The organism is Bhargavaea cecembensis, from assembly GCF_000826125.2.
GTDB classification, from domain to species: Bacteria; Bacillota; Bacilli; order Bacillales_A; family Planococcaceae; genus Bhargavaea; species Bhargavaea cecembensis_B.
The window spans coordinates 287937-345607 of the sequence record NZ_LN651373.1; the positions used below are offsets into that span (position 1 = coordinate 287937).

59 protein-coding genes and 2 pseudogenes (2 of these 61 cut by a window edge) are annotated in these 57671 nt (G+C 53.0%); 51 read left to right on the forward strand and 10 right to left on the reverse strand.

Going from position 1 to position 57671, the window contains the following annotated elements:
• Both BN1189_RS07080 and BN1189_RS15825 read left to right on the forward strand, forming a co-directional pair.
• Window positions 1-30, forward strand: partial view of an ROK family transcriptional regulator gene (locus tag BN1189_RS07080; RefSeq protein ID WP_040226852.1) — the 3' end only. 1212 nt of this gene lie to the left of the window's left edge; the window shows 30 of its 1242 coding nt (coding positions 1213-1242); its start codon lies beyond the left edge, outside the window; the stop codon is at window positions 28-30.
• Between the two features lie 452 nt (window positions 31-482).
• Entirely contained in the window at window positions 483-1322 is an 840-nt protein-coding gene (locus BN1189_RS15825; protein WP_143242265.1) for a hypothetical protein, read from the forward strand.
• Between the two features lie 37 nt (window positions 1323-1359).
• On the opposite strand, the gene BN1189_RS07090 is transcribed toward BN1189_RS15825, so the two are convergent.
• Window positions 1360-1962, reverse strand: a complete 603-nt coding sequence (locus BN1189_RS07090; RefSeq protein WP_052455718.1) for a TetR/AcrR family transcriptional regulator — start codon at window positions 1960-1962, stop codon at window positions 1360-1362.
• A 179-nt stretch (window positions 1963-2141) separates the two neighbouring features.
• Between BN1189_RS07090 and BN1189_RS07095 the strand changes: the two genes are divergently transcribed.
• Genes BN1189_RS07095 through BN1189_RS07105 form a run of 3 tightly spaced genes read left to right on the forward strand, consistent with a single transcriptional unit; the run spans window position 2142 to window position 6276 of the window.
• Window positions 2142-2897: a 3-hydroxybutyrate dehydrogenase gene (locus BN1189_RS07095; RefSeq protein ID WP_040226856.1), complete on the forward strand. Its 756-nt coding sequence runs from the start codon at window positions 2142-2144 to the stop codon at window positions 2895-2897.
• A gap of 46 nt (window positions 2898-2943) precedes the next feature.
• On the forward strand, window positions 2944-4272 hold the full coding sequence (locus BN1189_RS07100; RefSeq protein WP_040226858.1) for an MFS transporter: 1329 nt from the start codon (window positions 2944-2946) through the stop codon (window positions 4270-4272).
• Between the two features lie 15 nt (window positions 4273-4287).
• Window positions 4288-6276, forward strand: a complete 1989-nt coding sequence (locus BN1189_RS07105; protein ID WP_040226860.1) for an acetoacetate--CoA ligase — start codon at window positions 4288-4290, stop codon at window positions 6274-6276.
• Window positions 6277-6406: 130 nt separating this feature from the next.
• Here BN1189_RS07105 and BN1189_RS07110 read toward each other — a convergent pair whose 3' ends face one another.
• Together BN1189_RS07110 and BN1189_RS07115 are read right to left on the reverse strand one after the other, a co-directional pair.
• The gene (locus BN1189_RS07110; RefSeq protein WP_040226862.1) at window positions 6407-6646 is read right to left on the reverse strand and encodes a hypothetical protein; all 240 of its coding nucleotides are present in this window, start codon (window positions 6644-6646) and stop codon (window positions 6407-6409) included.
• A 196-nt stretch (window positions 6647-6842) separates the two neighbouring features.
• Entirely contained in the window at window positions 6843-8552 is a 1710-nt protein-coding gene (locus BN1189_RS07115; protein WP_040226863.1) for an S-layer homology domain-containing protein, read from the reverse strand.
• Between the two features lie 214 nt (window positions 8553-8766).
• On the opposite strand from BN1189_RS07115, the gene BN1189_RS07120 reads away from it, so the two are divergent.
• From BN1189_RS07120 to BN1189_RS07175, 13 genes are all read left to right on the forward strand, one after another.
• Complete coding sequence (locus BN1189_RS07120; protein WP_040226864.1) at window positions 8767-9003, forward strand: hypothetical protein; 237 nt, start codon at window positions 8767-8769, stop codon at window positions 9001-9003.
• 187 nt (window positions 9004-9190) lie between these two features.
• Window positions 9191-9724, forward strand: coding sequence for a DUF1643 domain-containing protein (locus tag BN1189_RS07125; protein WP_052455720.1), 534 nt, complete (start codon window positions 9191-9193; stop codon window positions 9722-9724).
• Window positions 9725-9763: 39 nt separating this feature from the next.
• Window positions 9764-10246: a hypothetical protein gene (locus tag BN1189_RS07130; protein ID WP_040226865.1), complete on the forward strand. Its 483-nt coding sequence runs from the start codon at window positions 9764-9766 to the stop codon at window positions 10244-10246.
• Window positions 10247-10328: 82 nt separating this feature from the next.
• Window positions 10329-10607 carry a hypothetical protein gene (locus tag BN1189_RS07135; protein WP_040226866.1) on the forward strand — a complete coding sequence of 93 codons (279 nt, stop codon included), beginning with the start codon at window positions 10329-10331 and terminating at the stop codon, window positions 10605-10607.
• 306 nt (window positions 10608-10913) lie between these two features.
• A complete protein-coding gene (locus tag BN1189_RS07140; RefSeq protein WP_040226867.1) occupies window positions 10914-12281 on the forward strand; it encodes an SEC-C metal-binding domain-containing protein in 1368 nt (455 codons plus the stop codon).
• Between the two features lie 325 nt (window positions 12282-12606).
• Window positions 12607-12783 (forward strand): hypothetical protein, encoded by a 177-nt coding sequence (locus tag BN1189_RS16045; RefSeq protein ID WP_179860924.1) that lies wholly within the window; start codon window positions 12607-12609, stop codon window positions 12781-12783.
• The gene (locus BN1189_RS07145; RefSeq protein ID WP_052455722.1) at window positions 12774-13310 is read left to right on the forward strand and encodes a hypothetical protein; all 537 of its coding nucleotides are present in this window, start codon (window positions 12774-12776) and stop codon (window positions 13308-13310) included. The genes BN1189_RS16045 and BN1189_RS07145 overlap by 10 nt, the downstream gene beginning before the upstream one ends.
• Window positions 13311-13621: 311 nt before the next feature.
• The gene (locus BN1189_RS07150) at window positions 13622-14101 is read left to right on the forward strand and encodes a pyridoxamine 5'-phosphate oxidase family protein (RefSeq protein ID WP_040226868.1); all 480 of its coding nucleotides are present in this window, start codon (window positions 13622-13624) and stop codon (window positions 14099-14101) included.
• Between the two features lie 250 nt (window positions 14102-14351).
• A complete protein-coding gene (gene dctP, locus BN1189_RS07155; protein WP_052455725.1) occupies window positions 14352-15431 on the forward strand; it encodes a TRAP transporter substrate-binding protein DctP in 1080 nt (359 codons plus the stop codon).
• Between the two features lie 12 nt (window positions 15432-15443).
• On the forward strand, window positions 15444-15941 hold the full coding sequence (locus BN1189_RS07160) for a TRAP transporter small permease subunit (RefSeq protein ID WP_052455727.1): 498 nt from the start codon (window positions 15444-15446) through the stop codon (window positions 15939-15941).
• Window positions 15938-17257 carry a TRAP transporter large permease gene (locus tag BN1189_RS07165; RefSeq protein ID WP_052455728.1) on the forward strand — a complete coding sequence of 440 codons (1320 nt, stop codon included), beginning with the start codon at window positions 15938-15940 and terminating at the stop codon, window positions 17255-17257. The genes BN1189_RS07160 and BN1189_RS07165 overlap by 4 nt, the downstream gene beginning before the upstream one ends.
• A 20-nt stretch (window positions 17258-17277) precedes the next feature.
• The gene (gene dapA / locus BN1189_RS07170; RefSeq protein WP_040226869.1) at window positions 17278-18177 is read left to right on the forward strand and encodes a 4-hydroxy-tetrahydrodipicolinate synthase; all 900 of its coding nucleotides are present in this window, start codon (window positions 17278-17280) and stop codon (window positions 18175-18177) included.
• Between the two features lie 106 nt (window positions 18178-18283).
• On the forward strand, window positions 18284-18811 hold the full coding sequence (locus BN1189_RS07175) for a helix-turn-helix domain-containing protein (RefSeq protein ID WP_040226870.1): 528 nt from the start codon (window positions 18284-18286) through the stop codon (window positions 18809-18811).
• A gap of 304 nt (window positions 18812-19115) precedes the next feature.
• On the opposite strand, the gene BN1189_RS07180 is transcribed toward BN1189_RS07175, so the two are convergent.
• A complete protein-coding gene (locus tag BN1189_RS07180; protein ID WP_052455729.1) occupies window positions 19116-20579 on the reverse strand; it encodes an aminoacyl-histidine dipeptidase in 1464 nt (487 codons plus the stop codon).
• A 15-nt stretch (window positions 20580-20594) separates the two neighbouring features.
• On the reverse strand, window positions 20595-22022 hold the full coding sequence (locus tag BN1189_RS07185; RefSeq protein WP_040226874.1) for a YfcC family protein: 1428 nt from the start codon (window positions 22020-22022) through the stop codon (window positions 20595-20597).
• Between the two features lie 260 nt (window positions 22023-22282).
• On the opposite strand from BN1189_RS07185, the gene BN1189_RS07190 reads away from it, so the two are divergent.
• The gene (locus tag BN1189_RS07190) at window positions 22283-23461 is read left to right on the forward strand and encodes a PDDEXK-like family protein (RefSeq protein WP_040226876.1); all 1179 of its coding nucleotides are present in this window, start codon (window positions 22283-22285) and stop codon (window positions 23459-23461) included.
• A 16-nt stretch (window positions 23462-23477) separates the two neighbouring features.
• On the opposite strand, the gene BN1189_RS07195 is transcribed toward BN1189_RS07190, so the two are convergent.
• On the reverse strand, window positions 23478-24350 hold the full coding sequence (locus BN1189_RS07195) for a LysR family transcriptional regulator (protein ID WP_040226878.1): 873 nt from the start codon (window positions 24348-24350) through the stop codon (window positions 23478-23480).
• 115 nt (window positions 24351-24465) lie between these two features.
• On the opposite strand from BN1189_RS07195, the gene BN1189_RS07200 reads away from it, so the two are divergent.
• The 4 genes from BN1189_RS07200 to BN1189_RS07215 all read left to right on the forward strand — a co-directional run bounded on the left by BN1189_RS07200 (window position 24466) and on the right by BN1189_RS07215 (window position 26719).
• Window positions 24466-25263, forward strand: coding sequence for a YczE/YyaS/YitT family protein (locus BN1189_RS07200; RefSeq protein ID WP_257125394.1), 798 nt, complete (start codon window positions 24466-24468; stop codon window positions 25261-25263).
• A 309-nt stretch (window positions 25264-25572) separates the two neighbouring features.
• Window positions 25573-25758, forward strand: a complete 186-nt coding sequence (locus tag BN1189_RS16765) for a type II toxin-antitoxin system HicA family toxin (RefSeq protein ID WP_373604621.1) — start codon at window positions 25573-25575, stop codon at window positions 25756-25758.
• Window positions 25745-26323, forward strand: coding sequence for a toxin-antitoxin system HicB family antitoxin (locus tag BN1189_RS07210; RefSeq protein WP_179860925.1), 579 nt, complete (start codon window positions 25745-25747; stop codon window positions 26321-26323). Before BN1189_RS16765 ends, BN1189_RS07210 begins: the two co-directional genes overlap by 14 nt.
• Before the next feature lie 21 nt (window positions 26324-26344).
• A complete protein-coding gene (locus BN1189_RS07215) occupies window positions 26345-26719 on the forward strand; it encodes a hypothetical protein (RefSeq protein WP_040226881.1) in 375 nt (124 codons plus the stop codon).
• 87 nt (window positions 26720-26806) lie between these two features.
• On the opposite strand, the gene BN1189_RS07220 is transcribed toward BN1189_RS07215, so the two are convergent.
• Entirely contained in the window at window positions 26807-28042 is a 1236-nt protein-coding gene (locus tag BN1189_RS07220) for a metal-dependent hydrolase family protein (protein WP_040226883.1), read from the reverse strand.
• A 27-nt stretch (window positions 28043-28069) separates the two neighbouring features.
• Window positions 28070-29242, reverse strand: coding sequence for a hypothetical protein (locus BN1189_RS07225; RefSeq protein WP_179860926.1), 1173 nt, complete (start codon window positions 29240-29242; stop codon window positions 28070-28072).
• Between the two features lie 309 nt (window positions 29243-29551).
• Between BN1189_RS07225 and BN1189_RS16050 the strand changes: the two genes are divergently transcribed.
• Window positions 29552-29701 (forward strand): hypothetical protein, encoded by a 150-nt coding sequence (locus BN1189_RS16050; RefSeq protein WP_179860927.1) that lies wholly within the window; start codon window positions 29552-29554, stop codon window positions 29699-29701.
• A gap of 33 nt (window positions 29702-29734) precedes the next feature.
• Here BN1189_RS16050 and BN1189_RS07230 read toward each other — a convergent pair whose 3' ends face one another.
• Both BN1189_RS07230 and BN1189_RS07235 read right to left on the reverse strand, forming a co-directional pair.
• Window positions 29735-31567: an IS1182 family transposase gene (locus BN1189_RS07230; RefSeq protein ID WP_179860928.1), complete on the reverse strand. Its 1833-nt coding sequence runs from the start codon at window positions 31565-31567 to the stop codon at window positions 29735-29737.
• A 233-nt stretch (window positions 31568-31800) separates the two neighbouring features.
• Window positions 31801-33189 (reverse strand): YfcC family protein, encoded by a 1389-nt coding sequence (locus BN1189_RS07235; RefSeq protein ID WP_040226885.1) that lies wholly within the window; start codon window positions 33187-33189, stop codon window positions 31801-31803.
• Window positions 33190-33318: 129 nt separating this feature from the next.
• Here BN1189_RS07235 and BN1189_RS07240 point away from each other — a divergent pair, with 129 nt between their 5' ends.
• The 27 genes and pseudogenes from BN1189_RS07240 to BN1189_RS07370 form a co-directional block, all read left to right on the forward strand.
• Window positions 33319-34104, forward strand: a complete 786-nt coding sequence (locus BN1189_RS07240; RefSeq protein WP_040226887.1) for a MurR/RpiR family transcriptional regulator — start codon at window positions 33319-33321, stop codon at window positions 34102-34104.
• 16 nt (window positions 34105-34120) lie between these two features.
• Complete coding sequence (locus BN1189_RS07245) at window positions 34121-35254, forward strand: M20 peptidase aminoacylase family protein (RefSeq protein ID WP_040226889.1); 1134 nt, start codon at window positions 34121-34123, stop codon at window positions 35252-35254.
• The gene (gene menC, locus BN1189_RS07250) at window positions 35251-36396 is read left to right on the forward strand and encodes an o-succinylbenzoate synthase (protein ID WP_040226891.1); all 1146 of its coding nucleotides are present in this window, start codon (window positions 35251-35253) and stop codon (window positions 36394-36396) included. The genes BN1189_RS07245 and menC overlap by 4 nt, the downstream gene beginning before the upstream one ends.
• A gap of 729 nt (window positions 36397-37125) precedes the next feature.
• Window positions 37126-38739, forward strand: a complete 1614-nt coding sequence (locus tag BN1189_RS07255; protein WP_040226895.1) for a spore germination protein — start codon at window positions 37126-37128, stop codon at window positions 38737-38739.
• Window positions 38732-39910, forward strand: a complete 1179-nt coding sequence (locus tag BN1189_RS07260; RefSeq protein ID WP_040226897.1) for a Ger(x)C family spore germination protein — start codon at window positions 38732-38734, stop codon at window positions 39908-39910. Before BN1189_RS07255 ends, BN1189_RS07260 begins: the two co-directional genes overlap by 8 nt.
• A gap of 29 nt (window positions 39911-39939) precedes the next feature.
• Complete coding sequence (locus BN1189_RS07265) at window positions 39940-41052, forward strand: GerAB/ArcD/ProY family transporter (RefSeq protein ID WP_040226899.1); 1113 nt, start codon at window positions 39940-39942, stop codon at window positions 41050-41052.
• 88 nt (window positions 41053-41140) lie between these two features.
• A complete protein-coding gene (locus tag BN1189_RS07270; protein ID WP_040226901.1) occupies window positions 41141-41902 on the forward strand; it encodes an HIRAN domain-containing protein in 762 nt (253 codons plus the stop codon).
• A 283-nt stretch (window positions 41903-42185) separates the two neighbouring features.
• Window positions 42186-42809, forward strand: a complete 624-nt coding sequence (locus tag BN1189_RS07275; protein ID WP_040226903.1) for a hypothetical protein — start codon at window positions 42186-42188, stop codon at window positions 42807-42809.
• Window positions 42806-43564, forward strand: coding sequence for a cytochrome c biogenesis CcdA family protein (locus BN1189_RS07280; protein WP_040226905.1), 759 nt, complete (start codon window positions 42806-42808; stop codon window positions 43562-43564). Before BN1189_RS07275 ends, BN1189_RS07280 begins: the two co-directional genes overlap by 4 nt.
• Before the next feature lie 16 nt (window positions 43565-43580).
• The gene (locus BN1189_RS07285; protein WP_040226906.1) at window positions 43581-44165 is read left to right on the forward strand and encodes a TlpA family protein disulfide reductase; all 585 of its coding nucleotides are present in this window, start codon (window positions 43581-43583) and stop codon (window positions 44163-44165) included.
• Window positions 44166-44203: 38 nt separating this feature from the next.
• Window positions 44204-44887, forward strand: coding sequence for a response regulator transcription factor (locus BN1189_RS07290; protein ID WP_040226907.1), 684 nt, complete (start codon window positions 44204-44206; stop codon window positions 44885-44887).
• Window positions 44874-45950 carry a sensor histidine kinase gene (locus BN1189_RS07295; RefSeq protein ID WP_040226908.1) on the forward strand — a complete coding sequence of 359 codons (1077 nt, stop codon included), beginning with the start codon at window positions 44874-44876 and terminating at the stop codon, window positions 45948-45950. The genes BN1189_RS07290 and BN1189_RS07295 overlap by 14 nt, the downstream gene beginning before the upstream one ends.
• A 370-nt stretch (window positions 45951-46320) precedes the next feature.
• Window positions 46321-46668, forward strand: a complete 348-nt coding sequence (locus BN1189_RS07300) for a DUF3467 domain-containing protein (RefSeq protein WP_040226909.1) — start codon at window positions 46321-46323, stop codon at window positions 46666-46668.
• A gap of 1 nt (window position 46669) precedes the next feature.
• On the forward strand, window positions 46670-47131 hold the full coding sequence (locus tag BN1189_RS07305) for a hypothetical protein (protein WP_052455732.1): 462 nt from the start codon (window positions 46670-46672) through the stop codon (window positions 47129-47131).
• Window positions 47115-47483 (forward strand): hypothetical protein, encoded by a 369-nt coding sequence (locus tag BN1189_RS15830; RefSeq protein ID WP_143242267.1) that lies wholly within the window; start codon window positions 47115-47117, stop codon window positions 47481-47483. Before BN1189_RS07305 ends, BN1189_RS15830 begins: the two co-directional genes overlap by 17 nt.
• A gap of 21 nt (window positions 47484-47504) precedes the next feature.
• A pseudogene (locus BN1189_RS07310) lies at window positions 47505-47756 on the forward strand (YjiH family protein); the annotation flags it as partial.
• 161 nt (window positions 47757-47917) lie between these two features.
• Window positions 47918-48145, forward strand: coding sequence for a hypothetical protein (locus BN1189_RS07315; RefSeq protein WP_040226911.1), 228 nt, complete (start codon window positions 47918-47920; stop codon window positions 48143-48145).
• Window positions 48146-48823: 678 nt separating this feature from the next.
• Window positions 48824-49903, forward strand: a complete 1080-nt coding sequence (locus BN1189_RS07320; RefSeq protein ID WP_040227083.1) for a Gfo/Idh/MocA family protein — start codon at window positions 48824-48826, stop codon at window positions 49901-49903.
• A complete protein-coding gene (locus tag BN1189_RS07325; RefSeq protein ID WP_040226912.1) occupies window positions 49881-50774 on the forward strand; it encodes a sugar phosphate isomerase/epimerase family protein in 894 nt (297 codons plus the stop codon). The genes BN1189_RS07320 and BN1189_RS07325 overlap by 23 nt, the downstream gene beginning before the upstream one ends.
• A gap of 17 nt (window positions 50775-50791) precedes the next feature.
• Window positions 50792-51085 carry a BadF/BadG/BcrA/BcrD ATPase family protein gene (locus tag BN1189_RS07330; protein WP_040226914.1) on the forward strand — a complete coding sequence of 98 codons (294 nt, stop codon included), beginning with the start codon at window positions 50792-50794 and terminating at the stop codon, window positions 51083-51085.
• A pseudogene (locus tag BN1189_RS07335) lies at window positions 51049-51831 on the forward strand (sugar phosphate isomerase/epimerase family protein); the annotation flags it as partial. The gene BN1189_RS07330 and the pseudogene BN1189_RS07335, both read left to right, overlap by 37 nt.
• Before the next feature lie 17 nt (window positions 51832-51848).
• Window positions 51849-52820 (forward strand): N-acetylglucosamine kinase, encoded by a 972-nt coding sequence (locus tag BN1189_RS07340; RefSeq protein WP_040226916.1) that lies wholly within the window; start codon window positions 51849-51851, stop codon window positions 52818-52820.
• 153 nt (window positions 52821-52973) lie between these two features.
• A complete protein-coding gene (locus BN1189_RS07345) occupies window positions 52974-53330 on the forward strand; it encodes a glyoxalase superfamily protein (protein WP_040226919.1) in 357 nt (118 codons plus the stop codon).
• Between the two features lie 381 nt (window positions 53331-53711).
• The gene (locus BN1189_RS07350; protein WP_257125395.1) at window positions 53712-54398 is read left to right on the forward strand and encodes a FadR/GntR family transcriptional regulator; all 687 of its coding nucleotides are present in this window, start codon (window positions 53712-53714) and stop codon (window positions 54396-54398) included.
• 426 nt (window positions 54399-54824) lie between these two features.
• Window positions 54825-55511, forward strand: a complete 687-nt coding sequence (locus BN1189_RS07360; RefSeq protein WP_257125395.1) for a FadR/GntR family transcriptional regulator — start codon at window positions 54825-54827, stop codon at window positions 55509-55511.
• A gap of 13 nt (window positions 55512-55524) precedes the next feature.
• On the forward strand, window positions 55525-56748 hold the full coding sequence (locus BN1189_RS07365) for a CynX/NimT family MFS transporter (protein WP_040226923.1): 1224 nt from the start codon (window positions 55525-55527) through the stop codon (window positions 56746-56748).
• 139 nt (window positions 56749-56887) lie between these two features.
• Window positions 56888-57671, forward strand: partial view of a YecA family protein gene (locus BN1189_RS07370; RefSeq protein ID WP_040226925.1) — the 5' portion only. The gene runs 587 nt beyond the window's last position; only the first 784 of its 1371 coding nucleotides appear in the window; it begins with the start codon at window positions 56888-56890; the stop codon falls past the right edge of the window.

The following is a 57671-nucleotide window of genomic DNA, read 5'->3' on the forward strand; positions in this document are numbered from 1 at the left end:
GGGTTTTTGGAGAAGTTGGGGGCGGAATAGCAAGGTAAAAGATATTGACACGCTCGGCAAGGGTAATTAAGAGACATAATGAGCGGCTCAAAGCATCAGCCAACTGGCGGTGCTTTGAGGCGTATAAAAGATAGTCTTATTCATCCGACGAGTAACTGCCATGGGAATTAAAAATAGGCATGACTTGAATATAGAACGAGTAATACAACTTATGTTTTGATGGTTTACCGTCTAGGTCCTTTTATATGGGACTGAAGCTAAAGGAACATAGAATAGAAAACATGGCCAATGGTTTCTCTAACTAAGTTCTTCTAAGCGAAACCACCACCATAATTAAGCTGAAAGTGCAAATAAAAAAGTTGAAAAGCCCTAAAAATTCATTGCTATCAACTACAAATTATTTTACTATTAGATATATTTTTGGTATTATAAATCAAACTGGTGTTCTTAGATTTATGATATATAGATAGGGTGGGATTCCTATGAAGATTACTGAGGCAAGGTATCACGAGAATGGGAAGGTTCATATGATTGCCCTTAATCAGATGACAGTGCGTAGATATGAAAATCATTACAAAGGAAAACTGTATTGTCCTACACCCGCTTGTTCTGCCCGTGTTACATTCTGTGCTGGCCGCACTCCGTACTATAAAACATGGAATCTGGATAATCATTCAAACAACTGTCTACATAAGTTCGAGAGAATACCAAAGCAATTTGGAACCCATTCCGGCGAAGTTTTCATCGTTAATCTCAGCAGGAAGCGTCGTAGCGATGCACTGAATGAGGCATATAGATTATCGCTGATGACAGATGAAGAAATAGATGAAGCAAGAGCCAGAAGAAAGGCTTCAAGGAAAAACAAACAACAAGAAACAACGAGTGATAAGAAGATAATAAAACCATCTATACAAACTTCATTGTTTGATGGTGAAGAAGAAGAGAAGTTAAAGGTTCGCGGTAAAAACATCATGAAACGAGACGTTGATCGTATTACGCAGAATGACATAGGTGAAATCCGCTTAGTAACTGGATTTGTAGAGAAAATCGACCTGCTTGATAACGTTGCTACTTTTATGGTAATGAAGAATGGGGCTACAATTAAAGTATTATTTGAAGAAGCATTCGTTGCCGATCCGGAAAATAAGGCTTATCTTAATAACTTCCATGTGCCTAAGAGATATATCGAGAAAAATGGAAGAGCTATTTTTAATGGTATCGGTGAAATCAGGACGAGGGAAGATCAGCTTATACTAACGTTATATCATGGAAACGACTTCTATTTTGATGGTCATAACATGCTAAGATTGGGTTTTGCGTAAACTTTAACCGCTACCGGATTAAACGGTAGCGGTCTATTTATAATTCGCTTCTTTTTAGCCCCTCCAACACCACCCCAAACAGCACTCGCTGCTCATCCTTCAACGAAATCCTCCCCCGGTTCAAGCTCCAGTTATACAGAACCCCCCGCATGGCATGAATCAGCACGGTGACAATCTCATGTGCCGTATAGCCCGGTTTGAATTCCCCGTTGTCGACGCCTTCCTGGCACAGTTCCAACAGAATCCCGTACAGCGGCCGGTCCGGATTCAAGAAGTAAGAGGATCTTTCCGTGCTCAGTTCCTGTTCGTAAATCGTCCGAGTTACGTCCCAGCCGATGTCATTTTGAATATAGGTCATTTGAAGATCGAGGAACAGGGCGAGCCGGTCCAGGACCGGTTGTTTGGCGTCGAGCCGGGGGACGATGTGGTCGACGTAGAATTGGTCGATTTCCTTGAATTGCTCGGCGAAGACTTCGTGTTTGCTCGTGAAGTGGTTGTAGAAGGCGCCTTTGGATGTGTTGGTTTTGGCGATGATTTCGTCGACGGTGACGTTGTTGAAGCCGCGTTCGTGGAACATTGCAATGGCGGTCTCGGTGATTTTGCGTTTTGTTTCCTGGCCTCTTTTTTGACGGGCATCCATATAATCAAACCTTTCGGAATATTTCTATTTAGTCATTGACAAGCAGACTATGGTCTGTCATTTTAATAGTTACAGACTGTAGTCTCTTTATTATTTCGGACATTCGGCAAGTTGTAAAGGAGGTTGAAAGCGCTATCATTCATGTTTGTTATGCAGCTGAGTGAATTGGGGGGAGCTGAATGAAAGAAAGAGTGGTCGTGGTGACGGGCGGTGCGCAGGGGATCGGTTATGCGATCGCCAAGAGGTTTGCGGAGGCGGGGGACTTCGTGGCCATTGCCGATCTGAATGAAGAAAAGGCAATGCAGGCAGCACGGCAGCTCGGCGATTCTGCTCGTGGGTTTCGGTTAGACATTACGGATAGCTCGGCTATTTCGGCGTTCGTGAAAGAGTTGATTGAAGAGAAAGGCCAGATTGATGTATTGGTCAATAACGCAGGTCTGCAGCACCGGGACAAGATCGAGGATTTTCCGGAGGAGATGTGGCGGCAGCTCATCGATGTGCTGCTGACAGGACCTTTCCTGATGACAAAAGCTGTATTGCCCTTCATGAAGGAGCGAAGAAACGGGAGGATCATCAACATTTCTTCGGTCCACGGAGAAGTGGCCACCCCGGAGAAGTCGGCGTATGTGTCGGCAAAGCATGGGCTGCTCGGTTTCACGAAGACGGCTGCCATCGAGACAGCGACACACGGCATTACGGTAAATGCCGTACTTCCGGGTCCGGTGGCGACGGACTTGCTGATGCGGCAGATCCACGGACTGATGAATGAACACCGGCTGAGCGAAGAGGAAGCATTGGCAGCGGTTATGTACCCTCGGCAGCCGATGCAACGGTTTATTCAGCCTGAAGAGATTGCGAACACCGTGTTCTTTCTGGCGTCCGAAGGGGCGGGGGCCATCACGGGGGAAGAGATCAGCGTTTCCGGCGGGATGTAATCGTGTGGGATGGGGTTCCACCATTCAATCATGAGGGGGAAAATACATGAACCAGGCGGAGTTCAATAGGATTGAGAAAAGTACGGTTTCCAAGACGATGAAACGGATATTGCCGTTTGTTCTGCTGTTGTATGTGATCGCTTATCTGGACCGGGTCAACCTTGGGTATGCGGCGTTGGAAATGAACGCGGACCTGGCGCTGACGGCGGAAGTATTCGGCTTGCTCTCCGGAATCTTTTTCATCGGATATTTCTTCTTTGAAATTCCGAGCAACATGATCATGAGCAAGGTCGGGGCAAAGCTGTGGATCATGCGCATCATGGTGACGTGGGGGATTGTCATCGTGCTGACCGGATTTGCCCAGTCGGCGACCCATCTGTATATTCTCCGCTTCCTGCTCGGGGTCGCAGAAGCCGGGTTCTTCCCGGGGGTGATCTTGTACCTGACGTATTGGTTCCGTTCCTCCGAGCGGGGAAGAGCGACGGCCGTGCTGTTGTTGGCTCTGCCGATCGGCGGAATTATCGGCGCGCCTTTGTCCACTTGGATCATCGATAACATCGCATGGGCCGGAATGGAAGGCTGGCGCTGGATGTTCATCCTGGAAGGGATTCCGGCTGTGCTGCTTGGCGTAGTGGTCCTTTTCTACATGACCAACCGGCCGGCGGATGCGAAGTGGCTGACGAACGAAGAGAAGGATTGGCTGGAGAGCGAGCTTGCTGCGGAACGGAAGATTTCCTCCTCGATAAACAAAGTCTCGAAGCTGGAAATGATCAAAGATTCGCGGGTATGGAAACTGTCCCTTCTGTATTTCGCCGGCTACAGCGCCGTTTACGGATTGTCGTTCTGGTTGCCGACGATTATCAAATCACTGTCTGTGAGCACGACGACGAACATGGAAATCGGCTGGCTGGCCATGATCCCGTCGCTCGTCGGCATTCCGGCCATCCTGTTCTTCGGATGGAACGCGGACCGGACTGGTGCGCACAAGCCTCACCTGCTGTTTGCCTTCCTCATCGCCATTGTCGGGTTTATCGGCTGTGGGCTGTCGAGTTCCGTGATTCCGGTCGTGTTCATGCTGACAATCACGTCGTTCGGCTTGTACGGATTTACCGGGTGCTTCTTCGCTTACATGACGTTCTTCTTTACGGAAAGCACGGCGCCGGTCGGCATTGCGCTTGTGAATTCATTCGCCGCTCTTGGCGGGTTCGTCGGACCGATGATTTTGGGGATGGTGTCGCTGCAACAGGGCATGTTCATCCTCTCCGGAATGCTCATCGTGGGAGCGATCACGCTCATGACATTGAAATTGCAAAAGAACATTGCGAAAAAAGAAGTGATCGAGGAAGAACAAGTCAAGGCAAAGGTAATGGTTTAAGAGGGGGTTGTGGACATGACGGGTTACACACAAGGAGAGGTTATTTGGAAGCCGTCCGCGGAGCGGGTGGAGCATTCGGTGATGAGCGATTATATGGGCTGGCTGAAAGAAAAGAAAGGCGTGGAAGTGAACGATTATGCCGAGCTTTGGAAATGGTCGGTGGATGAGCTTGAGCGGTTCTGGGAAAGCATCTGGGCGTATTGCGGAGTAGTAGGCGAGCCGTCTTACTCCAAAGTGCTTGATGGAGACTCTATGATCGGGGCGAAGTGGTTTGAGGGCGCAACGATCAATTTCACAGAGAACGTGTTTGCGGGCCGGGATCGCAGCAAGACGGCGCTTTATTTCCGTTCGGAATCGACGCCGACAGGGTCAATGAGCTGGGAGGAGCTGGAGAAGCAGGTCGCGTCTGTTGCATGGAAGCTGAAGGAAATGGGCGTGAAGGCCGGGGACCGGGTTGCCGCTTATCTGCCGAACATCCCGGAAGCGGCGATCGCCTTTCTGGCGACGGCCAGCATCGGGGCCGTCTGGTCGATCTGCTCGCCTGACTTTGGTTCGAAGAGCGTAATTACGCGGCTTGGGCAGATTGAGCCTGCGGTCCTTATTGCAGCGGACGGGTATGCGTATAACGGAAAAGTCTTCGACAAGCAGAGTGAATTGGAGGAGATCCGGAGGCAATTGCCGACAGTGAAACAGACGGTGGTCGTTCCGTACATTGGGGAAGACGTTCCGGAAGGCTGCATGGCGTGGAACGACCTGCTCGGAGAAGACGTTCCGCTTGCCGCGGAGCCGTTGCCGTTCAGCCATCCGCTATGGATTGTCTACTCATCCGGCACGACCGGACTGCCGAAGCCGATCGTCCACAGCCATGGAGGCATCGTTCTGGAAAATAAAAAACTCATGATGATTCAGCACGACCTCAGACCGGATGACGTCGTTTTCTGGTACTCCTCGACCGGCTGGATCATGTGGAACCTGCTCATCGGCAGTTGGCTCGCCGGTTCTGCCATCGTCCTGTATGACGGCAGTCCATTTTATCCGGATGAAGGGGCACTGTGGGAACTCGCCGAAGAAACCGGCATCACCTTCTTCGGCACGAGCGCCCCGTTCATCACCAACTCGGCGAAGATGGGTGCCCATCCTAAGGAGAAGTATGACTTGAGCAAGCTGAAGTCCGTCTTTTCCACCGGTGCGCCGCTCACCGCAGACGGCTACGAGTGGATCTATGAACATGTAAAGTCCGATGTCTGGCTCGTCTCGGTCAGCGGCGGTACGGACATCAGCGCTGCATTTGTCGGCGGCGTCCCGATTGAGTCCGTGCGCGTCGGGGAAATTCAAGGAAGATCGCTCGGCGTGGCAACAGAAGCATTCGACGAAGAAGGGAATCCGTTGATCGGCGAAGTCGGCGAACTTGTCGTCACCAAGCCGATGCCGAGCATGCCGCTCTACTTCTGGGGGGACGAAGGGAACGAGCGTTACCACGAAAGCTACTTCGATCATTATCCGGGAATCTGGAAACACGGCGACTGGATTAAGATTGATGAGAAAGGCCGGTGCATCATCTACGGACGCTCCGACTCCACGATCAATCGATCCGGCGTCCGGATGGGCACGAGCGACTTGTACCGCGTCATTGCAAGTATCGACGAAGTGTTCGACAGCCTCGTCATCGATTTGGAGGTTATCGGGAAAACCGCGTCGCTCCTATTGTTCGTCGTGCTGAAGGAAGGCGTGGAAATGAATGACGCGTTGGAAGCGCGGATCAAAGGAGCGATCCGGGAGCAGCTGTCCCCAAGGTTTGCACCGGACCGGATTTATCCGGTTGACGACATCCCGAAAACGCTGAACGGCAAAAAGCTGGAGGTCCCGATCCGCAAACTGCTGCTCGGATTTGAAGCGGAACGCATGATTAATGCAGACTCCATGAGCAACCCAGAGTCCCTGCCGTTCTTCATGGAACTGGCGAAGGAGTTGGAAGGGGAGCGGGTGGAGAAGTTGTTTTTTTAATAGCCGACGCGCCATTGTGGGTTAAAAAGAATGAACTCCTGAAGTTATAAAACAGCAATGCCCTTTAGTAGCCTGAACGGTTACTGAAGGGCATTTCATTGATTCGCTGAAATCTAAGTTGCGTCTCCATTTAAATATAGTTTTCCAGAACTCCAAGCACGTCTTTATCTGCACTCTTTTGATCCTCTTCGCTCATCTTCCCATAGATATTCCCGAACAGCCCATACTCAATGGCTTCCCGGGCGGGGTCATACCAGATTGTGCCGGTGAAGCGGCCGGTCTTTTCTTTCACCCGGATGCCGAGGAGGTTTGCGTTGGTTCTTGTGATGTCGTTCGATACCACTTCGCCGATTCCGTGGATTTGATTCATGGGGGATTCTCCTTTGTCTTTGGTTTTAATTAAACGGTATCTTCAGTGTAAATCTCCTGCGGTGTCTCAATCCACTGTTTGACTTGACGACCGTACTCTAAAGGAATCAACTTGAACGAATAAAAGAGAAGCATGCGCGAAAACAAGCGCATGCTTCTTTATGTTCATGGTCGTAACTCTGTAACCTACATGAAAATCACTCTGTTGGTTTGGTTGGTTCAATAACAATGATGTTGTCTTTGGTAATCTCTTTCGTTGCCGGAGCGACCGCTGGGTTTTTAGCAACGGAATTATCCGTAATCACCAGCGCCTCGTTGTTTGGACCTTCCGGGACAATGGTGATGGTGGAAGTCTGCTCGATGTCCATCGGTGGGATGCTGACATAAACTTTTCCGTTTTCTACATCTACGTCTGAAATTTTCACCTGGGTTCCGCCTGCTTTAAAAATCAGGTCATCTCCAACGTTTTCGACGTTATAGCGGGTTATCCCATTTAAAATATTTATCAGATCGAAGTCACGATCTTCATCAAGTCCTTGTGTACTAAAATACAAAGGTGCCATCTCTTCGGAGAATGTCAGCTCAAGGGTATCTGTGATTTCAGAATCCGAAGAAGGAATGACGTAATGGGCAGAGACCAGGGTTGGGGAGACATTATCACCATACGTACCCTTGATTGTGAAGTTTTCAGGTTCTTCACCATTATTGGCTGCCCATGCATTATTAACCACGATGGAGCCATCGATGTTTCGGATATTTCTTGTAAACTCCAGTGTATACTCAAAGTCTTCGGTAACCTCTTGATCCGTTCCCAAAGTGATGATGATATACCCTGTTTTAAGTTGCACTTTTGATCCGGCAGGCATAGGTCCGCCGTTAAACAGATAATTGGAAAGGTCGAGAGCGGAATCGGTCAAATACGGGATGTCTACTCTGATTTCATTCTGATCTTCATTTTTATAAACAGTAATCGGCTCGGCATAAGTCTGCTCTCTGACGTCCACTTGAAAAGACGCTTTCAGGTCTGTATCCGCTACAGTCCCGGTAAGAATATATGTACCGATTTCATCCTTCATGAGATTGCTCGTGTCCCACTTTACCGCCTTGGTCGTTTGTGTTCCATCTTCCAGCATTACTTTGACTGTCTCAGGAAGTACAGGTGTTATCCCAACTGTAATTGGTAGTGCGTAGTCGGGACTAATGACAGACTTGACTCGTACCGGAAGTGGCTCCTTCGAATCCAGTCCTTCTGACACTTTATAGGCACGGACCAGGAACGAGGCGAACTGCCCCCGGCTGGTTTTGCTCAGCGGGTGGTACGGATTGGCGTTGGAGACGCCGTTTTCATAGATGATTTCGATCGACTTGGCATAGCCGGACTGTTTTGTGTCTTTGATGCCCGGATTGCCTTCTTTATCCTTGAAGTCGAACGCCCGCACGAGGACTTCTGCAATCTGGTCGCGCGGCATCAGTTTGGACGCCATCAGCTGGTTGTTCGATCCTTCGAAGATGCCCGCTTCTTTCACGATCTTCGAGTAAGTGACCAGTTCCTTGTCAGCCCAGCTGTCCGGAACGTCCGCAAAGTTTTTTACCTCAGAGATATTGTGCTCCTTGATGTATTCCTCGAGTGTCATCCCGCTCTTTGCGACCACGTACTTGCCGAACGCTTTCGCGACATTTCCGCGGTTCAGCTTCTGATCCGGCTTGAACGTCGAGTCGTTATAGCCGGTCATGATTCCCAGTGCCTGAGCCTCCAAGATCGACTCATAGTGTGAACTTGTTGCCGGTACGTCCGAGAATTTCTTGGATGTTGGCATCGGAGCCGCCGCCACCGGCACAACTGCCGATCCTACGAGGGCAGAAGCTGCCGCGATTGCCGCGGCTCTTTTGTATGTATTTGCTTTCAAAAAGAATAACCTCCTAAATAAAGTATGGAAACACAATCCCGCTACAGAAAATAATACCACATAGGTAGTGAGGGGGGTATTACCGGTGAGACATTTGTGAAAATTTTATAATAGTAGGACAAGCGGCTGCCGGATGGGACGTTAATGGGGATCTGTGTCCACCTTTTCCTGTGTTTCTCTATATCACTGGAAACGGGGAAGGAGAGGGTGCGACGTGAGGAAGGAGTTTGGTAAAGAGCCGGGGCTGGTGAATAGAGTCCTGTTTTTCTATAGTGACTGGATTGGCTCGCTGGATCTGTTTGCATATGACTACTTGATGGAGTTGATCCGGGAATTCGGAGCGGAGGGAGTGGACCGGAAATTGAGACAGGCGGTGTCGGACGGGAGAATGGGAGAGTCGGTGCTGGTGGAGATGGACCGGGCGTTATCGGCGGAGTGGGTGGAGGGGTGAGAGGGAAGCAAAAGGCTGGACGGGTAGCTAGTTTCCTATCCAGCTTTTTGGTTGCGGAGCAGTAATAGTGCTTTGTGACTGCGGTTTGGTCTTGGTTGAAATGAATGACCGGCAGTATGGTGACTAATTAACTAAGTAGTAGTAATATTATAGAAAGGATGTCAACCAACCAAAGGGGGAATTGCGGATGGTGGTATGGGAGGAGCCGGAAATTAAGATTCAGACAGGCACTTGGGGTAAGGGGAGAAATGTTACGGTTATGTTTGATTCGACGGAAAGGCATCGGTATCGTCTGAATGTGATTTGGGGTGTCTTGAAGCCCTCGTGCCTGTTCATCATGATTAATCCCAGTACTGCAAATGCTTTAGAGCCAGACCCGACATTAAATCGGTGTGTTGATTTTGCAGAGAGGCACGGATTCGGCTCTTTGGAAGTGGTGAACCTCTATTCTTACCGGACCAAGGATGTAAAAGCACTTTGGAGTTCGGGAGAGCTTCATTGTCCCGAAAATGACCTGCGCGTCAAAGAAGCGATCCGGACGGCTGATCAGGTGATTGTTGCATGGGGGAATGAGGGAGCAAAGAACGGGAAATACCGGTTGGCATTAGACTGGATCCGAGAGGCGGGAAAGACCCCTTACTGTTTCGGAAAAACTGCGAGCGGAATGCCGAAGCACCCCCTGTTCCTTTCACGGGATACGGAGCTTGAGGTGTATGAGTAAGAAGGTTGCACAGCTTGAATAGAGAGGAGGTTTGATTGAGTGCCGCAATTCAACAGTCGATTGAAAAGTCCTGACCGTTTTTTTATGGATGAAGACACAGTAAACGTTGCTGTTGCTGAATACCTGGTAAGTCGGGGATTTCAATGTGAGGCTCCGCTTGTCGGCAGACAGCACGGTGTGGACGTGAAGGCGAGAAAGGGGAGTCTGGGAGTTTTCGTCGAGTCTAAAGGCTCCCGGAAAAATGGAGTAGAAGCAGATATTGTATTCGACTACGCCCAGATTGTCACTCACCTTGCCAAGCAGATCCATACACTGATGAAGTACGCAACTGAGCATGGATCCGAGCAAATATATGTACTGGCCAACCCCGACATCGACCGAATCCGAAACGAGTACGAAAAAGTTGCTCAAATGGTGGAGAAGTTGGGGTTTGTCTGCATGTGGGTTCAGGAAGACCGGTCGATTAAAGTGGAAGGACCAAAGGGAATGCGGGGAGTGTTGGAGAGTTATGAGTGTTGGTGAAAGGGAAAAAAGCTTTTCATAAATAGAGATAATAGGATTGCTATTTACGTTGTAATAGGAGAAAGAAAGCGAGGAAGTTAAAATGGATGAAATTGTTGAATTGCTCAGAGAGATGGTGGATAAGTTAGATCAAGTTGATTCAAGGCTGTTGGAAGTTACAATGGGAATTGATTCTCTTAACGAAGAAGTTTCATCTATCAAAGGGTACGGGCTTGATAACAGTATCTCCGATGTAGCTCAGGCACTGAATGACGTGAAAGAAAATATCGGAGAATTGTCCGGGGACGGTCTATACAATTCTCTCACAGATGTCTGCAATAAGCTTGATGATGTTGTTTTTCAGGTTAGTATACTGGATTAAGAAGGCTTTATTCCAAGTGACTTTGTATCTAATCGCAATTAACGTCTCCTCTTGCCTTGATATGGGAATACAAGCATTGATTCGAGTAAATAGTACTGGCCAACCCGGACATTAACCTGATTGGCAACGAATACATAGAGGCAATAAAAACCGCGAATTGGATTGTCATGATTAGGTGGCAATCCTTTTTTGATGGAAGAACCAGAAACGGCTTTTTTGCGAAACGGAATAAACACCCCACTGCCCTTCACATGGAACCCCATTTCTCTTTATACTAAAGAAAAAGATCACCGGGGAGGGCATCAAATGAGTCGGCAGGATTTGATTGATTATATCGCTGCGGCGACGGCGTTTTATGGGGTTATTTCGATGGAGAAGATAGGTCAGCTGTTCGAGGGACATACAGGCATCGGCTTCAGCCGCGGGAATGTCCGGAAGTTTGCGGAGATGGAAGAGGCGGCTTTGATAGCGCGTTTTGCCGTGCCGAGGGGCAATTGGTTTGTATATGAGTCGATCGATGATTCAGGCGAACTTGAGACTTATCTCGACCGGACTCACGGGAAACGGTATTACGTTCCCGAGAAGGACGAGATGCTGAGGTACGGAGATCAGTTTTATATTCCGATGACGGAGGAAGTGCAAGCGCTCCAGACGTTTCTTACTGACCAATTGGGCGCGGATGAGGAGTTGGCGGAGGATATTCTTCTTTCTGTTAAAGATGCGGCGAATGATCCGGAGCGGGGATTGTTTGAGAACTTGGTCCGCGGGCTGGATCTCGGCCGTTTTGAAGAGCATTCCGAAGAGGAGCTGGATCAGTACATCACGCTTGGAGCAGCCGTGTTCAACCGGAGCCGGAGCTGGCTGCACCGTGGCAAGACGCCGATCGAGGCGGGGGAGCCGCTGCAATTGCCCGATGCTCATCAGCCTGTCCCGATGAAAGTTCAAAGCGAGTGGATCCGCTATATCCGCGCACTGGTCCGGCTGTACGGAGCCGTGCCGGCAACAAAAGTCGCAGAAATCTATAACGAGCAGAACCATGCGGAGGTCCAGCCGTCGGAGCTTATTAACCTGACGCATGTGGCGCTGCCCGCGGCGTTGCTGATTGACAGCCGGATTGTCGTCCGGGAAGGGAAATTCATGGACGCACTCCTGCAAAACGGAAACCGGCTGGCAGAGCTCGAAGCGGATGCATCGGGCAAGCCGTACTATGTCCCGGAGCGGCGTCAACTGCTTCGCTGGGCCGAAGAAAACTATTACGAACCGACCCCTCAGGCGGAAGCACTCCGGACCTATGCACGGCGGCATCTGTTCAAAAAAGCGTTCCAGGTTGATTATTGGATGAACTTTGCCCACCGGCTCATTCTGATCAACAAGCCGCCGGCACAGGCCTTCTCGTCGTTGCTGGAACACGGACAAGTTGTCCCGAAAGACGAACAGGAAATCCGGAGGCTGGCCGATCTGTTCTTCGCCCTGTATAACCACGGCCGCAGCTGGGCCAACCGGGGACATACTCCTCAGGAGATCAAGAAGGAGCGGCCTACCCATGGGCGTGCGGGGAGTCGGGTAAGTGACGCTGGTCCGTCCAATTCCGTCAAGACAGTGGAAAAAGTCGGCCGCAACGAGCCGTGCCCTTGTGGGAGCGGGAAGAAGTATAAGAAGTGTTGTGGTGGCTGATGGCGGCGGAATGGTCTGTTAAATGCATTTAAGGCTGCTATATTAAGGATTACCCGGCCTCTGGCTGCCTTATGATTTGAGGCTAATACGAAAGAGAAAAAGAACTTCCATGTGCCGTCTTGAGACTTCGCTAGTATCTCTTCATACCGGTATACCCTAAGAGGACGTTCTGCTTGGGTAATGTTTCTGAGGCAATAAAAAAGGGTAATCATAAATGAAAAATGGGGAGTGAAGTGGTATAATTTAGTCTACAGGCGCATATACTAATTGTCACTTTAATTTATAGGTGGTGATTGGTATTTTTAAAAAGGAGGAGGATGTTGAAATGACGACAGAAACACTTTCCAAAAAGTATGCTCTTGATGAAGCGGCCGCTCAAAAAATTCTTTCATCCCCTCGCACTAAAGTTAATCAAACAAATATATTTAGCGATCTAATGTTAGATAAAGATGAAAGAGTTGCCAATGCTAAAAGGATATTGAAAAGCAGAAAATGCAGGTAATCAGTTTATCTAGCTTAATTGAGGCATCGCATGATGATGAAGAAGTGCATAGGTATATCTCCACTTTTTCCAGTGAAAGGAATGAAGAAGTACAAGGTTTTCTGCATGATAAAGCCATTTATTGTGAAAGAAGATCTTTAACTCGTACGAGTCTTATTGTCGATGAAGAGAACAATAATGAAATCATCGGGTACTTCGCGCTTCTTATAAAACCATTTAAGCTTATGAATGATGTATCAGGCAGTACTAGAAATAAACTAACCGGAGATAAAACTGCCACTGTCTTTAATTCAATCTTAATTGCTCAATTGGGAAGATCCGACTTATATAAAGGCAAGGTGAGTGGAGATGTTATACTAAATCTTGCTTTGGAAAGTTGCCAGTTGGCATATGACTTGGTTGCATTAAGAATTGTTTGCGTGGAATTTGATGATATCCCCGTGCTTAAAGAATTTTATCAATCTGGTGGTTTTAAGATTTTGCAGTTTAACAACAATCAAAAAGTCTTGGCTTATTTTAGGTTCTAAGGATCATTAACCATAAACCGCTCGAAGAGGAACTTGTATGGCCACGAAGAACTAACCCCCAAACTATGGACGCTTTAAAAGTCCGGGTTTGGGGTTTTTTGCGTTGTAAACTAGGCGGATATTGCGACTTAAAAGATTTTCAAAAGTGGGTAGAGGAGCAAACGCTACGCCCGTAATCCTTGGGAGGGAGCCATGGGCGCTTCGCAGGGACTTAAGAGGGTTAAGTGGGAGGTGCTGATCTGCTGAACCTTTGTGCATGGGGATGCACGAGAACGGGTACGGTATGTGCATAACCCAAATGAGGTGAGCAGATGAAACAAGAAGAACTGGAAACGCTCAGAGCCCTGATCAAAGACGTCGACACAGCGATGCTGACGACGGTGTCCGATGAAGGACTCGTCTCCCGCCCGATGAAGACGCAGGAAGTGGAGTTCGACGGAGACTTGTGGTTCTTCACGAAGAAGGAGACGGACAAGTACCGGGAGATCCTCCATGAGAAAGACGTGAACGTCGCCTACGTCGGCAAGTCCTATGTGTCTGTCCGGGGCCGCGCCGAAATCGTGGACGACCTCGCGAAGAAAAAGGAGCTCTGGAGCAAAGCCTACGAAAAAATCATGCAGACGACCTACGACGACCCCGACGTCATCCTGATCAAGATCGAGGCAGAGGCCGCCGAGTACTGGGAATCCGGCAGCCTGATCAAGAACATCGCGTTCATGTACAAGCGGATGAGAGGGAAGGATGCGGAGTCGGCGGAGATTAATGAGACGGTGGAATTGGATAAGGAATAGTGAGAGTGGATTGTCCGTTGAGGGCAGTCCTTTTTTTATGGAAGGAAGTGAGTTGGGGAGCAATCTGGTGCAGATACTTCCGTGCAATATCCTTTATTTAGGATTAAGCATCAAAAGTCTTCATGTTTTCTATCCGCACATAAATTTCACTCACAGTGAAAATTCCATTGACTTTGATTCTTAAGTGAAATACCATCTCAATTAGAACTGTTTAAATAATTCAGTTTAAATGGATCGAGGGGGCAAATGAATGAGAAGAAAAGCGTGGGGACTGCTTGTTGTTGCTGTCATGTTATTGCTAAGTGCGTGCCAGCCGTATCAGACGATTCCTGATGGGGAGAGCAAGGTCTATAAATGGAGGATGGTGACTCACCAAATTCCGGGGACTGCCCGCTATGAGGGGACTGTCGTGCCGTTTGTGAAAGCGGTGGAAGAGATTACGGGCGGCCGGCTGGTGATCGAGCCATTTGGGGCAAACGTTCTTTTCCCGAACGATGAGACGTTCGATATGGTGAAAAACGGGGTCGTGGAGTTGGCCGCGATTTACACGGGCTTCTGGACAGGAAAGGACCCGGTCTTCGCACTGGGCGGCGGAACGATCCCGGGAGATCCCATCACCGGCTTTGATGAACACTTCTACCGATCGGATCAGCTAAAACCCATCATTGATAAGGCCTATGAGGAGCATGGCATCAAGAACCTGGGGGCTTTTGACTATGCTCCTGAAGAGATTTTGATGTCCAAAGTTCCGATCCGGTCACTGGAGGACTTCAAAGGGAAGAACATCCGGGCGGCGGGCGTTGCCAGTTTGTATTATGGGAAGTTGGGAGCTTCGGCTATTTCTCTTTCCGCACCGGAAATTTATACGGGTCTGCAATTGGGAACAGTGGATGCAGCTGAATACAACGACTATCTCGTCAACGGGGAAATGGGCCTGGATGAGGTGACCAAATATATCATCGAACCCGCGATGCACGTCGGCCCAAGTACGGATAAGGAATTGATCGTCAACCCGAAGGCGTGGGATGAACTCCCGGATGACCTGAAGGCCGCACTGTATGTAGCCCGTGATAAGGTACGCTACGAATCGGCTATTGCATACGGCGTGGAAAGCCGAAAAGCGAAGAAAGAGTGGGAGGAAAACGGAAACATCGAGTTCATTCAACTTCCTGAGGAAGACGTGGATGAAATGCGGCGTCTGGGCGTTGAGTTGTTGAATGACTATAAAGATAAGAGTGAGCTGAGCAGGGAGTACGTAGAGGGCTACGCCAAAGTGTTGGCAGAGCTTGGATACACGGAAGAAGCAAAAATACTAGGCTATGAAGAGTAAGGCGGTGATTGGATGAACGTATTACTGAGAGGAATTGAAGCTCTTTCGTCAGCAGTGGGAAAACTCGCAGGACTATTGATGATCCCGCTGACTCTTGTCATCGTCTATACCGTCATCATGCGCCGTTTCCTTTCCAGCGCGCCGGACTGGGGGTTTGAAGTGCCGATTTTTATATTCGGCATCATGATTTTACTTTCAGGTGCCGATACATTAAGGGTCAAGGGACATATCGCGGTAGATATCATTCTGCAGTATGTATCTGAAAAAGCGGGGAAGCTTTTGATCACCTTCGGGCTTTTGGTTGTTTTGTTTGTAAGCGCATTCCTGGTGTTCAAAGGGGTTGATTCAGCGGTAGAGTCGACAAGGATCATGGAAAGATCGTCCCATCAAAGTTCATTCAATCCGCAGATCTGGTGGTTCAAATGGTTCATTCCGATTGGCGGCTTGCTGATCTGGTTGCAGGCATGGGTGGAAATCTACAAAGTCTGGCGCGGAGGTGACGCGAAATGATGTTCATCTTCGAATACGCGCCGATCGCGATGTTTGTCCTGCTGCTCCTTCTGTTGTTCCTTGGCGTGCCGATCGCATTTGCGCTTGCTTCTGTCGGGATCGTCTTTGCTTTGATGATGTGGGGAATCGACAGTACTGCTTTATTAACGAGCGCCACATGGGGGATCATGAATAACTTCACGCTCATTGCGATCCCCCTGTTCATCCTCATGTCGGTCCTTCTGGAGAAAACGAATATCATTTCCGACCTGTTCGATGCGGTATATAAGTGGTCAGGGGGGCTGCGCGGCGGGCTGGCCATCACTGCGATTGTCGTCGGTGCAATCATTGGCGCAATCTCGGGGGTCGTGGCAGCCGGCGTGATCGGCCTCGGACTGATCGCACTTCCGCAGATGATGAGATACAAATACAACGAGACGCTGAGCCTCGGTTCGATCATGGCTGGAGGAACACTCGGCCAGCTGATTCCGCCGAGCCTGAATATGGTCGTCTACGGGGCGATCACGGGTGTCTCGGTATCAAGCCTATTCGCAGGAGGGCTCAGCTCAGGAATCCTGCTGATCCTTCTGTTCGTGGCCTATATCCTTTTCCAGGCTTACCGGAAAGATGACATGGCGCCTGCTCTGGCAAAGGATGACCGGGCAACGACTGAGGAGAAGTTTAATTCATTGAAATCCGTCTTCCTGCCGATGCTCCTTATCGTGCTCGTACTGGGCTCGATCTTCACCGGTGTCGCGACGCCAACAGAAGGGGCGGCCGTCGGTGTGCTGGGCACCGTCATCATCGGTGTGGCTTCCAAGCGGCTGAACTGGGTGAAGATGAGAGAATCCATCTATGAGTCAATGAAGATGACGGGCATGGTCGGATGGATCTTGATCGGTGCCGCGGCTTTCAGTGCAGTTTTCTCAGGAGTCGGCGGCAATCAGTTTGTTTCTGAAATGGCAGCCAGCGCACCGGGCGGCAAATGGGGCGTACTCTTCTTTGCCCTCGCGTTCATCATCCTTCTCGGGATGTTCTTGGAGACAATGGCCTTGATCATGCTCGCAGCGCCGATCATTACGCCGGTGGTCGTCGATGCGGGGTTCGATCCTCTGTGGTGGGCAATCATCTTCATGGTCGTCTTGCAGATGGCGTTCCTGACGCCGCCGTTCGGTTTTGCGATCTTCTATCTGAAGAGTGCCGTCGGAGAGCGCGTCAGCATCGGGAAGATTTACCGGGCCACGGTGCCGTTCATTATCATTCAATTGATCGCGGCGATCTTGCTGATCGTATTCCCGCAGCTGGCAACTTGGCTGCCTGAACTGTTAAGAGACTAAAATTAATGGAGGTTATGAAAATGGTAGATTTTAAAGGCGTTTACCCTGTACTTGTAACACCGATGCATGAGGACGGAACTGTGAACTGGGAAGGCTTTGCAAACAATATTGAGTATTATATCGGAGAAGGCGTGGATGGACTTGCCATCAACGGAAGTACCGGAGAATTTGTCAGCCTGACGAAGGAAGAACGTTACAAAGCAGTGGAAGTGGCGGTCAAGCAGGTGAACGGACGTCTGCCGTTGATTGTCGGAACCGCAGCCGAAACAACAGCCGACGCCATTGAATACACCCGGCAGGTAGAAGAAGCAGGCGCGGACGGGGCGTTGCTGATCAACTCTTACTATGCTCATCCGAAGGAAGAAGAAATCTACGAGCATTTCAAAGCGGTCGCAGAAGCAGTCTCGTTCCCGGTCATGATTTATAACAATCCATTCACAAGTGGAGTCGATATCTTGGTTGAAACGATTCTCCGTGTGGGAAGGGATGTCAGTAACATCACCCATATCAAAGAATCCAGCGGGGAAATCCGGAATGTCCGGGATATCTCGAGACAGGGCGCAGGATCCATCAAGACATTCTGCGGAGCGGATGACATGGTGCTGGAATCATTCCTCGTAGGAGCAGTAGGCTGGATCTCGGTCGCCGGAAATATCTCCCCGCGGACAGCGAAAGCCGTATACGACGCTTTCGAAGCAGGAGATCTTGCGAAAGCGTGGGATGTATACGACCGCCTACTGCCGCTCTGCAACTTCCTCGAAGGATCCGGCAAATACGTCCAGGTGGCCAAGCGGGCAATGGAACTGAAAGGACTGGCAGGCGGACCCCCGCGCAGGCCGCGACTCGGACTTACAAAGGAAGAGGAAGAAACGTTGAAGAAGCATATGAGAGAACTGGGTGAGTTGAAAGAGAATAGATGAATGATGTCCCGGAGTGCGAGTGCTCCGGGAATTTTTGTTGAGAGTGGAAGAGTTATGTGTATAGTGGAGATACAGATGATGAAACACGAACGGGAGTGGATGCTAAATGACTGATTCAATCGGAGGAGAGTTCAGAAGGATCCGGAAAGAGAAGAAAATGACCTTGAAAGAACTGAGCGAGCGCAGCGGCCTGTCCATGAGCTTCCTGTCCCAAGTGGAGCGGGGCATCAGCACCGTGACATTCACATCGGTCAGGAAGATTGCCGAAGCCCTCGGGGTAAGCGTGAACTTCTTTTTCGAACCCGAAGAAGAATCCCCAATCAAAAGAAAATCCCTAAAGAAAAGTGCAGATCAACCGAACTTTACATACACGAGCCTCACAGGAAATCTGGATCAACCGCAATTCACACCTGCCAGGATCGAACTGAAAGCAGGCGAATCCCAAACAGCCCCCTACTCCCACCGCGGACAGGAATTCGTCTACGTCTTGGAGGGAGAACTGAAAGTGATGCTCGAAGGACATGAAGAGACGCTATATCCCCATGAATCCCTGCATATTGACTCCTCCAAGGAACACACCTGGTACAACGAAACAGACAAGCCGGTCATCCTGCTGGTGGTGAGTACGAATTAGGGGCGGGAGGGATGAGGTTGTTGTGTTCATTAATGATGAACTTGGTCGGATAGATCTTAGAAGAACGACTTAGCGTGAGTCTGGCAGGAGGATCTGCAACCTGGACTTATCGATACATAGCAAGTCCATTCAGGAAGAAATTTTTTAAATCAGTTGTAAATATATCGCCCCCACACAGCCTAAAGGCGTATAGGGGCAGTTTATTGTCTTCTCTTTATTGCTGTCCAAGCACTTTTGTTAGAAACAGTTTGTCAGGGTTTTCTTTTAATGTAGGCGTAAGGTCCCTCTCTCGAAATTAATATAATCAGATGTGTTTCAGAACTTCTTTCAAAAACCTCCAGAAGTTCTGGACGGAGGAGATGGAGACATACTCGCCGGGGGTGTGCAGATTGCGTGATGTTGGACCGGCAGCAATCATGTCTAGCGGTTTGGTTGATTTTTTGGCAAAAACACCGCATTCGAGACCGGCATGAAGAATGTGGAATTCTGGTGCGATACTGAACATTTCTTCATAGACCTCATGGAAGATCTGTTTCAAGCGTGAATCAGGATTGTATTCCCATTCGGGGCAATCTGCCATGATATGTATTTCACCGCCTGCATGCTTGGCGAGGAATGCGACCCGGTTGTACATCTCGCGATAGACACTTTCGACGGAGCTTCTTGTCATGACTTGGATGACTGCTTTGTGTTCCTGAAGTCGGATGGTGCCGAGATTAATGGAGCTTTCGACCGTGCCTGGAATTTCTGCGTCCATCCTGATGATGCCGTTATCGGACAGATAGAGGTAGTCGATAAGACGTCCCGAAGAATCGGTGGAAAGGACATTGGCGGGGCGGTCCTTGTTTTCCAGAACTACTATTTCGAGGGTAGGTTCGGTCGAACGATATTCATTTCGGTAAATTTTTTCGTAAGTCAAGATGAGGTTGAGGACGGTTTGCTTGTCGTTTGCATTCACAGTAATCAATGCTTCTGTCTCTCGCGGGATCGCATTATACTGGAGGCCACCGCTTAAACTGGCAAGGGCTAAGTCTGTTTCCCGGCGAATCGCCTGGAGGAGCCGAGACATTAGCTTATTGGAGTTGGCGCGTCCGCGATGGATATCTTCGCCGGAATGGCCGCCGGTGAGTCCGCGGACAGAGATGGAGAGCGTGACGGTGTCCGCAACAGCCTGGACCCTCTCGATCGGAATTTCGACCCTTATGACTGGACCGCCTGCACAGCCGACGACAAACGAGCCTTCGTCGTTTGCATCCAGATTGATGAGCATTCGGCCTTCGACTCGGTTCATGTCAAAGTGCTCTGCTCCGACGAGCCCTCTTTCCTCGTCACTGGTCAAGATGATTTCGACGGCAGGGTGTTCAGCCTCCTTGTCGGCGAGAAGAGCCAGTGCGAGCGCAACTCCAATTCCATCGTCCGCGCCGAGCGTCGTCTCCTTCGCAATGACTTTATCGCCTTCGACTTCCACGTTTATCGGGTCTCGATCAAAATTGTGCAGTGTGCCCTTGTTTTTCTCGCAGACCATGTCGGTGTGCGCTTGCAGGATGACGGGAGGCTTTAATTCGTATCCTTTAGTTGCAGGTTTTTTTATGACGAGATTGAGGTGGTCGTCTTTCTGCCAATCCAAGCCGTGGGATTCAGCGAAATCGATCAGATAGGCGACGACCTGCTCTTCCTTTCCAGAGCAGCGGGGGATTTGTGTCAAGTCCTCAAAGAAGTGGAATACTTCATAAGGCTCAATGTTCTCTAAAACTCGTTCTGTTTCCAATTGACTCATCCTTTCTCAATTCATGATCAACGTCGTGCCGACGAGCACAACGATTGTTACAAGGCCGATGAAGAGCGCGAATTTCCAGATGAACTTAATCCATGTAAGGTACGAGGTTTTAGTCATGACGAGTACCCCCATCAGGATGGCAACCGTCGGCGAGATCAAGGATAGCATCGCGTTGGCCGACTGGTATGCAATGACAACAATTTCACGTCCGACACCCGCAAAGTCTGCGAGTGGTGCCATGATTCCCATCGATAGCGTGGCCAGTGCCGAACTGGACGGGATGAAGAATGATAGCACAAGATAGATGATATACGATGCAGCTGCGAACACGCTGGATGATGTATTGGATAAAACCGATTCTCCTGCGTGCAACACAGTATCGGTGATCATCGCATCATTCATGACGACCGCCACGCCACGTGCAACTCCGATGATAATTGCCACACCGAGGAGGCCCTTTGCTCCGTCTATGAACGTATCAATGAACTCCTCCTCTTTAAACCTGGCAACGAATCCGACAAGGAGAGATGCGACAAGGAACACCGCACTCAGCTCGCCGAACCACCAGTTCATTGTGGGAATGAACGAAATTCCAAGTTCTCCCCACGGAAGAACGCCCCACATCATGACGACGAACGCGAGAATGAAGATTGCCAGTACAGCCTTTCGCTTCTTGGTGAAATCGAGCAGGTTGTCGAGATTGACGTCCTTCAGGAAAAACTTCTCGTTCTCTTCCTTTTGTGCGTAGACAAGTGACTGCGTTGGATCCTTTTTTACTTTTTCGGCGTAACGCATTGTGAATAGAATGCCGGCAGGTATGTAGATAAGCAGCAGGACAATCCGTATGACAATTCCGTCGCCCATGGAAATTCCCGCAAAGCGGCTCGCAATCGCAACCGCGAATGGGTTCGCAAATGATGCCATCACCCCCAGCGCCGCTCCCAGTTTGATCACCGCTATCCCGGTAAGCGTGTCATATCCTGCCGCAAGCAGGACCGGGATTAACACGAGGAAGAATGGCAGCGTCTCCTCTTCAATTCCAAAACTTGCCCCTGCCAGGCTAAACATGAGCATCAATGCCGGGATTAGAAGCTTCTCGCGCCCTTTAAGCTTTCTGATCGCATGCCCGATGCCTGCATCAATCGCGCCGGTCTTCATGACAACAGCCAGAAATCCACCGATGACAAGAGTGTATAAAATGATGTCGACTGACTCCATGAACCCATTGATCGGTGCCATGATAACGCCGCCAAATCCTTGGGGATGTGACTCGACCGTGTGATAGGTATCCGGAATCGGACGGTCTGTCCCATTGTTCGATTCGTACTCATACGTTCCGCCTGGTATTACCCAACTCAATAATGCGATGCCAATAATGATACATAAGATGATCGTATAAGTGGATGGCATTTTGAACTTCTGTTTCTTCTCCATGAGTTGCCCCCTTGTAACGTGTAATATGAATATGCGATATAAAGTCGCATATTTGCGATTGTGAAAGCGCTTCACATAAAAGTAAACGCTAATATCGCAAAGAAGTCATTATACAGTCTGTCTATATAAAGTCAGGTTGAGTAGACAGGGGGAGGGAAGAGGATGTGACTACTGATTGTGCAGCCGTGGACGTCTTAAGTCTGAAAAAGTTAATAAATAGAGTCAGGTAGAAGAACTGAGAGCAAGAGAGGAGCCTGCCCATGACCGACCGTGAATCATTGGAACAGCTGCTGATGGATACTGAGTTACTTGACCGATTGGAAGCAAGAGTTAGCGGCTTTAATATGTTTGAGACGCTGGGGTTGGTGAATGCCGAGATTCGGCATAGCAATATGCTGGCCTGGCTGATGTCGCCTAAAGAGAATCATGGCTTGGACGATGTGTTTTTAAAGCGGTTGATGCAAGAGGTGTTTTACTTGAATCCCGGATCGTTCGGGTATTCACAATTGAGTCTGTTTGATATCTCCCTGATGGATTACGGCACGTTCACCGTACGGCGGGAGTATCGGCATATGGATCTGTTGCTGGTGTCGGACGTCGAGAAAGTGGTGATCGTCATTGAAAACAAGATTTGGAGCTCTGAGTCCGATCACCAATTGGGTGATTATCACAGCAAGATCCAGCAGGAGTTCTCGGATTACCACCAGGTCTTTCTGTTTTTGACGCAGACCGGTGATGAGGCGAGTGATGCGGAGAACTGGATTAGCGTCACGTACGAGGATGTTTTGCGGGTGCTTGAGAAGAGCGTGTCGTTGAAGAAGAATGAACTTTCGCCGGCGGTCACGTCATTTATAGAGCAGTATCAGGAAGTGCTGAGGAGGTATATCGTGGGAGACGAGGAACTCGGTCGCATTGCAAGGGAGATCTATTCAAAGCATAAGCGGGCGCTGGACTTGATTTATGAATACAAGCCGGATGTATATTCAGAGGTGACGGACGCGGCTGAGGAGCGGTTGAAGGGGACTGACGGAATCATCATTGATTCGAAAACGAAAAATCGGGTGCGTTTCGTCACAGAAAAGATGGATCCGTACATCGACCGGGTCAGCACTTGGACGGAGAGCGGTCGGATTCTCTTATTTGAACTAAGGAGCCGGAACGAAAAAGTTGTCCTTAAATTGCTTGTCGGGCCAGGACAAGAAGAAGTGCGGGAGCGGTATTTTGGGTTGAAAGACAAGCACCCGGCTATTATGAAACGGGCACTTGGACAGTTGACCCCGAAAATCACTCAAGTGTATGCTACAGATCTCGTGCCCCGAAAGACCTTTAGAGACCTGGAGGAGGACACCGGTGCCATTGTCGACCGGGCACTGGAGAACTTGGACAGGTTCCTGAAGGAGGAGCTGCCGAAGATTGAGCGGGTGGTGGAAGAGGAGTAGGAACTTTTGCTCCTCCTCACTCCACCATCCCCCAAAACCGTTCCGCCGCCCTCGTAACGGGGGCGTTTTTTAATTTCACGAGAATGGGTTCGACGTGGTATTCGATCTTGGGGAGTTCGTAGATTTTCAGGTTGTTGAAGAACATGGATTTGTAGTGCATGCCCGGGATGATGGAGACGCCGAGGCCGCGGTTGACGAGGGCGACGGCGAGCGGAACGTCTTTGCATTCGGCGACGATGTCGGGTTTCAGGCCGAGCGTTTCGAATGCGCGAAGGACGGCGGTGGAGAAGGAGTAGCCTTCCATGGCGCTGAGCAGGATGAACGGGAGCCGGGCGATTTCTTCGAATGACGGTTTGTCGGACAGTTTGTCGGACCAAGACTCGGGGGCGAGCAGGACAGCCGGCTGGGTTTTCAGCTTTTTTGTTTCAACTTCTTCCAGTTTGGCGGGGCTTAGGATCAGCGCGAGATCGAGATCCCGCTGGCGTAGCTTGGCGAGCAGTCCTTCCGAGTCCCCTGTGGTGATTTCCAGGTGGGTTTTCGGGAATTCATCGCGGAAAGAGGCGATGAATTCGACCAGCAGGTTGTAGCAGGCGGAAGAAACGCCGATTCGCACGGTCCCCGCGGTGCCGGATTCGATTTCCCCGATGCGGCGCTTGATGTCGTCCATCCCGCTCAGCAGCTGCTCGGCGTATTCATAGAGCAGCCGGCCGGACTCCGTCACTTCCCATTTCTGGCGGTAGCGATGGATCAGCACCGTGCCCAGCTCCAATTCGAGCTTCTTCAATAGCTGGCTCAGCGGCGGCTGTGCGATGTGGAGCGCTTCCGCCGCTTTGGAAATGTTCCCGTGCTTTACGATTTCCCGATAATATTGTAGTTGACGGATATCCATTTAATCAGCTCCGTTATATGTTATTGGATATAATACTACTACCAAATAGATATTATTAGTATAACGAGGATTGTGATAACATAGAAAGCATAGTCTTAGAACAGCGAGGGATGTAATGAATCATATTCATGTAACGATCAAACGGCTTTCCTTGTACGTGGTCGGCCTGTTTTTCCTGTCACTTGGCGTCAGCTTCTCAATCCTGGCCAGCTTCGGCGTCTCGCCGGTGTCTTCGCTCGCCTATGCATTCTCACTGACAACGGGCCTGTCGGTCGGCATGATGACCATCGTCGCCAATCTGTTGTTTATTATCCTGCAAATTATAATCAGCAAACGGTTCAACCCACGCGAAGCAATCGTTCAATTGATGATTGCCTTTTTATTTGGCTTCTTTATGGACCTCACTCTCTATCTTCTGCAACTCCTCCCCGTCTCTGAAACCCCGGCGGTCCGCGTGCTGTTCCTGATCGTCAGCCTCTTTGTTGTGGCCGTCGGACTGCTCGGCTATACGAGCGTGAAGCTCCCGCTCATGCCATACGATGAACTGACCGCCGTCATCGCTACACGGTTTAAATGGGCCTTCGGCAAAGCCAAAATCACGAGCGACCTCCTGAACGTCGTCCTCGCCGGTCTCGTCTGCCTGACCTTCATCCGGACACTCGGCTCGATCGGCATCGGCACTGTGGTGGCTGCTGTCTTCATCGGCAAAATCCTCGGCTGGCTGATTGTCCACTTCCGGGAACCGATGTTGGCCTGGGTGTACCGGGGGCGTGAAGACCTCCAGGTCACGACCATCGCCATGCAAGCAGAACAAGCAGTACTGGAAGAAAAAGAAATAGCCGAACGCGAACGTCTGGATGCGCTGAAGCATGCAGCTTCGGTGCAAGTGAAGGATGAGGACTGGTCGGTTTAAATTAATAATTTAAGGAACGGTTATCCGTTCCCAAATGCAAACACACGCGCATCTCACTTGAGGTGGGCGTGTTTCATTATCCCCTAAGCGAACCAAAACTGCGTTCTGTATGGAAGGTGAGCTGGAAGAGAAGTTCAGGAATAAATGGTTGACTGGTATTCATAAATTTTGATAAGCAGTGTCAGAGAGTGCTAAGATAAGAAATAAGGAGTGACACTACACATGGTGCGGATGTGATTCATATTGGGCAAAAGCGATAAGTTGTATGAGCTGATAAAGAGAAATCCGAAAGACCACTCTTTCAAGGCTTTGAAATCTTTGTTAGAGAAATACGGGTTTATCGTCAAACCAGGAAAGGGTTCTCATCATTCAGTTCGACATCCTGTATACAAAGATCTGACTTGGACCCTTTCTGAGCGAAAGCCGATGAAGGTTTTTCATGCGAAAGAAGTGGTTAGACTGGTTGAGGAGGTTATGCAGCGTGAAAACCATTAATATGACACTTGATGAATTCCTGGACCAGGACTATCAAACCGTAATCACTCCGTATCACGATCGGGAGTATGATGAAAAAGGATTTGTCATCACCTGTCCCGAACTTCCGGGAATTAAAGTCTTTGAAGAGTCGATTTCTGAAGGGATGGAAGAACTGCGTGAAGCCAAAATTGCATGGTATGAAATGATGGAGGAAATGCACGCTTCAATTCCTCTGCCTAAAGTAGAAGAACCGCCTTCAGGAAGGTTGACACTTCGGTTGCCGGTTTCTCTGCATGAGCAAGTGACCCGGTATGCAGATCTCAATAAACAATCCCTCAACAATGCAATTAATTCATTGATCGCAGAAGGTCTGCATTCATTCGATAACCGGGCGATTGTGGCTCAGTTAAAACAAATTAATGAACAAACTAAACGTTACCAAGTCACCGTGGCATTTAAAGATGAAGGTATTCGTCCCTATGACTTGCCCTCCAAAAACCTTTTTAAAAGAAAGAAAAGAAATAGGCATGCTGACCGCGCTTCGAATGTGAAAGTCAAGTTTGATGAGGCGCGTTTTCATTAAGACTGTGGAGGCGATGAGCGGATGGAAAAAGAAGTGAATATCAAAATTTTAGATATAGAATTGGAAGAGCTATCACTTAAAAAAACTGAGAATCGGACCTCGCTTGCTGCAAATAAGCAAATGACCTATAGAATTGAAGGAAAAGTGGTTTCGCTTATTTGCGACTTTGACTTCGCTTTGGATGAACTTCGCTTAAAGTTTATATACAGGTATGTCATTGCCATGGAAAGTCTAGAGGAAAAAGAGATTAAACAATTTATCGAATCTGAAGAAGACGAATTGTTATATCCAATCTACAATAAAGCTTCAGCGCTTGTTAGCAAGTTAACGGATGAAGTTCACACATTTCCTTTCGCAGCCTCTATGTGGTTATGGGCGGGAGAGTCAGAGGTTTAATTGGCCAGCTGGCAGGGTGCCATAGACAAGTGACAAGATACACATAAAAAACACGCACATCTCGCCTGAGATACGCGTGTTTTCTTCTTAAAGTTGTTTAACGAACTGTCCACCCTTAATAACCACCCGAATATTCCCCTGATCCGCCAGCACATACACATCCTCCAACGGATTCCCGTCCACGATCACGACGTCTGCCAGTTTTCCTTCTTCCAATGTGCCGACTTTATCTTCCCAGCCCATGCACTCCGCGGCGACTTTTGTGGAGGCGACGATGGCGTCCATCGGGGTCATGCCGTCATCGACCATGAGGCCGAGTTCGCGGAGGTTGGTGCCGTGTTTGAAGACGCCGGCGTCGGTGCCCATGGCGATTTTCACGCCGGCTTTGTAGGCGCGGGCGAAGCTTTCTTTGTGGGCTTCAATGACTTCCTTCGCTTTCTCGACGGCGGATTGTGGCATGCCGACTTCATCGGCCGTTTCGAGGACAGAGACGGGCGCCAGCAGGGTCGGCACCAGGTACGTTCCGTGTTCCTTCATTAATTCTATCGCTTCCTCGTCAATGTAAATCCCGTGTTCGATCGAGTGCACGCCGGCACGGACGGCGTTTTTGATGCCTTCCGCTCCCTGCGCGTGAGCCATGACTTTGACGCCTTTGCGGAAGCGGGCTTCTTCGACGATGGCCGAGAGTTCCTCGAACGAGTACTGGGTGAATTCCGGGTGGTCGGTCGGGCTCATGACGCCGCCGGTTGCGTGGACCTTGATCACTTCGGCGCCGGCACGGAGCATTTCGCGTGTTTTCTTGCGCACTTCGTCGACGCCGTCCGCGATTCCGTTCGGCATGCCACGGTAGCCGGAAGGGGAGATGTCGAGCACGTCGCCGTTGATCTGCATGCCGTCGCCGTGGCCGCCCGTGATCGTGAGTGCGTTGATGCTGAGCTGGACGCGCGGTCCGTTGATGAGCCCGTCATCGATCGCGCGCTTGACGCCGAGGTCTGTGCCGAGTGCATCGCGGACGGATGTGACGCCTGCATCGAGCGTCGCTTTCATGTATTTCATTGCCTGGTAATACATGTAGCTGAACGGTGTGGTGAGCCGCTTTTCGAGCGGAGCGTATTCAAACATCATGTGGATGTGCGTGTCGATGAAGCCCGGAAGGACCGTCTTGCCGGCTGCGTCGATGACCGTTTCGTCGCCGGATTTCGTGTAGCCCGAAGCGTCCCCGACATACGCGATCTTGTCGCCATCCGTGACGACGATTCCCTGTATCGGCTCGCTGCCTGTCCCGTCGATGATCGATCCGTTTTCAATGATGGTCTTTGTCATGATGAATTCCTCCAATAATAGATGGTTTTACAAGAATGAAATCAGAATGCCTGCCACGACGACCGACGCGATCGTCACTGTCGTGAAACCGCCGATCAGCATCGGCGTCAGCAGTTCGTTGAAGATCATCTTTTCTTCTTTCTCCGAGCGGGCGGTGCTCCGGGCCACCTCTTCGCACATGATGTAGTCCGCCGGGAAGCCGAACAGCGCGGTCAGCGCGACCGGCATCCCTTTGTACGGATCCCACTTCACGAGCTTCGAACCGACGAATCCGCCGAGCGCGATGCCCGCCGTTCCGAGGACGATGATGCCCGCAACTGCCGGCAATTGCTCCAGTACTTCCTGCGGTGATACGCCCGCCATCGATCCAATGACGACGAAAATGATTCCGAGCATCGTGATCGTGAACGAATTCGCCTTCACGAGCGACTCCTGCTCGAGGAACCCGATCTTCGCTCCGATGATCCCAAACGCGAGGCACCACAGGCTGTAGTGGATCGGCGTCACGCTGCCGAGCACGACGCCGAGCGCACCGACGAGAAAGACGAAGAACAGGCGGATCGTCATGCTGGAGCGCACCGGTCCGAGCTTTTTCGTCTCGGCTTCCTCGGTGGAAGACGTGCCGTTCATCGGTTTGAACGACCCGTCATCAATCTGGCCGAGCAAGCGCTTGGCGTAGGAACGCATGAAATTCAGCGCGAGCGGCATCCCGATGAGGCCCTGGAACGCCACAATGAGGGCGGGGATGAGGGCGACCGTGCCGAGGTTGAGCTCCTGCAGTTTCTCGGTCGTGATGATCATCGCCACGATGCCGCCGCTGAGCGGCCCCATCCCGGCAACCGCCGTTTCAAAGTTGAACACGAGCGGAATGACGGTGAAGATGAGTGCGGCGGCGATGATGATGCCGGACAGGGAAATGACGACCGCGCGGTACTGCTCGCGGAGCACCTTCATTGGAATGAGCGTGCCCATATGGACAATCGCCGGTCCGATCAAAATCGCCCCAAGCACGGCAAACTGCGAACTTTCCAAGAGATCCGCAGGGAAAATGCCCGTCCAGGATAGGACCATGAAGCTGACCATCGCCGTGAGCAGCATCGGAATCCGCGCCCGCGACACAATCGACAGCCACTCCCCGAACGCAATCAAGGCAAAGATCAAGACCGTGGCAACAAGAGGCGAGTGAATGATGTCTGACATGGGGTGTCCTTCTTTCTATTCAGGATCGAGTGTAGACAGGGTAAATGTGTTGACCGCACTAATTCTACTTACCTGAATTCGTTAAGTCAATGAAATTTTCAGAGATATATCGCATAAAGTATTTTGTAAGCGTTATCTTTTCAGATGGTACCGTCCGTGCCTTTTAAGAGCGTGATATCGGTGAAAATAAACGAGGAAAGACAGTGAGGGATCTAAATCTGCTCGTTTCAATAGGATGGGTTGATGGCCGTTTAAAATGATCAGGTGAGGGGAATAATGGAAATATCGATACCGGACGGAGGAAAAGGAATGTACGAACAATCCGCAGAACAAACGATGTTCCGATATGAATTGTCGCGTCTGGCCATGGATCATAAATACTGTGAAGACCATGAAATCCGACTACTGATCGCTAATGACATGGAGTTGCTGGAATGTGCGCTTTGCGCCATTCAATGACCGTCTCAGGAAGGTCTTTTTTAACGAGCAGATCTATGCGGAGCGGGAGTGTGACCCAATCCGACTTCCAATATTAAAGGGGGCTGTCCGATAAGTCCCTAAAATGATGAAGGAGGCGAAAAACAAATCGTTTTTCGCCTCCTTCCTTTTATTTTGAATATGTTTGGCAGAAGGCATCCGCAGGATGCCCGCCACTTTCAGGAAATTGTGGGCGAGTGCCAGGATTCCAAACTCCAAGTGAACCTTATCCAGCCCTCGAAGATGGAATCGACGGAACGCCAAATTGCCCTTGAGATTCCCAAAAACTGTCTCCACTTCGATTTTCCGAAGGGCGTAGATCTGTTTTAGGGTTTCATCATCAAGGGCTTTTCTTGCCTTGGCCTTCAATTCCTCATAAATCGGATTCCAGTGAACCTGCCGGTTCCCTTTTGCCTTGGTGCACAGTGCTTTCAACGGGCAGTCACTGCAATCCTCGCACTCATAGATTTTGAAATCCTGGACGAAGCCAGACGCATTTTTCTTTTTCATGTATTTCTTGAAGCGGACTTTCCGTCCGTTCGGACAGACGAACAGATCATCCTCTTCGTGATACGCCCAGTTCTTGGCGTTGTATGCGTTTTTCTTATAACTGCGCGATTGTTCCTTCAGGTAGGTGTTATACGGGATTAGAAAATCGGCAACCGCTTCTCCGTCTTCCTCTCCGAGAAGATACAGGTAATTCTCCTCACTTCCATATCCCGCATCCGCGACAATGCGCTTTGGCATCGGCAGCGCAGTTTCCCGGTAGGCTTCCATGTGTGGGATCAGACACCGGGTGTCTGTGGGCCGCTGGTGAACAGAATAGAAGAGAACAAATTGGTTTTCGGTGGCCATCTGGATATTGTATCCGGGCTTGAGCTGCCCGTTTTTCATATGATCTTCTTTCATCCGCATGAATGTGGCATCCGGGTCTGTCTTCGAGTAGCTATTCCGGTCTTCTCCGCAAACCTCAAGCTGGGCAGCATATTTCTCTTTCCTCGGAATGAAGTCATCCCGGACCAACTTGAGCTTCCTGCGGATCATCGAGCGTTTTCTACGGATTCCCTTGCGGACCGCTGTATCTGTCTCTTTCTCACTTTTGTCCGTCAGGATCTCTTCCTGTCCTTCCAAACGGGAGACGGTCTCCATCAGTTCCTCCACCGAAGGATCACCTTCAGGCAGACTTCCCATTTCGAATCCCTCTGCCTCTGCAATCTCATGGATCTCCTGCAGGGTCTCGCTGATTTTCTTTTTCAGCTTTTCCTCGTATCCCAACACCGCTTTCTTGAATACAAAGGAATATTTATTGGCATCCGCCTCGATTTTCGTCCCATCGAGGAAGTAATTTTCAAAGTCAATGAAGCCGCGATGATGCAATTCCATCACCATCGCTTCGAATAAATCATCGATCATCTTGGGCATTCGGACCCCGCGGAACTCATTGATGGTCCGGTAGTCGGGAAGCTGGCCGGCGGCCAGCCACATAGCAGGAATGCTTTCCCTTGTCAGCTTTTCAATGCGCCGGCAGGAATATTCCTTTTGGGAGTAGGCGTAAAGAATGATCTTAAGCATCATCTTCGGGTGGTAAGAACTGCGGCCGCCTCCGGAATAATGCGCAATGAGCTGATCATCCGGAATCGTCTCGATCATTTCATCAATGACACGTGCCACATGGTCATCGGGAACCAGCGATTCGACATCGAAGATGGCGAAGGACTGGCGGTTATCATAGGGCTTGAAGACAGGCGCCAACCGGCGTTTTGGACGTTTTTCCTCAGGCTTGTTCACCTCTGCCAAGATCTCCATTTCTGTGGTATACTCTGTTGTAGCAGTCTTCGGATTGCACATAAAAAGATCGCTCCTTTGTGTGTGTTGTTGTGGTGACTCCATTCTACAAAAGGCAGCGGTCTTTTTCTATTTTTTTGAGAGAGATAAAAAACAAGAAAGGGGCTGTTACAGAAAGTCGTTTTTATCGACTTTCTGGACAGCCCCCTTACCTTATTTGATTGCCTTACTGAGTGTGCTTCACGAGGAAGTCTGCCATGAGCTTGTTTGTCCCTGCAGTGTTGTCTGCCTTTCAATCAGAACGGTCCCCAGCCGATCCACACACCGATCATGAGATAGATAGCGCCGATGACTGTCCAGATGAGCAAGAGCGGAGCGACGAACTTCGCCCACTTTGTCCACGGGACCCCTGCGACCGCAAGGCAGGCCATCAGAACGCCTGAAGTCGGTGTGATCACGTTGGTGAAGCCATCGCCCATTTTATATGCCTGAACGGCAACTTGGCGAGGGACCTCCATAATGTCTGCAAGGGGCGTCATAATCGGCATGACGATGACTGCTTGACCGCTGCCGGATGTGACAAGGAAGTTAAACAGTTCGTTTGCGATGAACATGACGACTGCCCCGGCAGCGCTCGTGAACGGGGTCATGAGCACCGCCATGCCTTCAACGATCGTGTCCAGGATTTTTCCGTTTTCAAGAATGACGACGATCGAGCGGGCCATCCCGATAATCAGGGCACCATAGACGAGCCCCTTTGCTCCGTTGAAAAACTCCTCAACAAGTTTATTCGGCGTGATCCGGTCGATGATGGCGGTACCGACAGCAATGACGAGGAAGATGGCCGCCATCTCGTTGAGACCCCATTGATGTTGGAAGACACCGTACACGTAAATTCCGATCCCGACGGCCAGCCAAATTAGGACAAGCTTATGGACACCCGTCATTTCCTGCGTGCCGTCGACTTGCGCGTCTTTATCGACTTTCGGGAACGGATTGTCGCTCAGGACGCCCTTGGACGGGTCTTTCTGGATCTTCTTCGCGTACCAGAAAATATACAGCATCGTCACAAGCACGATTGTCGCGAAAATAATGATGCGGTAGCCGACTCCTGAGAAAATCGGTAGCTCTGCGATCTGCTGTGCGGTACCGGTCGTGAGAGGGTCCAGGAACGCCGTGGCAAATCCCGAGTAGGCACCGAGGTAAATGATAGAGACGCCGACGATCGCATCGAATTTCATGGAGCGTGCGAGAATAATGCCAATCGGGATAAAGGCGATTACGGCGTTTACGACGATTCCGAGTGCGCCGAAAATAGAGAACAGGAGCATGACCCCGGCGATCAGGACGAGTTCTTTGTTTTTCGTCTTTTCGATCGTTTTCAGGATCAGCGCATCGATAGCGCCGGTTGCTTCAATGACGGCGAATGATCCGCCGATGATGAGGACAAGGAAGATCAGCGGAGCGGCCGCGATCATCCCTTCCTGAATGGCGAGGAAGACATCCAGCAAGCTTGAAGAAGAGGACTCAATCTGTGAATAACTGCCTGGCACGACAATCGTGGCGGCGTCTGTTTCCTGGCGTTCATATTCACCGGCCGGAACGACCCATGTCAGAACAGCAGCAAGCGCCAGGATGATAAACAGGATGACATAGGCATCGGGTAACGCGAATTTCTTTTTCATCGGAGAACCTCTCTTTCTATACCTCAGAGTAAATGAGTATTCGGAACATTTAATTGACTAAGAATAGAATAAACCATATAATTTATTTAATCAATATTAAATCTGATAGTTTAAAAGAGGGGCTGTTTCATGACTTACCGGGAAAAAGTAAAGACATCGTTTGAGATGCTGACCCCCGGCCTGAAAAAGGTTGGAGAGGCCCTAATGGCCAATCCAATTTTGTTTGCGACAAAACCGGCGCGCCAAATTGCAGAAACATTGGGGGTAGGAGAAACGATGATTGTCCGTTTCTCCAAAGCGGTCGGATTCACAGGGTTTGGCGAACTGCAAAAAGACGTGCAACGGGCATTGATCGCCGGGCCGTCCTCACAAGAAGTCAGAGAGAGTTCATTCTCGGGTGTGATTAAAAGCGATATTCATAATCTCCGGCGCGCTGCAGATGATTTAGATACAGAAGCAGCCATGAAGATTGTGGAAACGGTCTCCGACGCGGAGAGCGTGCAAGTCGTCGGATACTATCAGTCATTTCCATTCGCACATTGGTTTACATTTTTGCTGAACACGATCAGAGAGAACGTCTCACTTTTTCGACCCGAAACCGAAATCGGAATTACAAAAAATGGGCCGTCGCATTGTGTGCTGATTTTTTCCTATTATCGGTATGCGCTGGGAACCATTCGGCTCGCCGAAGAAGCCAGGGCCAACGGGAACCAGGTGGTCGTAATCACGGATTCATCGCTCTCCCCGGTTGTGCCGCTTGCCGATCAAGTGCTGGTGTTGCCCGGAGCCGAAAGGTCGGCACTTGAAAAAGGACCTGTCACTTTTTCGGTCATAAATGCGCTCCTTCTTCATATTGCGGAGAGAAGCGGCAAGTTGGATTTCATCAATCCGGGGAATCAGTATTTTATTCAATAATGAGGGGGAACTCAGAATGAATGAACTGGAAGAGAAAGTACAGGAGACATTTGATCATTTTCACACGCATCCGGAGCTGAGCTGGGAAGAAGTGGAGACGACCCAAAGGGTGGCCGAGCTGTTGGAAGAGGCGGGCTGCAAAGTGAGGACATTTGATGACTGTACGGGCGTGATTGGTGAGATCGGGAACTTTAGCGATGGGCATCCGGTAATCGCCGTGCGTGCCGACATGGATGCGCTGTATCAGGAAGTTCAAGGGGAAATGAGGGCGAACCATTCATGTGGCCATGATGCCCATATGACGATGGTGCTCGGCACGCTCTGGAATATCCAGAACCGGCCGGATATCCTTGAAAAGATCGGCGTGCGGTTCATTTTCCAGCCGGCTGAAGAAGTCGGAGCGGGGGCACTGAAACTCGTGGAAAAAGGGGTCGTTGATGACGTGGACTACTATTATGGCATCCACCTTCGACCGGTACAGGAAACACCTGACGGGAAGGCAGCTCCTGCAATTGTCCACGGAGCGACAGGTTCCATCGCCTTTGAGATCAAAGGGGATGACGCACACGGGGCCCGGCCGCATCTGACCCATAACGCCGTGGAGATCGGTACCTATCTGATCAATGCGTTCCACACGATTCATCTCGACCCGAACATCGCCCACACAGCGAAAGTCACCCGCTTCCTCGCCGGCGGCCGGAACATCAATATCATTCCGGGCAGCGCACAGATGGCAATCGATGTCCGGGCACAGACAAATGAATTGATGGAGCAGCTCCGGACAAGGATCCTGGAGATCATTCAGTCTGCCAGGGATTTGTTCAACGTGGCGATTAATATCACCGAAGAAGCAGGCATCGCGGCGGCCGAAGTCAGTTCCGAGGCTGAGGGAATCGCAAGACAGGCGATTGTCCGCGCTCTCGGAGAAGAGAACTTAACCGACCCGATCATCACACCCGGCGGAGATGACTTCCATTTCTATACGATTAAAAGACCTCACGTGAAGGCAACGATGGTCGGCCTCGGGTGTGGCCTCGCGCCGGGACTCCATCACCCGGACATGGCGTTCAATCATGATGCCTTAATGAACGGAGTTAAAGTTTTGAGCGAAATCCTGAATCTGCATGCAGAAGGGGTGAGTGAAAAGTGAAATCTGTAAAATTAAAGGAAGTCCGTCTGCACCATATCAACGTTTCATTAATTGCACCGTTTACAACGAGTTTCGGGACGATGGAGAACAAAGACGTTTGCCTGGTTGAAGTGGTGGACGAAACGGGCCGGTCCGGTTGGGGAGAGACCGCCACGAGCAATGAGCCGTATTACAACGAGGAAACGACCGAAACGGCTGCTTACATGCTGAAAGACTTTTTCATTCCTCGGCTTCTTCACCGGGAGATCGGGCATCCGTCAGAAGTACATGGCATGCTGGAGTTTGTTCGGCGAAACAATATCGCGAAGGCGGCCATCGAGACGGCAATCTGGGATGCATTTGCCAAGAAGAACGGCAAATCCATCGCAGAACTAATCGGAGGCACAAAAAAGGAGATCGAATCAGGCAAGAGCATCGGAATCCAAGAGAGCCCGGAAGCACTCGTCCGCAAAGTGGATCAGTATGTAAAGGAAGGATTCCGCAAAATTAAAGTGAAAATCAAGCCAGGCGCCGATATTGACTATATACGGGCGGTTCGGAAAGCTTTCCCGGACATTCCTCTGATGGCCGACGCCAACTCGGCATATACACTTGAGGATATCGGTCACCTAAAGCAACTGGACGATTTTAACCTGCTCATGATCGAGCAGCCGCTGGCCCACGATGACATCATCGACCACGCGACCCTGCAAAAACAGATTGAAACTCCGGTCTGCCTGGATGAGAGCATTCATTCCTATGAAGATGCCAGAAAGGCAATCGAACTCGGCAGCTGCCGGATCATCAACATCAAAATCGGACGGGTCGGCGGGTTGCAGGAGTCCAAGCGGATCCACGACCTGTGTATGGAAAAGGGAATCGATGTGTGGTGCGGAGGCATGCTGGAAACGGGCGTCGGACGGGCGCACAATATCCAGATGACGACGCTCCCGAACTTCACCATTCCTGGCGATACCGCTCCATCCAGCCATTACTGGAAGGAAGACATCGTCACACCGGAAATCGAAATGGAAGATGGGCTGATTCAAGTGCCGGATGGCGTGGGGATTGGGTATGAAATTGATCCAGAGAAGCTTGCAAAGGTGACCCAATCGGTGGAGATGATCAGATCGACGAAGAGCCGGCATCCGATCCCGGAGTGAGCAGTCATACGCACATTAAGTGAGATGCCTGGGAAGGCCGGAAAGGCCACCCGGGCATCTTCTTTGGTTTGTTCCGATATCCGGTCAGAGCTTGACTTTTTATTACAAGAAAGCTGTATTTACTGCAGATTGCCGACCCTGCAAGCAAGGTTTCCATTTCCACAATTCGGGAACAATAAAACAAGGACCAAGTCGGAGGGAGGCCGGGATGATGGAGCATTCCGTGGAGTATATGATGTTCACATATGAGTTGTCCCGCTTGCATATAGATCATCGTCTTTGCCAGGACTACGAGATGCGACTGCAGATCGCAAGGGACATCGACCTGCTGGAACGGGCAATAGGTGAATTGCAATGATCGTTTATGACGGTCATTTTTTTTATTGGTGTTTGGAACCCTTGATGCTCATCCCCCTTCGCGTTATGAAAATAAAGGTGGATGCCCCGAAACTAAAGCTGGACCCTCCGAAACTAAAGCAAGAGTGCGCACAGACGTCCGGGTTCGCTTGTAATCAACACAATAGTAAGGGCGATGCGTTTCCTCCGAATATATTTGAAAATTCCCCGCTCCGAGGGGCAACCCGACTGTCCCCAAGCATGTTGCTCAAGATTCTATAGATCAAAACTCATACCAACCCGCCCCACCACGTATAACCCCACCCTCACTCTCCCATACTGACCAACAACCAATCTCGACCAGAGGTTGCGAGTCAGAAAGGGGAGTGTCGGATGGGGTTTTTCAATTTGAATAAGGATGCCGGCTCCTCGTCGTCTCCGTCGGGCGGGCAGGCCGTCGCCCCAGAAGCCGCTCTCCAGTCTTCGCTCGAGGAGAATCTCCGCGGGCTGAAGGCGACGCTCGGTCAGAGTTCTGATGTGATTTGCCGGGAGTTTATGATCGGCAACGATCAGCCGGTCAAGGCCGGTCTCCTTTATACGGACGGGTTGACGGATACGGCGGCTTTGCAGGATTTCATCCTGGAGTCGCTCATGCTGGATCTGCCTCCGAAGGACGAGCCGCAGTCCACGGATTCTCTCGTCACTGCGTTGAAAGACAGTGCGCTGACGGTCGGTGAAGTGAAGGAGGTCACGTCGGTCGCTGTTCTATTGAAGGGTCTTCTTTCCGGAGAGACGATTTTGTTGATTGACGGCAGTGCGACCGGCCTGATGGTTTCGAATAAGAAGTGGGTGGAGCGCGGGGTGACCGAGCCGAATTCCCAGACGGTCGTGAGAGGCCCGAGGGAGTCATTTTCGGAGAATATCCGGGTGAATACGGCGCTGATCCGCAGGCGGGTGAAAGATCCGAATCTGTGGATCGAGCCGAAGACGATCGGTGTCCGTTCCAAGACGAGTGTGGAATTGATGTATATCCACGGAGTCGTGGATGATCAGGTCCTGGACGAGCTGCGCCGGCGGCTGGACCGGATCGACATCGACGGGATCCTCGACAGCGGCCATGTGGAAGAGCTCATCCAGGACACCGGCTTTTCGGTGTTTCCGACGATCTTGAATACGGAGCGGCCGGATGTGACGGCGGCTGCGTTATTGGAGGGCCGGGTCGCGATTTTGGTTGATGGATCGCCGTTTGTTTTGGTCGTGCCGGCATTGTTCATGCAGTTCTTTCATTCTCCTGAGGATTTCACCCAGCGGGTCGGGTTCGCGAGTTTCGTCCGGCTGCTTCGTTATTTTTCCGCGGCGATTGCGTTGCTGATGCCGGCTTTGTTCATCGCCATTACGACATTCCATCCGAATATGCTGCCGCCGCCTTTGCTGATCAGTCTGGCCGCTCAGCGGGAAGGGGTGCCGTTCCCGACGTTCATTGAAGCGATGCTGATGGAGATCGCGTTTGAAATTTTGCGGGAGGCGGGTCTGCGGATGCCCCGTTCAATCGGTTCGGCCATTTCGATTGTCGGGGCGATGGTGATCGGGACGGCGGCGGTCGAGGCGGGTTTTATTTCGGCTGCGATCGTCATCATCGTTTCGATTACGGCGATCGCAAGTTTCGTGACGCCTGTGTATGACATGGGATTTGCCATCCGGCTTATGCGTTTCGGTTTTATGGTATTGGCGGCGGTTTTCGGCTTGTTCGGCATTACGATCGGGCTGATTGCCCTAGTTTTGCATCTGTGCGGCCGGCGTTCGTTCGGTGTGCCGTATTTGACTCCGATGGCGCCGTTCAACTGGTCCGGCCAGAAAGATGCCATCATCCGCCTGCCGATCTGGATGATGCGAAACCGCCCCCGTTTGATCAGCCGTCAGAATCCGGTGAGGCAACAGCCGATGGCGGATGCAAAGCCGAAGCCGCCGGGTTCCGGAAACTCGGAAGGAGCGGGAGAGAATGGGTAAGCGCCTGATCGGATGGATTTGCTGTTGCCTGCTCCTGGCCGGATGCTGGGATCAGCGGGAGCTGAATGAGCTGGCGATTGTCGTGGCGTTCGGAATCGACAAGGCGGAGGAAGGCTACCGGGTGTCCGCCCAGGTCGTTGTTCCGTCGGAGGTTTCGTTTCAGACAAGTGCGGGGCGTTCTCCGGTCACGATTTACGAAGCGGAAGGTGAAACGGTGTTCGAGGCGATCCGGAAAATGACGAAGGAATCGCCTCGGCGGATCTACCCCGGGCACCTCCAGATTTTGGTGATCGGTGAGGGGCTGGCGCGGGAAGGGATCCGGGATACGCTGGATCTGATGAACCGGGACTGGGAGATCCGGTCCGACTATTCGGTCGTCATTTCAAAGGACCGGCTGGCGTCGGACATCTTGAGCGTGTCCACGACGATCACGAACATCCCGGCCGGCAAACTGTTCGAGACGCTGGAGACCTCGCACAAAAGCTGGTCGTCGACCCACGTCAAGAAGCTCCATGACGTCATCACCGACATCACGAGCGACGGAAAAGATCCGGTCCTGACAGGCGTTCAGATGACCGGGGACCCGGAGTCCGGCTCGGACAAGGGGAATGTCGATCAGATCCTGCCGGCATCCCGGCTTTTCTATGACAATCTGGCCGTATTCCAGGCAGACCGGCTCGTCGGCTGGCTGAACGGGACTGAAAGCGAAGCCTACAATTTCACCGTCGGGTCAATCAAGAATACGGTGAAAGTGATTTCCTGCCCGAAAGGCGGACAGACGACGATTGAAGTGACGAAGGCGGAATCCAAGATTGAGGCCAGTTTCCCGGACGGGGAGCCGGCAATAAACATTCGTGTGGATGCGCAAGGGAATGTCGGTTCGGTTGAGTGCGACGTGGACTTGATCGATCTCAAAACATTGCCTGAGCTTGAAAAAATTTTCGCGAAGAAGCTCGCCGGGGATATCGAAGAGACGGTCGCGAGCATCCAATCGCGGTATGATGCGGACATTTTCGGATTCGGCGAAGTGATCCACCGGGCCGACCCGGCTAAGTGGAATCGGATGAAAGGTGAATGGAAGGAAGTCGGCTTCCCGGAAACCCCCGTCACGGTGGACGTGAAAATGAAAATCGAATGGACGGGCACGGTGCTGAATTCTTCACTGCAATAACCGGAAGGAAAAAAGGAGGGCGGCGGCCCATGGATCAAGTGAAAATCAGCTCTTACCAGTTTCTCGTGCTCGTCACCTTTTTCTCCGTCGGGACGAGTTTGCTGGCGGTTCCGGCCATCCTCGCAGAGAGGACGGGGCAGGATGCATGGATTGCTGCGGCCATCGGCTCGGCGGTGAGCGTGGCGATCGTTTCCTTTTACGTGTGGCTGGCCTGCAGGTTCCCCGGCTTGACCTTCATCGAAATGATTGAACTGCTCCTCGGGAAATGGATTGGCAGGCTGGTGACCCTGTTTTTCGTACTGGCGGCGATGACGTTCACGGCGACACTTCTGTATTATTCGGGAAGCTTTCTCAAAATCGAGGTGATGCCGAGGACGCCCACGCTGATCCTCAACCTTTTTATAGGAGCTGTCATCGTGCAGGGGGTGTACGTAGGCCTCGAAACAATCGCCCGGTCCGCGGAAATTTTCATTGGTGTATTTCTCCTGCTTTTCGGGTTCCTGCTCGTTTCCCTGTTGCCCCAGGTCAAGTTTGAGCAACTCATGCCCGTCTCGGTAGCGGGGGCGGGCGACATTGCCTGGGCCGCCTTCTCGGTCGCCGAAGTGTCCGGCCTGACTACGGTCGTCTTGCTCGTCGTGTTTCCGGCTTTCACGAAAGATATGAAGAAATCAGGGTACTCCTTCTTGATCGGCAATCTGATCGCGGGGATTCTCGTCACCGCGCTGACATTTTTGAGCATCGTCATCCTCGGTGCCGAGAACACGGCAAGGCAGCATTTTCCTGGATACGAGCTGGCGAGGCGAATCCACCTGGGGAATTTTGTGCAGCGGGTCGAGTCCCTCATGGCGGGTCTATGGGTGATCACTCTTTTCTTCAAGGCGTCCCTTTACTTTTTCGCGGCCGTCTACGGCACCGCCCGGCTGTTCAAGTTGTCCGACTACCGGCGCCTGACTTTGCCGCTCGGCGGCGTAGCGGTGATTTTGTCGCTGACCCTTTTCCCGAACATCATGGCGTTCAAAAACTGGAACACGACAATCGGGGCGGGGATCTCCATATCGGTCGGGGTGGCGTTGCCGCTGCTGCTGGCAGTGGTGTACGGGTTGAGGAGGAAGGGGTTGAAGAGAGCGGGGAAGGTTGGGTGAGGAGGGTGTTTGATAGAAAGATGGTTAAAGCATATCATTCCTTTAAGAGGGGAAAAGCTATTTGAATGGGCGAGAGAGGAGGAATATGATGGAGAACAGTGAAGTAAGGACCCTTTTGGTCGTTTGGCAGAATAAAGAGACAAGGTTATTTTATCACATCGGAACCCTGTCTAATTTTGACGACCACTTTGAATTCGAGTATACGCAAAACGTCAACAGACCCCGGAAATTGAGGGATGCACTGCAAAATGGATATATGTTGCATCCTGCTTTTCCGCAGATTGATAAGAAGTATATTTCACCGCAGCTATTTCCTGCCTTCGACCGTCGGATTCCTTCTGCGGATCGCGTTGATTATGTGACCATTCTTAATGACCTGCGTTTAAATCAGAATGCAGACCGAATGGATATACTACGAGAAACCCGAGGGCGTTTGGCAAATGATACCTATTCATTCGAGCAACCCCTGAGGATAGGAGTAGATGGCAAAATCAGATCTCAATTTTATATACACGGGATGCGCCATCGAAAGCTTCCGGGAAATTGGGGAGATATACTAAGGAAAAATAAAAGTCTCCGGCTTGTCCCGGAAGAGGATAATACTGCTGATGAATTTGCGGTTGCCGTTTATACAGAGGATATTCATATCGGATATGTCCCTAACTTCTACAGTCAGGCCGTCTCCTCGCTGATCCACAACGGTGCGAAATCCCAAATGAAGGTTGTCTCAGTAAAAGAGAAGTCCACTCCGCACTGGTGGGTAAAAGTCGAGTTTGAATCCTCTGTTCCTGATTTGGATGTATATGATTCGGAAGATTTGAAGACAGCCATGCTGGCGATCGCAGTCTGACTCAACTCCTTGGGGCCGTTGCCTTAAGGGGTTTTTTTAGGTTAAGTTTCGGTAGGGGACGGGATGGAAAATGAAAGGGAATGGAGCAGGGCCCGTGACAGGGAGAAAGCTGTCGCGGGCCCTTTTATTTTTTCCAAAACGTGCACCAACATCTACAACAACGGCATCCGTCTTTCCTGTTGGTTGGAAGGCGAACCTCCGCTTTTGTTAATTTCCCTCTTCCCTTTCATCAAACTTTCACATTGCGCTTGTAAGATGAAAGGGCAGATGGGAGGGGACAGGGATGCTGGCAGCGGAGCGGATGATGGAAGCCGGGTTGGTCGTTTTAAGTCTGGCCGCCGGCACGGGGGCGGCGGCCTTGCTGACGGGCGGGAAGGGGTTCATGGGTCAGGCGGCTTCGGTTTTGGCCGATTTCGTTATCTTCCTGTGGGTCGGCAAGATCGTGCTGAATATCGGGCTGTTCGTGCGGGATCCGGTTTCCGTTTTAGCTTATCCTGCGGGCTCGTCTGCTTTTTACGTATCGGCGGCGCTGACCGCGGTGTCGGCCCGTTTCAGATGGAGGCGGGAGCCGCCGCCGGCCGGATTCTTCGCCTTTCTTTTGAGGGCGTTGTTCTTGTCCGCTTTTTTCTTTGAGTTTGCCGGGTACTTCCCGGACCGTCACGGGGCGGCCTTGCCGAACTTGCTGCTTTACGGAGTGCTGTCTGCGGTTAGCGTGGCTGTTCCGCTCCGGGAAATCCGGTTCGTCCGGTGGGCTGCACTTCTTTGGGGAGCGGGGGTCGCCGTCGTGGCGATGGCGTCCCCGCTCGTCACGCTGTTCGGTTTCGTCCTTTCTCCGTGGTTTGTTTTGCTTGTTTGTTTCGCCATCGTTTCATTTACTTTGATCAAATCGAAAGAAGGGATTTCATGAGTATGATCACTGCGGACACGGCGCTGTTGCTCGGTCTGGCACTCGCGCTCGGGGCAGGGGCGGTGTCGTTTCTGTCGCCGTGTGTGCTGCCGCTGTTTCCGGCTTATCTTTCCTATATTACCGGCGTCAGCGTCAAGGATATCCAGGAGGACCGGTCGGCGCCTGTCCGGAGGAAGCTCCTCAGCCATGCGCTTGTGTTTCTGGCCGGCATTTCGATCGTCTTCGTCAGCCTCGGGGCCGGCGCTTCATTCGTCGGGCAATGGATGCAGGACCTGCTGACCGGGGATTCTGGGCTGCTCATCCAGCGGCTTGCCGGTATTTTCATTATTTTTATGGGATTTTTCGTGGCGGGGTGGATTCAGATCCCGGCGTTCATGAAGGAGCGGCGCTTTCAGTATACGAAGTCCACGACGAGTTTTGCAGGGACGTTTTTCGTCGGGGTCGGCTTTGCGGCGGGCTGGACGCCGTGCATCGGACCGATTTTTGCGTCCATTCTCATGCTCGCCGCCGCGCAGCCGGGACAGGGGCTGCTGTATACCATTTTTTATGTGATCGGGTTTGCGGTTCCGTTTCTCGTGCTTACGTTCTTTATCGGTTCTTCGAAGTGGCTCGTGCGGAAATCCGGCATCATCGTCAAAATCGGCGGCGTTCTCATGATCGCCATGGGTCTCATTCTGTTCCTTGGCCTGATGCCGCGGATCGCCGCTTTCCTGCTTGATCTGATCAGTGATTCTTGGCTTTCCAAATTGGGATGAAAGGGAGCGTTGCGGAATGAAGCGTACGATACTTGGACTCGTTTTGATCGCCATGATCGGCTGGGTGCTCGTTGACTTTGTCGGCAAAGATGTCGCCGAACCCGACAGCGGGCGGACCCCGGTCCTTTCCACGAACACGGAGGATGAGGGAGTGGAAGAGGCCGCGGCCCAAGATACGGTCGGGGTCGGCCGGGGCCAGATCGCTCCGGACTTTGAGCTCCGGACGCTGGAAGGGGAGACCGTCAGGCTGTCGGATTACCGGGGGCAGCGCGTGTTCATCAACTTCTGGGCGACGTGGTGTCCGCCGTGCCGGGCGGAGATGCCGGATATCCAGAAGATTTCCGAGGAGGAGGATGTCGCCGTGCTTGCGGTCAATCTTGCCTACACGGAGAAGGACCCGGGGGATGCCGGCCGGTTTGCGGAGGAGTTCGGCTTCACATTCCCGATGCCGCTCGATGAAGACGGCCGGCTCGCCGAGGAGTACCGGGTGTTCGCGTACCCGACGTCTTATATGATCGATTCGGAAGGCCGGGTGCAGTTCGTCGCGATGGGTGCGATGAACTATGACATGATGCGGCGCGAGCTGTCCAAGCTGAAATGACGGACCGGTCTGTGTAGGATAAAGGCGGAGGGATTGACGTGAAACAGACGATTATGATTGTCGAAGACGACCGGATGATCCGCGGACTGATCCGCCTTTATCTTGAAAAAGCGGGCTACCGGGTCGTGGAGGCCGGTGACGGCGAAGAAGCGAAGGCCGTGTTTCTGGACACGCAGCCGTGCCTCGTCATTTTGGACCTCATGCTGCCGAAGCTGAGCGGCGAAGAGGTCTGCGCGTGGATGAAGGAGCAGTCGCCCGATGAAGCGGCTGTCATCATGCTGTCGGCCAAGACGAGGACCGAGGATAAGGTGAACGGTCTGCAGATCGGCGCGGATGGCTACTTGACGAAGCCGTTCGAGCCCGAGGAACTGCTTGCCCATGTGGAGGCTGTTTTGAGAAGGACCGGACGTTTTTGCCAAAAGCTCGTGTACGGCGGACTCTGCCTGAAACCGCTGAAAGGCGAAGTCTGGCTGGGCGACGAACAGGTCCGGCTCACATCCCACGAGTTCCGGCTGCTCCATCATTTCATGAAGCATCCGAATCTGATCTTCAGCCGGGAGTCGCTGATTGATGAGCTTTATCCGGACGACAGCCGGGCCGTCATGGACCGGACAATCGATGCACATATCAAGAAGCTTCGGGAAAAGATCGAGGAGGATCCGTCTTCGCCGAGCAGGATCCGGACCGTGAGGGGGATGGGCTATAAATTTGCTGTGGAATAAAATCAGGGGCTTTTTCCCGAAAACCTTCTTCTGGCGGCTCACGCTCCTGAACATCACCATCACGGCGCTGTTCATCGTGGTGAGCAGCTGGGCCATTTATAGCACGGCCTGCTTTCTCGTGGAAGGCATGGGCGGCAGCGGCCGTGCCGATGCGTTCCGCGCCAGGCTGCGGACGGACCTTTGGGTGTTCAGCATCGCCGCCATTTCCGTCGGCGGCTTTTTCCATATCCGGATGAACCGGACGCTCGTCCGTCCGCTCCAGTTGCTGATCGGTTCGATCAAGGAGCTGAAGGCCGGCGGCGCCCCCGGTCCGGTGCAGGCCCGGACGGACGGCGAGATGGAAGAACTGATCCGCCATTTCAATGAACTGTCCGGCCAGCTCCAGCACAACCGCCGCCAGCAGAAGAAGCTCGTTTCCGACCTGTCCCATGAGATCCGGACACCGGTCACGAACCTCAACGGTTATTTGAACGCCCTGAAAACCGGCATGGTCGAGGGCAGTCCGGAGCTCTATGAAGCGCTTCACCAGGAGACCCGGCGGCTCATTGACCTTCTGGAGCAGTTCGACCAGCTGAAGGAGTGGGAAAACAGCAGCCACGAACATTTTCTCGACAAGAAACCGGCCGCGGTCAGGGAAGTGACGGCGCAGGCCGCCGGCATGTTCAGCTGGCAACTGGAGGACCGGGGCATCCCGTTCGAAATGAATGTCGAGCCTGCCGTTTTCCCGATGGACCGCCATGCCATCGCGCAAGTGCTCGCCAACCTTCTCGACAACGCCATCCGCTACTACGACGGCCCCGGCCCGGTCCGCCTCACCGGCCAATCCGGGGACGGCCGATATGAACTCGCCGTCGAAGGACCGGGCCTCCCCATCCCGACCGACAGCCAGGAAATCATATTCGAACGCTTCGCCCGCATGGAGCCCTCCCGTCACCGCTCCCTCGGCGGAGCCGGCCTCGGCCTCGCAATCTCCAAAGAAATCGTCGAACGCCACGGCGGCGAAATCGGCGTCGACACGGACGGGCACGTGCACCGGTTCTGGTTTTGGATTGGGGCGGCGTGAGAGGGCGGGTGAGTGGATAAAAGCAACGCTTCGCTCCGGGTTTTATACAATATACTGGACGCACTCTTGAAACGTTGTGTATCTGAGCTGAGACGTTGTTTATCTTAGCTGAAACGTTGTGTATCTGGACTGAAACGTTAATTAGCTAAGGCGAGACGTTAATTAGCTAAGGATGCAGACGCCGTACGAATTAGTGGTACCTCCCTGTTGCATACCGGTGATGGCCGCGTGATAATATTCTTAATTGGATTTGGCCATGCTCACTTTGTAGTCGGAATTGGGTATGTAAATGAGAGGTCTGTATAAGAGGATTTCACGCAGGTTGGTCGAATACTCAATATACAAGAACTACGTCGGGAGGAAATGAAGCATGGAGGAATCTAAGGGAGCTCCAGAAGTGAAACTAAATTTTAAATACAAGTTTGAAGAAAAGTATAACCCTGTTTATGTTAATGGTGCTTTTGGAGGAGTAAATTCTCAAGGCGAAATTGTGGCGAATTTCTATTTTGAGCGGATGCCGATTCCCTATAGCGAAGAATTGAACATTAACGAAAAGGGAGAAGTTATCGGGTCGGAAGTGGTCGATCCGGAGGTCCCGGTGGCAGCCATTCGTTATATTGAAACAGGGATCATCATGAACTTGGAACATGCCAGACAGTTCCATGATTGGTTGGGCACTCATATACAAAGATTAGAACACTCTAAAGGCGGTGAATAATATGGTCATCATGCATACAAGTTCTTCCAATGAGACTGTTCACCCTGCTTTATTCAACCGGAGAAAAACGAATAATAATCTACTTGAGAATCAGACTGCCTCATTTAATCCGGGATTTCTTATGTCTGCAAGCAGACTCAATGAAAATCGGGAACGTCTTCAGCTAATGAAATCACTGCAGTTTGGTTGGGATGGAGAGCATGCACAAGAAATTTCTCTTTCATTAATCCAAAATGTAGAGTATATGATTTCAGATCTCATTTATCAACCGGAAATCCAGCCTACGGCTGCCGGATCCATTCAACTGGAGTACGAAAGGGAAAACGGTGATTACCTGGAAATTGAATTGACAGATGAGGAGATGGAGATCTTTAAGTCACTTTCACGGGGAATCGAAACATTGGAGGTTGCTGAGTTATCTTCCAACAGAATTAACAGGGAACTGAATGATTTTTATGCTTAAAGACGAAGAAATTTTATACCGTGCCATCGGTCCCGCTCCTTTCCATTGGAGTACACAGGCCAATCGCCCATCTTCAGCTGCATTCTATGATAAGAATGGACTTTCGGTTGACCGAAAAGGGAACAGAGACCAAGAAGAGATTGTGGAATTGTTTTCCAAACGTTTTAAGCTGAAGGCTGTGGTATCTATATCTGCCCATACATGCATGGGAATTGAAGTGCATCCGGCTGCAGCTCCGAGTCGAAGCAATCGTTGGCATGCCGAATTGCATGATTCTCCTGATGAGAAACTTATACAGAAATCCAAGCGCTTACAGTTGGCACGACTGTGCCGGCTGGTATACATAAAGTGAATAGCCGATGAGGAAACCATCCCGACGATGCTCGTCGGCTTCGCGGACATGTTCTTGCCGTCGGTCATCGGCAGCGGCATCGAGAGCGAAATCACCCGGTTCGTCGTCGGCGCGCTGTCACTCACACAGCTCGTCTACATGTCGGAAATCGGCATCCTGATCCTGCGCTCGAATATCCCGGTAAGCTTCCTCGACCTATTCGTCATCTTCGTCCAGCGCACGGTGATCACGTTGCCGATTATCGTGCTCATTGCACATTGGTTGGTGTTTTAAGAAGGACAAGAGGGCGGCCTGCGGGCTGCTCTTTTTTGGTGGGGGGGTGAGGAGGGGTTGAACGGATACGTCCGGCTTTCATTGCACAAAGTGCCTGCCCTGCGTGTTTGGCAATACCCGATTCAGCCCATACTAATCCACGAAAAGAGGAGGGTTGATCGATGGTTCCAAACGTCCAGTGCATTGAATGCGGCAGGGAATTTGCGGCGGTGCAGTCTCCGGATCCCGAGCGCTGCGGGGATTGCTATACGCCGGTCGAGCCGGTGGAGGCGGGGCAGGACGGGCCGAGTGTGTTTGTCGAGGATCCGCATGATTCGAAGGTGGAAGATGTGTACGATCCGAACCCGGATGATCTGGAGCCGGGCGACTATGAGCAGCAGATCCCTTGAGCGCCATGAGAAACAGGCTGATTACCGTATGCGTAATCAGCCTGTTTTCGTTTGGGCATGCTTCTCGATCTTCGGGATATAAAATGACCCGCCGTGGTCCACGTTGCGAAGCCTTTTAGGACGAGTGTCAACTTCAAGGTCTCGGATGTCAACTTTCGCCGTGCGAGTGTCAATATCGATAGGGTGAGCGTCAACTTCAGGGTCTCGGGTGTCAACTTCGGGAAGTGAGCGTCGTTTTTGAGGGGCCGGAAGAGAAGTTTCTCAAGCCCCCTGCGGGAAATACAGTATGGGTTTGTCTCGCAGGGCGGATTTCCATGGACGGGAAGTGATCAGGCGAGAAAAAGGTACCCACTCGCGACGGATTGCTGCCGACTCGGCTTTGATTGCCACCCACTCGCATCCGAAAGTGGGCCGCCCGGAAGTGATTGCGGCTCACTCGGGATGGAAAGCGGCTTACTCGGACTCGAAAGCGGCTCACTCGGAAGCAATTGCGGCTCACTCGGCCTCGAAAGCGGCTTACTCGGGACCAAAAGCGGCTCACTCGCCCAGCCGCCGCCCTTTCCCCGCCCCAGCGCCTTCCCCGAAAATCCATTCTCCTGTCGTGAAACCCGTCCGCGGCCCATATAGTGAAGGAAAGTCACCGGACGGTCGGACGCGGCGGGAAAGGGGGGCGAGATGGTGAAACAGTTGAAGGTGGGGGTCATCGGGGCGGGGATGATTTCGGATTTTCATTTGCAGTCGTATAAGCGGAATGCCCGGGTGGAGCTGGTCGGGGTGTTTGATTTGTCGATGGAGCGGGCGACGGAGAAGGCGGGCCGGTTCGGGGTGAGGAAGGTGTTCGGTTCGCTGGATGCGCTGCTGGAGGATCCGGAGATTGAGGCGGTGAGCATTTGCACGTGGAATAATACGCATGCAGAACTCGCAGTCAGGGCGCTGCAACACGACAAGCATGTGTTGGTGGAGAAGCCGCTGGCGATGGGTTATGCGGAGGCGTTGAAGGTGCGGGATGCGGCGGAGGGGAAGGGTCGGGTGTTCCAGGTCGGGTTCGTGCGGCGGTTTGCGGCGAATTCGCGGGTGTTGAAGCGGTTTATCGATGATGGGGCGCTTGGTGATATTTATTATGCGAAGGGGACGTGCATCCGGCGGATCGGCAATCCGGGCGGGTGGTTTTCGGACCGGTCGCTTGCGGGCGGGGGGCCGCTGATCGATCTTGGCGTTCACCTCATCGATATTTGCTGGTATTTGATGGGGAGGCCGAGGCCGGTGCGGGTGACGGGGCGGACGTTCGATCCGCTCGGCAACCGGGGGCATGTGGAGAATCTGGATTTTTATAAGGCGTCGGATTATAGCGCGGATAAGAATGAAGTAGAGGATCTGGCGGCGGCGATGATCACGTTCGAGAACGGGGCGGTGCTGATGCTGGATGTGTCGTTCAGTCTGCATGCGCGGAAGAATGAGACGGGGATCCGGCTGTACGGGACGAGGGGCGGTGCGGAGCTCGAGCCGGAGCTGATGCTCGTGTCGGAGGCGCACAATACGATCTTGAACATCGAGCCGCAGATCGATCATCCGACGCTTGATTTTGATGAGGCGTTTGCGGCGGAGATCGATCATTTTGTTGCGTGCTGCCTGGGGGACGGGGCGACGGCCGCGCCGCTTGAGGACGGGCTGGCGGTGATGAGGATGCTGGACGGCGTTTATGAGTCGGCGAGAACCGGACGGGAGGTCGTGTTTGATGACGATCCGGATGGCGAATAAAGTCGGGGTGATCACGGACAACTTCCGGCTGCCGCTCCGGGAGGCGTTGCGGAAGGCGAAGGAGCTGGGCGCGGACGGGGTGCAGATGTATGCGGTGTCGGGCGAGCTGGATCCTGCGCAAATGAGCCCGGCCAAGAGACGGGAGCTCGCGGGTTTTATTGCCGGGCTCGGTCTTGAGGTTTCTGCGCTTTGCGGGGATCTCGGCGGGCATGGGTTTCAGGACCGGGCGGCGAATCCGGGGAAGGTCGAGAAGTCGAAGCGGATCATCGATTTGGCGAAGGAGCTCGGGGCAGATATCGTGACGACGCATATCGGGATTGTGCCGGAGGATGAGTCGGGTCCGGTGTACGAGGCGATGCAGGCGGCGTGCGGGGAGCTGGCGGCGTATGCGAAGAGTGTGGACGGGTTCTTTGCGATCGAGACGGGGCCGGAGCCGAGCGCGCGGCTGAAGAAGTTTCTGGATTCTCTTCCGGGCGACGGGGTGTCGGTGAATTTTGATCCGGCGAATCTGGTGATGGTGACGGGCGACGATCCTGTACAGGGGGTGCATCTGCTGAAGGAGTATATCGTTCATACGCATGTGAAGGACGGGGTGCGGCTGCGGCCGGCCGATCCGAGGGACGTGTACGGCATGCACGGGTATAATCAAGGCAGTTCGCACGGCGAGATTGCGGAGATGGTCGAGCGGGGGGAGTTTTTCCGCGAGGTTCCGCCCGGGGAGGGGGCGGTCGATTTCGATGCGTATTTCCGGGCGTTGCAGGCGATCGGATATGACGGGTATTTGACAGTCGAGCGGGAAGTGAGGGCGGATCCGGTGCGGGATATCGCGGAGGCGGTGCGGTTCATCAACCGGTACCGGTTTCCGCCGTGAAGGGAGGGGGCGTTCGGATGACGGTTTTAGGTATTGACGGCGGCGGGACGAAGACGGCGGCGGTCGTGTGCGGGCTGGACGGGCAGGTGCTCGCGCGTGCGGAGGCCGGCCCGAGCAATCCGACGGTGATGAAAGCGGATGAGTTTTCGGCGGTGCTGTCGGGGCTGTTCAATGAGCTGCGGGCGCGGGACGGGGCGGCGTTCGGGCAGATTTCGGCGGCGCATTTCGGGATGAGCGGCGTAACGGAGAGCGGGAATGAGCGGCTCGTGGNNNGTATGCGGTGTCGGGCGAGCTGGATCCTGCGCAAATGAGCCCGGCCAAGAGACGGGAGCTCGCGGGTTTTATTGCCGGGCTCGGTCTTGAGGTTTCTGCGCTTTGCGGGGATCTCGGCGGGCATGGGTTTCAGGACCGGGCGGCGAATCCGGGGAAGGTCGAGAAGTCGAAGCGGATCATCGATTTGGCGAAGGAGCTCGGGGCAGATATCGTGACGACGCATATCGGGATTGTGCCGGAGGATGAGTCGGGTCCGGTGTACGAGGCGATGCAGGCGGCGTGCGGGGAGCTGGCGGCGTATGCGAAGAGTGTGGACGGGTTCTTTGCGATCGAGACGGGGCCGGAGCCGAGCGCGCGGCTGAAGAAGTTTCTGGATTCTCTTCCGGGCGACGGGGTGTCGGTGAATTTTGATCCGGCGAATCTGGTGATGGTGACGGGCGACGATCCTGTACAGGGGGTGCATCTGCTGAAGGAGTATATCGTTCATACGCATGTGAAGGACGGGGTGCGGCTGCGGCCGGCCGATCCGAGGGACGTGTACGGCATGCACGGGTATAATCAAGGCAGTTCGCACGGCGAGATTGCGGAGATGGTCGAGCGGGGGGAGTTTTTCCGCGAGGTTCCGCCCGGGGAGGGGGCGGTCGATTTCGATGCGTATTTCCGGGCGTTGCAGGCGATCGGATATGACGGGTATTTGACAGTCGAGCGGGAAGTGAGGGCGGATCCGGTGCGGGATATCGCGGAGGCGGTGCGGTTCATCAACCGGTACCGGTTTCCGCCGTGAAGGGAGGGGGCGTTCGGATGACGGTTTTAGGTATTGACGGCGGCGGGACGAAGACGGCGGCGGTCGTGTGCGGGCTGGACGGGCAGGTGCTCGCGCGTGCGGAGGCCGGCCCGAGCAATCCGACGGTGATGAAAGCGGATGAGTTTTCGGCGGTGCTGTCGGGGCTGTTCAATGAGCTGCGGGCGCGGGACGGGGCGGCGTTCGGGCAGATTTCGGCGGCGCATTTCGGGATGAGCGGCGTAACGGAGAGCGGGAATGAGCGGCTCGTGGAGGAGACGGCGCGGCAATTTTTGCCAGACGGGTGCCGGCTTTCGGTGTCGAATGATTCGCTGAATGCGCTCATGTCGGGGACTTTGGGGGCGCCGGGGATCGTCCAGGTCGCGGGCACGGGGGCGGTTACATATAGTCTGGACGATGCGGGCGGCGAGCACCGGGTCGGCGGATGGGGCTGGCTGGCCGGCGATGAGGGGAGCGGTTATGACCTCGGGATCCGGTCGCTCCGGAGCGTGTTCCGGGCGTATGACGGGCGGGGGCCGGAGACCGGATTGACTGCGTCAGTGCTCGGCCATTTCGGGGTGGCGTCGGTGCCGGAATTGATACCGGTTTTGTACGGGGACGGTGGCGGTGTGCACCCGCGCAGCCGGATCGCGCCGCTCGGCCGGTATGTGACGGAACTGGCGCGCACGGATGAAGCGGCCGGCGGGATTGTGCGTGTGGCTTGTGACGGGTTTTTCGATTCGATCGTCGCCTGCTTTCGTAAGAGTGAATTCCATGGGAGTGAGATTCCGGTCGTGCTGGCGGGCGGCGTGTTCACCGACTTCGGGGTGTTTGAGGAGGAGTTGGAGAAGCTGCGGGCGGGGAGCGGGTTCCGTTTCCGGTTCGTCCGGCCGGTCCTGCCTCCGGTCGGCGGTGCGGCGATCGCGCCTTTGGGGCTGGACCGGAGGGACGCGGAGGCGTTTGCGGCGAGGTTTAATGGGAGCTACGGGTGATGGATGGAGGGGGGCGGCAGGGACTTGCGACACTCGGGGCGGAACTTGCGTCACTCGCGTCCGAACTTGCGTCACTCGTCCGGTTTTCCCGGTATTTCCCCTTTGCCGCATGTTATACTATCGGGTGAAATCAAGAGGCGAGGGGTGATTGGGATGGTCATTCCGATTCTGCGGATGTTTGATCCGGAGAGGACTTACGCATTTTATAGGGATTATCTCGGGTTCACCATCGTCTGGGAGCACCGGTTTGAGGAGGGCATGCCGCTCTACGCTGAGCTGTCCCTGGATGGGAATGTGATCCATCTGAGCGAGCACCACGGCGACGCGACGCCGGGAAGCGCGGTGCGCATCCGGCTGGATGATTTGGAAGCCTTCCTCGGCCGGCTCAGGAAGCAGGACTATCCGTTCATGAATCCGGAAATCGAGCGGGTTCCGTGGGGAACGGACGAACTGACTGTGCTCGATCCGTCATCCAATCGGATTGTGTTTTATGAAGAAAGCCGGGAATAACCAGTCGATCCCGCCCATTTATCAGGAGCGCCTTTCCATTGGGGAAGGTGTTTTTTGCGTGGGTCGGAATTCTTTCTTTAGTTTCAGAGCGTCCAGCTTTAGTTTCAGAAGGTCCAGCTTTAGTTTCGACCCGCCCACCTTTAGTTTCACAATTAATCCATGCCGCCCACGCCAAACTCGCGTCACTCGGACGCCAACTTGCGTCACTCGGGCGCGAACTTGCGTCACTCGCGGCCAAACTTGCGTCACTCACGCCGAAACTCGCGTCACTCGCCCGCCACCCCGCTCCGCCCCACCTCGTCCCCCCATTTACACACCCGCCCGCCGCATGTTATACTCTCATTCGTCCAATCATCCTACAAATTTCGAGAGGTGAGGCAGTTGACGGGGATTTCGAAGGCGAGCCGGTCGTCGCTCGTGGATCAGGTGGCGGGGCAGATGGAGGCGCTCATTGATTCGGGGAAGTGGCCGGTCGGGGAGCGGATTCCGACGGAGATGGAGCTGGTCGACGAGTTTGACGTGAGCCGCAATACGCTTCGGGAGGCGGTCCGCGCGCTCGTTCATGCGGGTCTGCTGCAGTCGAGGCAGGGGAGCGGCACTTATGTGTCTTCTTCGAGCGTGCTTGAGGCCGCCATCCGCAAGCGGGTGGACCGGGCCGATGTGCTCGAGACGCTCGAGGTGCGGCATGCGCTTGAGCGGGAGGCGGCCCGGCTGGCGGCGATCCGGCGGTCCGGGGAGAACCTCGATGAGATGCGGGCGCTGCTGTCGGAGTGCCGGGCGGCGATGGAAAGCGGGGACGGCCGGGCGTATCTGGCCGCTGACGCTGCGCTGCACAAGGCGGTCGTCCGGGCGTCCCATAATTCGGTGCTCGTCGATCTGTACGGCCATCTCGCCGATCCGCTCGCCGCGTCGATCCGGAATATCCTGGATGCCTCTTCAGACGAAAATATCCAATACCAGTACCACGACACGCTCATCGACGCCATTGCCGGCCGGAATCCGGACCGGGCGATGGCGGCGGTCAACGAATACATCACGCAGTTCAAACAAACACAGATTCAGCAATAAATGGAGGCACAGCATGAGGGTACAACAACAAGACTTACTGCAACCAACTGAACAAAAAGTAAAAATGATCGCGAGCGCAGAGATGCTGTTCATTTTCCTGGCGATCATCAGCGTCGCGATGAACCTGCGGGCGCCGCTCACGTCGGTCGGCCCGCTCGTCGCCGAAATCCGGACGAGCCTCGGCATTTCAAGCCTCGCCGCCGGGTTCCTGACGACTTTGCCGCTGCTGGCATTCGCCGTCCTGTCGCCGTTCGCGCCGAAACTCGCCCGGCGGTTCGGCATGGAGACGACGCTGTTCTTCGCGTCGATCATCCTGACGGCGGGANCCCGCTCCGCCCCACCTCGTCCCCCCATTTACACACCCGCCCGCCGCATGTTATACTCTCATTCGTCCAATCATCCTACAAATTTCGAGAGGTGAGGCAGTTGACGGGGATTTCGAAGGCGAGCCGGTCGTCGCTCGTGGATCAGGTGGCGGGGCAGATGGAGGCGCTCATTGATTCGGGGAAGTGGCCGGTCGGGGAGCGGATTCCGACGGAGATGGAGCTGGTCGACGAGTTTGACGTGAGCCGCAATACGCTTCGGGAGGCGGTCCGCGCGCTCGTTCATGCGGGTCTGCTGCAGTCGAGGCAGGGGAGCGGCACTTATGTGTCTTCTTCGAGCGTGCTTGAGGCCGCCATCCGCAAGCGGGTGGACCGGGCCGATGTGCTCGAGACGCTCGAGGTGCGGCATGCGCTTGAGCGGGAGGCGGCCCGGCTGGCGGCGATCCGGCGGTCCGGGGAGAACCTCGATGAGATGCGGGCGCTGCTGTCGGAGTGCCGGGCGGCGATGGAAAGCGGGGACGGCCGGGCGTATCTGGCCGCTGACGCTGCGCTGCACAAGGCGGTCGTCCGGGCGTCCCATAATTCGGTGCTCGTCGATCTGTACGGCCATCTCGCCGATCCGCTCGCCGCGTCGATCCGGAATATCCTGGATGCCTCTTCAGACGAAAATATCCAATACCAGTACCACGACACGCTCATCGACGCCATTGCCGGCCGGAATCCGGACCGGGCGATGGCGGCGGTCAACGAATACATCACGCAGTTCAAACAAACACAGATTCAGCAATAAATGGAGGCACAGCATGAGGGTACAACAACAAGACTTACTGCAACCAACTGAACAAAAAGTAAAAATGATCGCGAGCGCAGAGATGCTGTTCATTTTCCTGGCGATCATCAGCGTCGCGATGAACCTGCGGGCGCCGCTCACGTCGGTCGGCCCGCTCGTCGCCGAAATCCGGACGAGCCTCGGCATTTCAAGCCTCGCCGCCGGGTTCCTGACGACTTTGCCGCTGCTGGCATTCGCCGTCCTGTCGCCGTTCGCGCCGAAACTCGCCCGGCGGTTCGGCATGGAGACGACGCTGTTCTTCGCGTCGATCATCCTGACGGCGGGAATCTTCCTCAGGATGATCGCCGGCACGGGCACGCTGTTCACCGGGACGCTCTTCATCGGGCTCGGCATCGCGTTCGGCAACGTGCTCATTCCGGGACTGATCAAGTCAAGCTTCCCGAATCACATCGGCGTCGTGACCGGGATCTATGCGGTATCGATGAACCTGTGCGCCGCGATCGCGTCCGGTCTCAGCGTCCCGGTGTCCGCCAAGCTCGGATGGAACGGCTCGCTCGGCTACTGGGGCTTCATTTCGCTTGCGGCGATCCTTGTTTTATTGCCCCGCGTGAAGCTGCGCCGGGGAGAGGCAGCTTCGGCGACGGCCGGCCAGCCGACCGCGAACCTCATGAAATCGCGGCTGGCGTGGAACGTCACGGTGTTCATGGGCCTCCAGTCGCTCATGTTCTACACGATCGTCGCGTGGCTGCCGGAAATCCTGAAAGAACAGGGCGTGACGGCAAGCGCGGCCGGCTGGATCCTGTCGCTCATGCAATTCGCACTCATTCCGTTCACATTCATCATCCCGGTCATCGCCGGCAAGATGAAAAGTCAGATCCCGCTCGTCTGGGCGACCGCGGCGCTCTTCATCCTCGGAACGCTCGGCATCCTGACGGGGATCGGCGGCACCGCGCTCATGCCGGTGTGGGCCGTCCTGATCGGCATCGGCGGGGGCTCTGCATTCAGCCTCGCGATGATGTTCTTCAACCTGCGCACCCGCAGCCCGCAGGAAGCATCGGAACTGTCGGGCATGGCCCAGTCGTTCGGCTACCTGCTCGCGGCGACCGGCCCGGCGCTGTTCGGCATTTTCCACGACGCCACCGGCAGCTGGACCTTGCCGCTCTGGATGCTCCTAGTCGTCTCGTTCATCATCCTCATCACAGGCCTCGTCTCAGGGCAGAACCGGCAAGTGCAATAACGGCTTTTACGATAAGACCATCCGCGAACGGGGTTCCCGTGTGCGGATGGTCTTTCGCTTTTGGGCGCGGTCCGCCTGCCGGTACGGCCCAATCCCTGTATAATGGCAGGAAAGACAATCGGTGAACGGAGGGCTTTTAATGAATGAACAGGATTTGATGGATTACATCACGGCGGCGGTCGGGTTTTACGGCGTCGTCCCGCAGAAGAAAGTGGCGGAGCTTTATTCGAAGCAGGTCGGGGAGCTGAGCTATCCGGAGCTCCGGGAGTTTGTGGCAAGGGAGAAGGCCGGTCTCCGGGAGCGGGGCGTTTGCCTCGAGGGGACGCTGTTCGTGCACCGGCAGATCCATGAGGGCGGCAAGACCGACGAGTACACCGGGGCCGCTCACGGCAAGCGGTATTTCGTTCCGGAGAAGGAGGAGCTTCTGCGCTACTCGGACGAGTCGTATGTCGAGGAGACCGAACAGGCGGCGGCTTTGAAGACGTACGCGAAAGAGGAACTCGGCTATGACGACGGCCGGGTGAATGAACTGTTTCAGGCAGTGAAGGAGGCGTCGCGGAAAATCGGCGTTGCCGGGGAGATCGATCTGATGGGCGTCCTGTCGGAAGACCGGTTCCGGGCGGACGAGGAGCAGGACCATCAGCAGCTGAGGCAGATGGCGGCGATCATGCTGAACCATATGCGGAGCTGGGCGCACCGCGGCCACACGGGGGCGGAACTCGGTGAAGGGGTGCTGGCCCGCGGCAGGCTTCCGGAACTGGACCCGCGGTCGGAGGAAATCGCCGACTACATCGCAGCGGCCACTCATCTGTATGGCGTCGTACCGGCCGGCAAAGTGGCGGAGATCTATAATGAACAGAACGGTGCGGACCTCCGGGCGGCCGACCTGATGGACATGCTGGAAGATCCGGGCTTCGCCGAGT

Coding starts and splice junctions, on each gene's coding strand:
- BN1189_RS15825 (WP_143242265.1), top strand. CDS start 483: ATGAAGATTACTGAGGCAAGGTATCACGAGAATGGGAAGGTTCATATG.
- BN1189_RS07090 (WP_052455718.1), bottom strand. CDS start 1,962: ATGGATGCCCGTCAAAAAAGAGGCCAGGAAACAAAACGCAAAATCACC.
- BN1189_RS07095 (WP_040226856.1), top strand. CDS start 2,142: ATGAAAGAAAGAGTGGTCGTGGTGACGGGCGGTGCGCAGGGGATCGGT.
- BN1189_RS07100 (WP_040226858.1), top strand. CDS start 2,944: ATGAACCAGGCGGAGTTCAATAGGATTGAGAAAAGTACGGTTTCCAAG.
- BN1189_RS07105 (WP_040226860.1), top strand. CDS start 4,288: ATGACGGGTTACACACAAGGAGAGGTTATTTGGAAGCCGTCCGCGGAG.
- BN1189_RS07110 (WP_040226862.1), bottom strand. CDS start 6,646: ATGAATCAAATCCACGGAATCGGCGAAGTGGTATCGAACGACATCACA.
- BN1189_RS07125 (WP_052455720.1), top strand. CDS start 9,191: ATGGTGGTATGGGAGGAGCCGGAAATTAAGATTCAGACAGGCACTTGG.
- BN1189_RS07135 (WP_040226866.1), top strand. CDS start 10,329: ATGGATGAAATTGTTGAATTGCTCAGAGAGATGGTGGATAAGTTAGAT.
- BN1189_RS07140 (WP_040226867.1), top strand. CDS start 10,914: ATGAGTCGGCAGGATTTGATTGATTATATCGCTGCGGCGACGGCGTTT.
- BN1189_RS16045 (WP_179860924.1), top strand. CDS start 12,607: ATGACGACAGAAACACTTTCCAAAAAGTATGCTCTTGATGAAGCGGCC.
- BN1189_RS07145 (WP_052455722.1), top strand. CDS start 12,774: ATGCAGGTAATCAGTTTATCTAGCTTAATTGAGGCATCGCATGATGAT.
- BN1189_RS07150 (WP_040226868.1), top strand. CDS start 13,622: ATGAAACAAGAAGAACTGGAAACGCTCAGAGCCCTGATCAAAGACGTC.
- dctP (WP_052455725.1), top strand. CDS start 14,352: ATGAGAAGAAAAGCGTGGGGACTGCTTGTTGTTGCTGTCATGTTATTG.
- BN1189_RS07160 (WP_052455727.1), top strand. CDS start 15,444: ATGAACGTATTACTGAGAGGAATTGAAGCTCTTTCGTCAGCAGTGGGA.
- BN1189_RS07165 (WP_052455728.1), top strand. CDS start 15,938: ATGATGTTCATCTTCGAATACGCGCCGATCGCGATGTTTGTCCTGCTG.
- dapA (WP_040226869.1), top strand. CDS start 17,278: ATGGTAGATTTTAAAGGCGTTTACCCTGTACTTGTAACACCGATGCAT.
- BN1189_RS07175 (WP_040226870.1), top strand. CDS start 18,284: ATGACTGATTCAATCGGAGGAGAGTTCAGAAGGATCCGGAAAGAGAAG.
- BN1189_RS07185 (WP_040226874.1), bottom strand. CDS start 22,022: ATGGAGAAGAAACAGAAGTTCAAAATGCCATCCACTTATACGATCATC.
- BN1189_RS07190 (WP_040226876.1), top strand. CDS start 22,283: ATGACCGACCGTGAATCATTGGAACAGCTGCTGATGGATACTGAGTTA.
- BN1189_RS07195 (WP_040226878.1), bottom strand. CDS start 24,350: ATGGATATCCGTCAACTACAATATTATCGGGAAATCGTAAAGCACGGG.
- BN1189_RS07200 (WP_257125394.1), top strand. CDS start 24,466: ATGAATCATATTCATGTAACGATCAAACGGCTTTCCTTGTACGTGGTC.
- BN1189_RS07215 (WP_040226881.1), top strand. CDS start 26,345: ATGGAAAAAGAAGTGAATATCAAAATTTTAGATATAGAATTGGAAGAG.
- BN1189_RS07220 (WP_040226883.1), bottom strand. CDS start 28,042: ATGACAAAGACCATCATTGAAAACGGATCGATCATCGACGGGACAGGC.
- BN1189_RS07225 (WP_179860926.1), bottom strand. CDS start 29,242: ATGTCAGACATCATTCACTCGCCTCTTGTTGCCACGGTCTTGATCTTT.
- BN1189_RS16050 (WP_179860927.1), top strand. CDS start 29,552: ATGTACGAACAATCCGCAGAACAAACGATGTTCCGATATGAATTGTCG.
- BN1189_RS07230 (WP_179860928.1), bottom strand. CDS start 31,567: ATGTGCAATCCGAAGACTGCTACAACAGAGTATACCACAGAAATGGAG.
- BN1189_RS07235 (WP_040226885.1), bottom strand. CDS start 33,189: ATGAAAAAGAAATTCGCGTTACCCGATGCCTATGTCATCCTGTTTATC.
- BN1189_RS07240 (WP_040226887.1), top strand. CDS start 33,319: ATGACTTACCGGGAAAAAGTAAAGACATCGTTTGAGATGCTGACCCCC.
- BN1189_RS07245 (WP_040226889.1), top strand. CDS start 34,121: ATGAATGAACTGGAAGAGAAAGTACAGGAGACATTTGATCATTTTCAC.
- BN1189_RS07255 (WP_040226895.1), top strand. CDS start 37,126: ATGGGGTTTTTCAATTTGAATAAGGATGCCGGCTCCTCGTCGTCTCCG.
- BN1189_RS07260 (WP_040226897.1), top strand. CDS start 38,732: ATGGGTAAGCGCCTGATCGGATGGATTTGCTGTTGCCTGCTCCTGGCC.
- BN1189_RS07265 (WP_040226899.1), top strand. CDS start 39,940: ATGGATCAAGTGAAAATCAGCTCTTACCAGTTTCTCGTGCTCGTCACC.
- BN1189_RS07270 (WP_040226901.1), top strand. CDS start 41,141: ATGGAGAACAGTGAAGTAAGGACCCTTTTGGTCGTTTGGCAGAATAAA.
- BN1189_RS07275 (WP_040226903.1), top strand. CDS start 42,186: ATGCTGGCAGCGGAGCGGATGATGGAAGCCGGGTTGGTCGTTTTAAGT.
- BN1189_RS07280 (WP_040226905.1), top strand. CDS start 42,806: ATGAGTATGATCACTGCGGACACGGCGCTGTTGCTCGGTCTGGCACTC.
- BN1189_RS07285 (WP_040226906.1), top strand. CDS start 43,581: ATGAAGCGTACGATACTTGGACTCGTTTTGATCGCCATGATCGGCTGG.
- BN1189_RS07300 (WP_040226909.1), top strand. CDS start 46,321: ATGGAGGAATCTAAGGGAGCTCCAGAAGTGAAACTAAATTTTAAATAC.
- BN1189_RS07305 (WP_052455732.1), top strand. CDS start 46,670: ATGGTCATCATGCATACAAGTTCTTCCAATGAGACTGTTCACCCTGCT.
- BN1189_RS15830 (WP_143242267.1), top strand. CDS start 47,115: ATGATTTTTATGCTTAAAGACGAAGAAATTTTATACCGTGCCATCGGT.
- BN1189_RS07315 (WP_040226911.1), top strand. CDS start 47,918: ATGGTTCCAAACGTCCAGTGCATTGAATGCGGCAGGGAATTTGCGGCG.
- BN1189_RS07325 (WP_040226912.1), top strand. CDS start 49,881: ATGACGATCCGGATGGCGAATAAAGTCGGGGTGATCACGGACAACTTC.
- BN1189_RS07340 (WP_040226916.1), top strand. CDS start 51,849: ATGACGGTTTTAGGTATTGACGGCGGCGGGACGAAGACGGCGGCGGTC.
- BN1189_RS07345 (WP_040226919.1), top strand. CDS start 52,974: ATGGTCATTCCGATTCTGCGGATGTTTGATCCGGAGAGGACTTACGCA.
- BN1189_RS07365 (WP_040226923.1), top strand. CDS start 55,525: ATGAGGGTACAACAACAAGACTTACTGCAACCAACTGAACAAAAAGTA.